The following is a 55,502-nucleotide window of genomic DNA, read 5'->3' as shown; positions in this document are numbered from 1 at the left end:
CAGCCATGCTATTCAATCGCTTGCCCTTGAACTTGCAGAAGGCTTAGCTGAAAAAACGCATATGCTCATACGTGATCGCTGGGGATTTCCAGATTCATCAAACATGACGATGGAAGAGCGGTTCCGCACAAAGTATCAAGGAATTCGCGTTTCTTTTGGCTACCCTGCATGTCCGGAACTTGCTGATCAAGAAAAATTATTCCGTCTCATTTATCCAGAAGAAATTGGGATTTCCTTAACTGAAGGGTTTATGATGGAACCAGAGGCTTCTGTTACAGCAATGGTGTTTGCTCATCCAGAAGCACGTTATTTCAGTGTGTTATAATCTAAAGTAAAACTTCTATAAAAGGAGACTTACTGTGAAGACGATTATATTTACAGGCGGAGGTTCTGCTGGTCATGTTACACCTAATTTAGCGCTTATACCGCATTTTCAAAAGCGTGGGTGGAACGTGTGCTATATTGGTTCGCATAATGGAATTGAAAAGACCATCATTGAAAAAGAAGGGATTCCTTATTATGGTGTAGCAAGTGGAAAACTTCGCCGTTATTTTGATTTAAAAAATATTAAAGATCCCTTTCTTGTGATGAAAGGGGTTATGGATGCGTATGTACGCATTCGGAAATTAAAACCAGATGTTATTTTTTCAAAAGGTGGTTTCGTATCTGTACCAGTTGTAATTGGCGCATGGTTAAACCGTGTTCCTGTTTTTTTACATGAATCTGATATGACACCGGGGCTTGCAAATAAAATTGCTCTTCGCTTTGCTTCAAAAATATTTGTTACGTTTGAAGAAGCGAAAAAACATCTACCAAAAGAAAAAACAGTCTATACTGGTTCACCTGTGCGAGAAGAGGTTTTGCAAGGGAGTCGTAATAAAGGACTGCAATTTTTACGGTTCACTGCATCAAAGCCAGTTATTACGGTTATGGGAGGCAGTTTAGGAGCACGACGCATTAATGAAGCAGTGCGCGGTGCATTGCCGAATCTTCTTCAAACGTATCAAATTGTTCATCTGTGCGGGAAAGGAAATCTCGACGAAAAGCTTGAAAGTATGCCAGGATACAAGCAGTTTGAATATGTTCATGGTGAACTGCCAGACATATTAGCAGCAACAGATATTGTCATTTCTCGTGCAGGGTCCAATGCGATTTTTGAATTTCTAACACTGCAAAAGCCGATGTTATTAATTCCGCTTCCGAAGTCTTCGAGCCGAGGCGATCAAATTTTAAATGCACAGTCGTTTGAAAAACAAGGATATGGACGTGTGTTATTTGAAGAAGATTTAACGGAAACGTTACTTGTTGAATATGTGGAAGAATTGTATAAACATCGTTTGCAGTACAAAAGATCTATGCAGCAGTATAACGGACAAGAAGCGTTGCAAACGATTATTGATTACGTAACGAAAGCATGATTTCATAGAGATCATGCTTTTTAAATAGAGATAACAGCATACTTTATGTTACAATAACATAGATTTGACAGGGGGATTCTAATTGTTGACGCGTGAAAATACGGATGAGATTAGGAGTGACTACGTTGGGGCTAAGTCTCTATGAAAATATTGCTCTAGTTGTTTGTTTAGTATTATATATTGGTAGTATTATAGTTTATATGAGCCGGAATTTTTCACAAGAACGGAAACTAGAAAAATCAGAAATTAAAGCTGAATTAGATATGTTAAATGATAAAAGCAATCAAAAAGTAAAAAGAGAGTTATAGTTGTAAGCGTCCTCTTTTTTCATGCGTACGAAGGATTTCCCGTCTATTTTATATATAATAAGGAGAGAAGTAGTATGAAATTTTATATTACTTCAACCTTTACAAATAAACCTCTTGTCCGCCCTAATAAACTGAAACAAGCAGGGTGGATTCATACATATGATTGGACAAAAAATGAAAAAGCGACAAGTGGATTACAATTAAGAGATATTGGAAAAGCAGAAAAACAAGCTGTGCGTAACGCTGACGTTTTTCTGCTTTTATTAGATAGAGGAAAAGAGAGTTATACAGAATTTGGAATGGCACTTGCTTGGGATAAAAAGGTATATTTGTATAGTGAAAATCATTCTTTAGATACAACGTTTTACCATTTACCAGAAGTACATATAGTTGAAGGTAGTATAGAAGAATTTATTCAACAAGTGTTAGAGGGGGCAAAAGTTTGATTACAATTAATGATACTATATATGGTGAACATCATATAGATGGCGTGCTCGCGGAACTATTGCAATCAAAAGCAGTGCAGCGTCTAAAGAAGATTCATCAAGGTGGTGCAAGCTTTCTCGTGAATCCAACGTGGAATGTAACACGTTACGAGCACTCTGTTGGCGTTATGATTCTTGTGAAAATGTTAGGTGGTAGTGTAGAAGAACAAATTGCCGCCTTGCTTCACGATATATCCCATACAGCATTTTCTCACATTGTGGACCGCGTATTAGAGGAGCAAGATGAAGATTATCATGAACAAATTTTTATGGACGTTATTGAAGCTTCAGATATTCCATCTATTTTGCAGACATATGGCTATGATTATAGAATGATTGAGAAATGGGAACAATGGACGTTATTAGAACAACCTCTGCCGAATTTATGTGCAGATCGTATGGACTATACGTTACGGGATCTATACACATATGGAATGATTTCAAAGCAAGAAGTGTGCTCTTTTTTAGAAGACGTAACAGTTCATAACGGACAAATATGTTTACATTCTGTACAGGCAGCAGAATGGTTTACAGAAACTTATTATAAAGAAACGATTGATTTCTTTTTACATCCGTTGACGTCATACGGTTCTTATATATTAACAAAGGTATTACAAGAGGCGCTGCAAAAGAATATTTTGGATCTATCTGATTTTTCAGCCGATGATGAAACGGTATTACATATGTTGCGAAATAGTGGAGATAGTGAAATTGAGAAGATGCTTAGTTCCTTACATTCAAAAGTAGAATTAGAAGAGAACGATACAGAATACGACATTTGTTATAAGGGCGGAAAAGCACGATTAATTGATCCGTTTGTTTATAGAAATGGTAAGATGCAAAGAGCGTCTATCGTATCTCCATTTGTTAAACAGTGTAATGAGAAAGCGAAAAAGCAATTGAAAAAACGTATATATTTAAAAATAAAGAGTATATAAAAAGGAGATATAAATATGCAGTTAGAACAAGGGTGGAAAACAAACTTTCTAACAGTTGTACAGCAAAGTGAATATAAGAAAGATGCACTTTTAGCACAATTACTATTTGAAGATGGAGAAGAGGTAGAAGAACTCGTTGATGATTATGGGTATGAAGAGATTATAAATCGTGAACATGATGATGAACTGGAAGAGATCTTAGGCGAAGAGTTATTTTATGAACTTGAGCGTAACGTTTTTGTATCATCGCAGTCAAAAGAGAAGTTTATTTCCTTTATAAATGGTTTAGGATTTCATCTATTAGATTGTATTGTGTTGTTGGAATCAGAATTTCGTGTAGATAGTGCGACGTTTTCATCTGATGCAGTGAAAAAAATGGAGAAGCGTTTTCATAAGTTTCCTTATGTGGAAGGTGAACAAACGATTTTTGATATGGCATTAGAAGAAGCAGTTGAATTATTAGAGAATGCGTCAGGTCTTCAAATTAAAGAAAACATGAATGTATAAAGAAAGAACGTGCTTAGCACGTTCTTTTTTGTATACGTTCTGCGCTTTTATATTGCTTTTCAATGATTGTATTTAAATACTCAACCTTTCGTATGCAAGATTGTATATGCTTCTCGACTTCTTGCAATTCTGTAAGGTGATGTGTTTCAATAGGATGGATTTGTACGCTGAATTTTTCAAATTGAGCGCTATATGTTATTTCTGCATAACCGCTCATAATATCTGTCTCGTTGTGAAACAAATATTGTTTTGTTTTTTCACAATATGCTGCATTTTGAAATCCATATGATTTTAAGGTTTCGATGATTTTTGTAATGATTACTGTATTCATTTTTTTTCCTCTTTAAGAAATTCGATTTTATCTCGCTACTTTTGGGCAGTAAGACCCCCACTGATGGAAATTTCAATTTATCTCGCTATTTGCGGACAATAAGCCCTCTGCCTCAAGACTGTGAGAAAGTCAAAAAGGTAGTGAAGAATAAAGGCCTACAAAAAACGATGTGTGAAATTGATTATTAGTGAAGTCCCCACTAATCGGAGTTTCACTGTATTAGTATAACATGAGTATATTTTAGAAAGCGCTATCAATGTGTTTCTAATATGAATTTTTATGTATATTTTATACAATTAAAACAAATGAAAAATAATTGTAATAAAGCAAAAAGTAGGAGACTCTTTCATTGTTTCATCATATATATACAGAAATGGAGCAAATGAAAGAGGTGAAGATGTTGAACTTTGATATTACAGGACAAAAAGCATATGTAAAAGAGGGGCCGTATCGGAATCAAATTGGAATCGTAAAACGAAATGATACGGAGAGCATTACAAAATATGCGATTGTAATTGACGATATGAATATTGATATTGAATTAAAAGATATTGTTTTAATTGATGTAGATGTTCGGCAATTTCATGATTGGTGTGAAGAACATGGGTATTTGTAAAAAATAGATTATACAAATAAGAAAATCCCCTGAATGTTCAGGGGGTTTTTCTTATAATGCAACTTCTTCAGTTTTATTGACTGTTTCATTGTACGTATTTACATCTAATTCTCCGAGCCATTTGCTAGAAATCAAACCAGCTGTCATAGAACCGCTCACATTTAAAGCTGTGCGTCCCATATCAATTAATGGTTCAACAGAGATTAATAGAGCGACAATTCCAATTGGTAAGTTCATTGTAGAAAGTACGATGAGTGCTGCAAATGTTGCTCCGCCTCCGACACCAGCAACGCCGAATGAACTAATCGCAACAACGGCAATTAACGTTAAGATAAATTGCGGTTGCAACGGATCGATACCAACAGTTGGTGCAACCATCATCGCAAGCATTGCAGGATAAATACCGGCACATCCGTTTTGACCAATTGATACACCAAAGGATGCCGCAAAGTTTGCAATTCCTTCTGAAACGCCTAGTTTTTCTTTTTGCGCTTCAATATTTAATGGCAGTGTACCTGCGCTTGAGCGTGAGGTAAACGCAAATGTTAAAACAGGGAATACCTTTTTCAAATATTGGATTGGATTTAAACCAGAAAGAGCGATAAGTAATAAGTGAATAATAAACATAACAATGAGTGCTACGTAAGACGCTAATACAAAATTTCCAAGCTTTAAAATGGCCTGGATATCACTACCTGAAACTGTTTTTGCCATAAGAGCAAGTACGCCATATGGAGTAAGACGTAAAATTAATGTCACCATCCGCATTACGACCGCATATACGGCATCGAGCATCTTTTTAAATTGTTCTGCCTGTTCTGGATATTTCTTTTTCACTCCTAAGAAGGCAATCCCAATAAACGCTGCAAAAATGACAACAGAAATTGTTGATGTTGGACGAGCACCTGTTAAATCTAGAAATGGATTTGCAGGGAGTAATTCTAATAATTTTTGCGGAATGGGTGTTTGTTCCATGGAAGTGAATTTTTCTTCCACTAATTTTAAGCGAGCTGTTTCTGCATCACCTTGTTGCAAGCCAGTTGCTTGCACATCAAAACCAGCGCTTGCAGCAATTCCGACTGCAGCAGCAATTGCCGTTGTAAGAAGTAAAATACCGATAATAAAACCGCTAATTTTACCAAGATTATTTGTTAGTTTTAATTTTGTAAACGCTGAAAGAATAGAAACTAAAATAAGCGGCATAACGATCATCTGTAATAACTTAACATAACCGCCTCCAATTAAGTTAAACCAATTATTAGATTGGATAATGACTTCAGAAGTTGGTTTATAAAAAAATTGTAAAATAAGTCCGAATATAATTCCGAGTCCGAGTGCGGTAAATACACGTTTATTAAAAGAAACGTGCTTACGCTGCATATAATATAACACGCTGACTAATAGGAGCATAATTACAACGTTTATGCTAACTAACAATGTATTCATACTGTTTTCCTCCTTCAAATCTGTTACATACAAATATATTCCAATAAAACCTATAAGTCAACTGTGAAATGAGTTAGATATAAAAAAAAGATGGCGTATATGCCATCTTAATGTCCTATTCCTGGTGTAAGAAGGAATGTCGTATAGTATGTAAATCCAATGAAGAAAACTGTTAAATATGCGCCGAATACATAAATGTACATGCGCTCTGTTAATTTTAAATAACTTAAAAGTACAAAAAATCCTGTTTGTCCTAAAAACAATAGTGCTGCCCCATACAAATCCCCTAGATAAAACATGACTGAAAAAATACCAGTCCAAAAGCCGAGAACGCGAAACATGCGCTCCATCCCATTCCCCTCCTTCTATATGAACTTAATACTTCTTTTATTATAATGCACTTTTCTAACTATTGTAAACATTTGCAAAATAATAAGAAGCCAGTATAATCTGGCTTCTTATCTTACATATGAAGATGATAATTACAAGATTTACAACCTGTTTCTAGCATATTCTCATTGCGGGTTAATTCCATGTTCGGGAATAAAATTTCAAAGATGCCTGTCATCATATCGACGTGCATGTTGCAAATTTCTTTTGGATGGTGAATGGCAACTTCTTTAAATGGACAATTGTATACATCATAGAAAATTTTTGTTTCATCAATGCTTAATTCAAATGTCGGAGATAATCCGGCTGTTGTTAAAGCTTCTTTCGCAATTTGTATTTTTTGTTCTACTGTTAATTCATTTTCGCTAATGTTTAGCCGATGTAGATGTTGTTCCATTAATTCTTTACCAAACTTCTTACCTGTGTCATATAGTGCTTTTTCACCGATTTCACCTAAGCTAAGCAATGTATTGCATGCAATTTGTGCTAACAATTGATAATCACGAAACGGAAACTGCAGTTGAATCACATCGTCTGATAGTGCGTATAACCGGCTTGGTCTGCCACCTTTACCTGTTTTTTTTGTTTCTGATTTTAACATATTTACATCTTCTAGCTTAGAGAGGTGTAAACGCGCAACATTTGGATGAATATCAAATTCATCAGCAATTTCTTGTACAGTAACTTCATTATGTTTTTGAGAAATATATTGATAAATATAATAGCGTGTTGGATCAGATAGTACATTTGTAATTTTTAAAGCTTGTTCCATGAGGATCGCCACCTTTATTGGTTTATCTGAGATAACAACATTATAATATAGATAATGTTGTATAATAATGGGTTTTGGTAATGATTCATTAATTGTTCATAATTTCACATACTTTTTGTTATTTTTGTTTAGAAAATTGAAAAATTTCTGATAGAAATAGAAAATTCTTCATTTTTCTTTTCATGATGGCCATGATATATAAATAGTGAGGAGGGGATAACAGTGAATGCTGTCGAACAGTTTGCTGACACAATCATGAAAGAAGCATGCCGGTTGCGTGCATCAGATCTTCATATTGTGCCGCGTCATGAAGATGCTGTTGTGCAATTGCGTATTGGAAAAGATTTAGTAACAAAGCACTGTATTTCAAAAGAGTTTTGCGAACGGCTTGTATTGCACTTTAAATTTTTAGCAGCTATGGATATTGGTGAAAGGAGAAAGCCGCAAAATGGTTCATTGCAGATGAAAGTTAATGAGGAGGAAGTATACTTACGCCTTTCTACTTTACCAACTATACATCATGAAAGTTTGGTCATTCGTATGCACTTACAAACGGCGGTGCCAAACCTCTCGCATCTCTCATTATTCCCAAGTTCTGCGAAAACACTTCTATCTTTTTTACATCATTCGCATGGATTAATTATTTTTACAGGACCAACTGGGTCAGGAAAAACAACAACGATGTATGCCCTTTTAGAAGTAGCGAAGAAGGAACAGACTCGCCGCATTGTTACGCTTGAAGATCCAGTTGAAAAGAAAAAGGACGGGTTATTACAAATACAAATTAATGAAAAAGCTGGTATTACGTATGCAACTGGATTAAAAGCAATTTTACGTCATGACCCGGATATTATTTTAGTAGGAGAAATCCGAGATGAAGAAACGGCAAAGGTGGCGGTTCGAGCAAGTTTAACAGGCCATTTAGTTATGACGACATTGCATACAAATGATGCGAAGAGTGCAGTATTACGCTTAATGGATTATGGCATTACCCTTCAAGAAATTGAACAATCGTTATTAGCGGTAGCGGCACAACGATTAGTGGAATTGAAATGTCCATTTTGCAAAGGAAAATGCTCACCGTTATGTAAAAAAATGCGTCATGTACGCCGAGCAAGCATTTATGAATTATTGTACGGTTATGAGCTGAAAGAAGTCATTCGGGAAGCGAATGGAAAACAAGCAATGTATCAATATACAACGCTTCAAGATGAATTAAGAAAAGGATATGCACTAGGGTTTATTGAAGAAGATGTTTATGTTTAAACATGAGAGGTGGCGATTACATGAGCAAGCTTTATTGCTGCGAAGGCTTGGCGAGCTCTTAGAGAAAGGGTATTCTTTATTACATGCATTAGAATTTCTTCATTTCCACTTAAATCCTCATAAACAAATACAGCTTCAAGATGCTGCTGAAGAATTTAGAAAAGGAAGTAGCTTGCATGACGTGTTCTATAAACTTGCATTTCATCCAGACATTTTAAGTTATTTATTTTATGCAGAGCAGCATGGTGACATTTCCTTTGCGTTGCAACAAGGAAGCTCACTACTCAGCAGAAAAGATAAACATCAAAAAAATATGATGAAGATATTGCGTTATCCACTTTTTCTTTCCTTGTTTCTATTAGGAATCCTCTTCGTATTTAATATGGTGCTTCTTCCGCAGTTTTCAACTTTATATCGTTCACTTCGCGGGTCCTCTTCTTCATTTACAGATGATATTTTAACGTTTATTCAAGTCCTTCCGTATGTAATGGGTGGAGTTGTTTTGGCAATTGGTATTGCAGTGCTTATATATATGGTGTATGTAAAGAGGTTGCACCCGGTTAGGAGAATGAATATTTTTATGCGAGTGCCTCTTATAAAACAGTTTTTTATGTTAACAAACTCACAATATTTTGCAGTCCAATTAAGCGGCCTTTTGCAAGGTGGGTTATCTATATTAGAAGCGCTCGCGTTAATGAAGGAACAAAAGCATCATCCATTCTTTCAATGCGAAGCTCTCAAAATAGAGGAATTATTAACGATAGGCGAACATCTTGATTTCATTATGATGGATCGGCCTTACTACGAACGGGAGCTTTCTTATATTATTAAACATGGACAAGCAAATGGGAATTTGGCGGCTGAGCTTGCCGATTATAGTGAAATGATAATAGAAAAGATGGAAGAGAAAATTAATCGTATTTTATTTGTTGTGCAACCTCTTTTATTTGGATGTATCGGAATGGTTGTTATTCTTATGTATTTGGCGATGATTATGCCGATGTTTCAAATGATGGATTCTATTTAGGAGGCTTGTTCTGTGAAAAATGAAAAAGGCTTTACGCTGTTAGAAATGTTGCTTGTTATGCTTGTGATTTCTGTTTTGCTGCTTCTTATTATTCCAAATGTGGTAAAACAGCGCTCTTCTGTACAAGGAAAGGGATGCGACGCCTTTGTAAAGTCTGTTGAAGCGCAAGTACAAGCGTATCAATTAGAATATAATAAAATCCCAACAGTAGACGAGTTATACGATGGTAAATATATTACATCTAAAACTTGCCCAAAAGGTGAGAGTATTACAATTAATACGACAGATGGGGAAGTTACAGTTGCAGGGAAATCGTGAAGAAAAATGGCTTTACGTTATTAGAAATGCTCATCGTATTAAGTGCTATCTCTATATTAAGTGTTGTAACATACTTTAATCTATCCTCAATATATGAAAAACAAAAAATTGCTCAGTTTATGAATCAATTTTCTCAAGACATCCTTTTTATGCAGCAAGCAGCGATAAGCCATCGTAATCGTCATACGTTACGATGGTTTCCTAATCAGGGAAAGTATAGCGTTACATCTTCAGGAGAAACAGATCCTGTTCTTGTTCGTTACTATTCATCTGACATACAGGTGAACCTAAATACGTTTCCAAATCCAATGACTTACGGTGCTGATGGAAATATTAATAGAGGCGGCACAATTATTGTTTCTTATAAAACGAAAACGTATTATATCGTATTTCAGCTTGGGAGAGGAAGATTTACGTATTATGAAGTGTGAAAAAGGTTCTGTTATGCTGGAGATCCTTGTGTCCCTTAGCTTACTAATGATGACGGTCTCACTCTTGCTTCCGCAAACGCTTCTCATTATGCAAGAACGAAAAAATATTCAACTTCGGTACAACGCACAGCTATTCTTAAAAGAAGCAGCGGCCACATATATGTATCATCATGTAATTTCACCAGTAATAGAAAAACAATATGAGAATGTGACATATAGAATTCAATGGCAGGATGAAAAGGTATGTGTACGATGGAAAGATATTAAACGACGAGAAATTGAACGGTGTCGCTATGTTAAAAAATAGCAAAAAAGAAAAGGGATTTACGTTGTTAGAAGTTATGATGTGCTTTCTATTGTTATCGGTATTCTTTCTTCTTCTGCCTCGTCTTCACGTATTATTTATAGAAACTCCTTACTCTAAACAAGTTACGAATTGGGAATGGAATATTTTTTTAGAGCAAGTACAAATTGAGTTTCGAGAAGTAGAGGAAGGAAATAATGGCGACGGAAAATTATTTTTGAAAACAAAGACAGGAGAACGTGTTACGTATGTTATGTCTGGAAATAATGTTGTTCGAAAAGTAAATGGGACGGGACATGAAGTTCTTTTGCAAAAAGTAGAGAATATTTCTTATGAATTAACAGCGCATACATTGATAATACGCGTGCAGGATATAAGTGGTAAGGTATATGATGGTGTTGTTACTCGTTATTCTGTTATTGAGGTGAATAGATGAGATCTGAAAGTGGATTTACAATGCCAGGAACGATTATTCTCATATTGTTGCTCATGTCTTTCTTTGTATATGAGACAAATATATTCTTATCAGATCAAAAGTTTTATGCAGAAGCAGAAGAATTATTTATATTAGAAGAAATAACGGATCAAGCTATCGCAGAAGTAAAACAAGAGCTAAAAACTGGAATGGAAAAAAGGACATTTTTTTATACGTATGAAAAAGGAGAAGCGAAGGGAGATTGCACAATAGTAGATGGGGATGCTTTTATTACTTTACAGTGTATAACGAAACGAAAGCTCACATATAAAGTGAGCTTTCGTTATAATACAAATAACGAAGCGATTACGAATTGGCAAGAGGAGAGGTTATAGTATGAGGGCATTATATATTACAGGTTTTATGGGAGCTGGGAAAACGACAATCGGTAAAGCATTAAGCAGTGTACTTCATATCTCGGTCATTGACACAGATCAACGCATTGAAGAAAAGACAAAGAAAATCATTCGAGATATCTTTTCTGAAGAAGGGGAGGATGTCTTTCGAAAGTATGAAAGTGAAGTGCTGCAATTACTGCCGACAAAGGATTGTATTATTACAACAGGAGGGGGAATAGTCGAAAAAGCTGAGAATCGACAATGGATGAAAGAACATGGCACTGTAATTTATTTGTACTGTGATCCATATGTAATCGCAGAGCGAATTGCCGGAGATACAACAAGACCATTATTTCAAAAAGAAAACATATCATCATTTATAGAGAAATTTGAAAAGCGTCAAGCCTATTATGAAGAAGCAGTACTGAAGATAGACACGACAAATAAAAGTATTGAAACAATTGTGCAAGAAATTCAAGCGCAGATTAAGGAATAAAAAAGTGGACATACTAATTTAGTAGGGGTGAGAGATATGTCTACAAATGATTATATAAGATATATGACACAACAATTCGTATCATATATGGATGCTCCAAAAGCTGACCGAAAACAAAAGCGGCAACAGCGCCGTGAAGAGAGAGAACCATTTTTAAATCGTTGGTTTGGTATGCTGCCGTTAAGTGCTGCATTATTTTACCGACAAGTGAAGAAAAAGCGAGAGAAATCAAGTTAATGATTTTTGGAATAATTTACAACTAGAAAAGAATTGTATGTCATAGTACAATTTCTACGGCGAGTTGTACTCGTCATCTATTCGACAATATAACCTAAACAAGTAGCTCCACTGTNNACAGTGGAGCTACTTGTTTATCCCGCATTAACGGGCAGCAAGACCCCACCTCAAGATGCAGAGAGAAGCAAAGAAGATAGGTGGGGGATAACTGCCCGTAAAAACCCGATTGGTTCAACTAACCATCAGTGGGGATGAAGAAAACCCCCTACTGATGGAAGTTTCACTTTATCCTGCTAATTTTGCTCCTTTTGTTTGTTTCTCACTTAACTAATGTACCCGTTAGTTCCATGTATTTACCTAAAATAAAAAGACCATCTTATGACGTTCTACTGTTAGTGTCCCTAAAAACATCAGGTTAATTTTGAGGGACAGGTTAACTGTCCCATATTGTTTACTTATTTTGGGTTTTTTTGGGCTCTTAATGCTATTTTTTCAAGTCCATTTTCTCCTGAAAATTCTACATCTGCTTTTGGCTGAGCACTTTTATTATTTTTAAATTGGTTATTCTTGTTTTTAGCCATTTTTTCACCGCCCTTGTAGTTTGATTTAGTTATACCTTCAAGGATGCCATCTATATTTTTCGTTATCGGCATCCACGATTTTAGTTTGCTTTCTTTTTTGTTGACTATGCTATTTGATTTTCTTTAACAGAGCCAAAGAAAAAGAAACGCTCTATTTCAAACGAATAAAAAACCCCCACTGATGGGAGTTTTACTTTATAAGTTAAATTTCTGCTTCAGTCACTTGCTTAATTTTATAACCGACCTAAAGGAAACCCAGCTCTGATGCCTACCGAAACGAACCAACAAATTCTTATTATAATTGCTTTCATTTTTCCGTATCCATCTACTGCAAACTTAGAAATCATATAAAGCCATATAGTTTTGTTTTATCAAAGTCCTCCTCGGCTTGGATTTTATGAATAAAATTCTGAACATTAAAACTTTTTTAAATGAGAAAAAAACTTAAATTAAAATAATTTTAATTTAATGTTGACTTTAATTTAATAATATATATATAATATTAATTGTAATAATTATAAAGTAGAAATAAATATTAATTAGTTTTTAGGAGGAAGAATAGGGATATGACAAAACGTTTAGTAGGAAAACAAGCACCGCGTTTTGAGATGAATGCTGTGATGCCAAATAAAGAATTTAAAAAAGTTAGTTTAGAAGAAAATATGAAAAATGATAAATGGACAGTGCTATATTTCTATCCAATGGATTTCACTTTCGTTTGTCCAACTGAAATCATCGCCCTTTCTGATCGTTATGACGAATTTGAAGATTTAGACGCAGAGGTAATCGGTGTTTCTACAGATACAGTGCACACACATTTAGCTTGGATTAACACAGATCGTACGAAAAATGGATTAGGTGATTTACGCTATCCATTAGCAGCGGATACAAATCACACTGTATCAAGTGACTATGGTGTGTTATTAGAAGAAGAAGGTATTGCACTTCGTGGATTATTCATTATAAATCCAGAGGGTGAATTAATGTATCAAGTTGTACATCACAACAATATCGGACGTGAAGTAGACGAAGTATTACGTGTTCTACAAGCACTACAAACAGGTGGACTTTGTCCAGCGAACTGGAAACCAGGGCAAGAAACGTTATAATTTAAAGGGGGAATTAAAGTTATGAAATTACGCGAGCAAATGCCATCATTAGAAGGCGCAACACAAATGTTAAACGATACAATCACACGTGAAGAGTTAATTGGTGATAAACCAACGCTTATTCATTTTTGGTCAGTAAGTTGTTATCTATGTAAAGAAGCAATGCCAGAAGTAAATGAATTACGTGATGAGTACGATGATCGTTTAAATGTTGTTGCAGTTCATATGCCTCGTTCAGAAGATGATTTAGATTTAGCGGTGATTGAAAAAATGGCAGAAAGTCATGATATCATTCAACCGATTTTAGTGGATAGCAAGCATGTAATTACAGATGCATTTGAAAATAAATATGTCCCTGCGTATTACGTATTTGATAAAGAAGGTAAACTGCGTCATTTCCAAGCAGGTGGCAGTGGGATGCCAATGCTTCGTAAACGTCTTGAGCGTGTATTAAACGAAGAATAGAAACAAATATCTTTTGTTTCATTGATAATTGATTGTGTATGGTTTCTGTTTCCTGTTTGTAAAGTAAGCGAGAATAAGAAACAAAAAATGATTACCTCTAGCAGGGTAATCATTTTTGTTATATAATAATTAAAACGCTTTCATTTTTTTGGGATTGTTCACAAATTTGTCTAAATTACACATTAATATTGTGGCAATGTTGTTTTATAATGAAACTAATCATTAATACGTGCATACATTAATTGTGAAATAAATAACATATTGAATCTATATAAATGTAAACGTTATCAAAAAGAGGTGGTATAAATGAGTAAATTTTTCTTTGATCAAAACCCTGCAAGAGTTGAGGACGGAAAGTTGGTAGAATATGCGGAAACGATTTATGGAAAAGGTGGGCGTTCTGTATTAGAAAATTTAATTATAAAGGCATCAATTCGACTACGTGATCGTTATCCTCATAAGTCTGATGAGCAGATTTCTTTTCTTGTGAATCAAGGGCTGCATGATATGTTTCAAAAATATGTGTAAGGAGAGGCCAATGCCTCTCCTTACTTTTTTGCATAAGGAAAATTATGATTGCTAAAACTAATGGTGAAGTATATGCGAGTGGGGTGAACAAAATGAGTAACGGAGCAGGCGGTTCAAAGAAGAATAAAGAAACAGATGCAAATCATGTGAGTGCAAAACAGAGAGAATATCAAAAGCGAATGACAAAAATTCAACAACAAGAACATAACGATGGTCGAAAATATAATGGGAAAATATAAAGTGAAACTTTCATCAGTAGGGGGCTTCATCCCCCGCTGATGGTTAGTTGAATCAATTGGGCTCTTAGGAGCAGTTATCCCTCACCTATCTTCTTCGCTTTCTCTGAATCTTGAGGTGAAGGTCTTACTGCCCCTTAGTGCGGGATAAAAAAAGCACCTTCTAGAAGGTGCTTTTTTTATGTCAGAAAATGATTTGCTGTGACATAAAAGAGTCCGCCGTTTATAATTTGCATGGTAATTCGCGGTTCATATTGTTCTTGCAATGCTTGTTTTTCTATCGCGTAGCTTTCTGGTAATTCATCACTTTCCTCGTAAAAGCGATTTAATAGCTGTAAATCGTGATTCCAACGCACTTTTGCTTCTTCAGCCCATGTGTGATCGTCTGTCCCAATGACATTTTTCATTGCTTCTTCAATTCTAGATAACCCGCTTTGCGGTTTAATAATAGGTGTTAATGTAAAACAAAAATCAGGGATTTTTGGTGTTAGACGAAGTATTGCTAATGCCTCATGAAAATTTGTAATCATCGTACCAGAAATAAGATGGATACCGACGGAATATAGCATATCTTTTTTTCGATCACATTGATAGGAGACTTTTATATTGACGCCAAGCCAAGGATGAAGCGGAGTGCTTGTGTGCCCATTAGAATGAACATCTTCAAATAAGCGGATGTAAGCACCTAATTCCTTTGTAGCCTGGAAAATTTGATGTAAGCGCGGAGAACCATAGTGAATGAGCTCGCCTTCTTTCTCCTCATGTTTTGGATCAGTAATGAATGTAAGTCGCATCGGATTTGGTGTGCCGCCGGTTTTCTCAAGATAATGCCAGTAAAATGGACGGTTCATCAGCAGCTTGTCCATATCAATTGTTAATTGTACGTCTAGTAAATGCGGAAAATGCTGTAAAATTTCACAGCTATTTGCCTCGAAAAAACAACTTAAATAATTATGAATTTCATGTTGCTGCATAACCACGCACCTCAGTTTCATTTCGTTTTGCAAATTCAATAATGGACGTCAAGTTTTCCATTTTTATTCGGATTTCTCCTTCACTTTTGGAATGTGCAAAAATGTCTTGAATGTGCGCATCAATATTTTTCATATTAATTCTTGTCAAAATTTCATCTAAATCGCCAATGACACGCTCAAATAAGTTAATTTTTTCATACAGCAGTTTTAAAATATGTTCTTCTACTGTATGTTTCGTTGCCAAATTATAAATATGAACATCATGCTTTTGTCCAAGACGATGAATACGTCCGATTCTTTGTTCAAGTCGCATCGGATTCCAAGGAAGGTCATAGTTAATCATATAATTACAAAATTGTAAATTGATCCCTTCACCACCTGCTTCTGTCGCAATCAATACTTGTGCATGGTTTTGAAATAATTCTTTCATCCAATCTTTTTTACCGCGTTTAAATCCACCGCGAAATGGTACAGACGAGATGCCATGCTGCTTTAAAAACCATTGCAAATACATTTGAGAAGCACGATATTCTGTGAAGATTACAACTTTATCATTAATTTCTTTAATGATTTCTAATGTTTTATTTGCTTTTGAGTTGGAAGAAATACAATTAATTTTTTCCATCAACACATCTATGTATGGATCTGGTGTATATTGTTCATCTTCTTTTTGACGCTTTTCTACATGTTTTTTGAGTGAGAAATAAACAGCTTCACGGCTGCTGCATGCCTCACGCTTTAAGGTTAAAGCAGAAAATGCAGAAGTAAATGCATCTTGTCTTTTCCAACCTTCAATTGCATCGTATAAGGCTTTCTCTTGTTCATTGAAATCTACAAAAAGCGTATGAACGTGTCGCTTTGGCCATTCAATGCCGGTGTCATTCCGGCGGTTCCGTACCATTACTTTATTGATAAGCTCTTTTAAATGTTCATCTGTTTCAGCGTTGCGATTTTTAGAAGCATAATATTCTTCAAAGTTAGATTGATTGCCGAGATGGCCAGGTTTTAATAATGAGACAAGATTAAAGATTTCATCAATACGATTTTGAACAGGTGTTGCTGTAAGTAATAAACAAAACTTTTTCTTTAATAGTTGCGCAAATTCATAGTTTTTCGTTTTATTGTTTTTTAGTTTATGTGCTTCATCAATAATAATGAGATCGTATTCTAAATTTAAAACAATGTCACGATGCGGAGAGCGCTTTGCTGTATCGATGGAAGAAACGATAACGTCAGCTTGCTCCCAGGAGTAACTTTTTCTTTGGGCGACAGCTGGAATGAAAAATTTCGTATTCAATTCATATGCCCATTGTGAAACGAGTGAGGCAGGTACAAGAATAAGCACTTTTTTCACAAGCCCGCGCACCATATATTCTTTTAAAATAAGCCCGGCTTCAATTGTCTTTCCAAGACCAACCTCATCTGCTAAGATTGCTTTTCCATTCATTTGTTCAATGACTGTTTGTGCTACTTCTAACTGATGTGGAAGTGGCGTGAAGCTAGGTAAATGCTTGGGTGCCTGTAACCCGTCAAATGTTGGAATGAGAAGGGACTGTTCAGTTTGATATGCTAGATGAAATAGTTCCCAATTTGTCCACGGACCATCTTCTTCTATTCGTTTTAAGAAGTTTTCTTGCCAAGAACGATCTATTGAAATTTCGACATTCATGGATAAAATCTCACCTTCTATAAATTCTAAATTATTTTTTTAGCTAGAATATTGATGAAACGGCTCGAAAAATGTTAGGATAATGATGTGAAATGTGTGGAATCTTTCGTATTTTATCCAAGAAAGTACTTTTTTATTTACGCTTTCATAAAAAAAAGCGTGAGATTCCGTATATCCCATCTTTACAGAATTAAAAATGTTTAGATATGGGAAGCCAACTTTTATTGATTTGTCATAGACAGCGTAAGGGGGAGAGAACATGATTACATTACAACGTACACCGCTATTTGATGTATACGCGAAGTATGGTGGGAAGACAATTGACTTTGGTGGCTGGGAATTGCCAGTTCAATTTTCGAGCATTAAAGAAGAACACGAGGCTGTTCGTACAGCAGCAGGTCTTTTTGATGTGTCTCACATGGGAGAAGTAGAAGTAAAAGGTGCAGATAGTTTAGCATTTTTACAACGTGTAGTTACAAACGACGTTTCTATCTTAAAGGTAGGCGGAGCACAATATACGGCAATGTGTTACGAAGATGGTGGTACAGTAGATGATTTATTAATCTACAAACGCGGGGAAGAAGACTATTTATTAGTAATCAATGCATCAAATATTGAAAAAGATTACGAGTGGTTAGCGTCTCATGTAAGCGGTGATGTACAAGTAGTCAACGTTTCTAGCGAAATTGCACAACTTGCAATTCAAGGACCAAAAGCAGAAGACATTTTACAAAAAGTTGTGTCAGAAGATTTGAAAGAAATTAAGTTCTTTAAATTTAAAGACAATGTTCTTGTAGATGGTGTAGAAGCGCTTGTATCTCGTACAGGTTACACAGGTGAAGATGGCTTTGAAATTTACTGTAAGAGCGAAGATGCTGCAAAACTTTGGGAGAAACTTCTTGAAGCAGGAGCAGAAGACGGCTTAAAACCATGTGGCTTAGGAGCGCGTGATACACTTCGCTTTGAAGCAACACTTCCGCTTTATGGTCAAGAGTTATCAAAAGATATTACACCAATCGAAGCTGGAATTGGCTTTGCAGTAAAACCAAACAAAGAAGTAGATTTCTTTGGAAAAGAAACTTTAAAGGAACAAAAAGAAAACGGTGCACCTCGTAAATTAGTCGGCATCGAAGTAATTGAGCGTGGTATCCCGCGTACTCATTACCCAGTATATGTAGGCGATGAAAAAATCGGGGAAGTTACAAGTGGTACACAATCTCCAACGTTAAAGAAAAGCATCGGTTTAGCGCTAATTGATGTAAAATACGCAGCAATTGATACAGAAGTCGAAATTGAAATTCGTAACAAACGCGTCAAAGCAGTTGTCGTTCCAACACCATTTTACAAACGTTCAAAGTAACGGGGAGAGGGGTAGATTTCATGTTGCATCGTTATCTTCCAATGACAGAAGAAGACAAAAAAGAAATGTTACAAACGATTGGTGTACAATCGATTGATGAATTATTTTCTGATATTCCAACAAGCGTTCGTTTTCAAGGGGATTTAAATATCAAACAAGCAAAATCAGAACCAGAACTTTTAAAAGAACTGTCTGAGCTTGCTCGTAAAAACGCAAATTTAAAAGACTATGCTTCCTTCCTAGGAGCAGGTGTATATGATCATTATGCACCAGTAATTGTTGATCATGTTCTTTCTCGTTCAGAATTTTATACAGCTTATACACCATACCAACCGGAAATTTCACAAGGGGAATTACAGGCAATCTTTGAATTCCAAACAATGATTTGTGAATTAACGGGAATGGATGTAGCGAACTCTTCTATGTATGACGGAGGTACAGCGTTAGCAGAAGCGGCGATGCTAGCAGCAGGTCATACTCGTAAAAAGAAAATTCTTGTTTCTAAAGCAGTTCATCCAGAATCAAGAGCAGTTCTTGAAACATATGCAAAAGGTCAACATCTTCAGGTTGTTGAAATTGATTATAAAGATGGCATAACAGACTTAAACGAATTACAAAGCAAAGTAGATGATACAGTAGCTTGCGTAATCGTTCAATATCCAAACTTCTTCGGACAAGTAGAGAAACTAGCTGATATTGAGAAAATCGTTCATCAGCAAAAATCATTATTTATCGTTTCTTCTAACCCATTAGCATTAGGAGCGTTAACACCGCCTGGTAAATTTGGAGTGGATGTTGTTGTAGGCGATGCACAACCATTTGGTATTCCAACACAGTTTGGTGGCCCTCACTGCGGTTATTTTGCAACAACAAAAGCGTTTATGCGTAAAATTCCAGGACGTCTTGTAGGACAAACGGTGGATTCTGAAGGACAACGCGGTTTCGTATTAACGCTGCAGGCACGTGAGCAACATATTCGCCGTGATAAAGCGACATCTAATATTTGTTCAAACCAAGCGTTAAACGCACTAGCAGCTTCTGTTGCAATGACAGCACTTGGAAAACAGGGTGTAAAGGAAATGGCACGTCAAAATGTTTCTAAAGCACAATACGCAAAACGTCAACTTGAAGCAAAAGGCTTTACAGTAACATTTGCTGGACCGTTCTTCAATGAATTTGTTGTAGATTGCAAACGTCCAGTACAAGAAGTAAAGGATGCATTAATTCAAAAGAATATAATTGGTGGTTATGATCTAGGCCGTGATTATAAAGAATTAACAAATCATATGCTTCTAGCTATAACAGAGCTTCGTACAAAAGAAGAAATTGACACACTTGTAAACGAAATGGGGGCTATCCAATGAAGAATCAAGATCAAGCACTTATTTTTGAAATGAGTAGAGAAGGACGCGTAGGATATAGCTTACCCCAATTAGATGTAGAAGAAGTAAAATTAGAGGATGTGTTTGAGAGTGATTATATCCGCGTAGAAGATGCTGAGCTTCCAGAAGTATCTGAACTTGATATTATGCGCCATTACACAGCTCTTTCAAATCGTAACCACGGTGTTGATTCTGGGTTCTATCCATTAGGATCTTGTACAATGAAGTACAATCCAAAGATCAATGAAAACGTGGCACGTTTCCCAGGCTTTGCACACATTCATCCACTTCAAGATGAAAAAACAGTGCAAGGTGCAATGGAATTAATGTACGATTTACAAGAACATTTAATCGAAATTACAGGTATGGATACTGTTACACTTCAACCAGCAGCTGGTGCGCATGGCGAATGGACAGGATTAATGTTAATCCGTGCATACCATGAAGCAAACGGTGACTATAACCGTACAAAAGTTATTGTTCCTGACTCTGCGCACGGAACAAATCCAGCATCTGCAACAGTAGCAGGATTTGAAACAATTACGGTAAAATCAAATGAAAATGGTCTTGTTGACTTAGAGGATTTAAAACGTGTTGTGAACGAAGAAACAGCAGCGCTTATGTTAACAAACCCAAATACACTTGGACTATTTGAAGAGAATATTTTAGAAATGGCACAAATCGTCCATGATGCAGGCGGTAAATTGTACTATGACGGTGCAAACTTAAATGCGGTATTAAGTCAAGCGCGCCCAGGAGATATGGGATTTGACGTTGTACATTTAAACCTTCATAAAACATTTACAGGTCCGCATGGCGGCGGTGGCCCAGGTTCTGGTCCAGTAGGTGTAAAAGCAGATTTAATTCCGTTTTTACCAAAACCAATTTTAGAGAAAACAGAAAGTGGTTACCACTTTAATTACGATCGTCCACAAGCAATTGGACGTGTAAAACCATTCTATGGTAACTTTGGCATTAATGTTCGTGCGTATACGTATATTCGTTCTATGGGCCCAGACGGACTTCGTGCAGTAACAGAATATGCAGTATTAAATGCTAACTATATGATGAGAAGATTAGCTCCATTCTATGATCTTCCATTCGATAGACATTGTAAGCATGAATTTGTTTTATCTGGTCGTCGTCAAAAGAAACTTGGCGTACGTACACTTGATATTGCAAAACGTCTGCTTGATTTCGGCTACCATCCGCCAACAATTTACTTCCCATTAAATGTGGAAGAATGTATCATGATTGAGCCGACAGAAACAGAGTCAAAAGAAACATTAGATGGATTTATTGATACGATGATTCGAATCGCAAAAGAAGCAGAAGAAAACCCAGAAGTGGTTCAAGAAGCGCCGCATACAACAGTAATTAAGCGCCTTGATGAAACAATGGCAGCGCGTAAGCCGGTTTTACGTTATCAAAAACCATCTATGGTACAAGTTTAATCATCAATAATAGGTTGGAGAGAACTCGCTATATGCGAGTTCTTTTCATATATTGCCGAAGAAAGTATCATTACCTAAAAAAGATGTTATAAAATTGCAGGTTTTATGTAAGATTGTGGAATTTTCATACTTTCTCAACATTTTTGTTGAAAAAGTCCCTTTGATAAAATTGTGTATTTTTGTTAGAATTTTAATGAAATTAAAGTAAATGAGAAGCAAAAATGTCAATTTTTCATACATATGTGAAGAAATGAACAAGGGGATGAAAAAGATGGGCTATAAGCGTTATAGGATGGTGTACCATTTAGAAAATGGTGAGATGATTAAGGATATTAAAGAATTTTATTACCAAGATACAGAAAAAATGTTAGAGAGAGTGAAACATCACGTATTAGATAATAAAAGTGTAACCGCAATCGATAGTAAAGGAACACTCATTCCAATCGCTTGTCATGATATTGTGAAAGTTGAGTTAGACCATTTACAGGAAAGTTAGTCTTGAGTCATAGGGGAGAATTCGTTACAATAAATGAGTAATTTAGAGAGGAGTTCGTTATGGGTAGTCAAAGACACTTTTACATGTTTATTGTTGCTTTTTTACTTGTTACAGTATTAACGGTATATTTAATTATTGATAGCCACTGGTACAATACAGTACATCCAGCAGTTCTTATTTTTATGTATGTCGGGATTGCTGTTGTCAGTTTTGGGATGAGAGATGAGATGTTAAATCGCTTTGAGAAGTGATACATATATGAAAGACCAACAGGGAAATGTTGGTCTTTTTTTAATGCAACAAATTATGTATAACAAATTTATAAACTGACACCATACTTGGTGAATAAGCAGGCACATTATACGTATGTAGTACGAAACTAAAAAATACAACACATACAATAAAGGCAAAAAATAGTAGCAAAATATGTTTATGTACAGAAGTTTGCATATAATCAGCTCCTTTTTTGGTAGTATGTGCAAAGGAAGGAATTATATGAAAAAAGACAGCTACTTCTTGTCAGAAGAACTGTCTTTTAAAAAGAATTTATTCCAAAGTTTCGCGATAATCCAAATGATGATAATTCCAATTGAAGCGATAATCGACCAAGCAACGGAAGTTACTTCAAGAGCCATGTTTGGAATAAAAGAGATAATTAAAAATGCTTTATGAAATAACCATTCTGCAATATGGAATATAGATTGTAATAAGAGTGCAATTGCAAGTATGATTCCTGTCATAATTTGTTTTTCTCTTTTTTTCCACACAGCATTCACCTCATTAACTCATGAGTTTTAAACCAACCGCACCGCATAAGATGCAGCTTAAGAAAGCAAGGCGGCGCCAATCAGCAGATTCGCGGAAAATGATAATACCAAGCAGTGCGCTTCCTGCAGTTCCGATTCCCGTCCAGATTGCGTAAGCCGTTCCCATTGGCAATGTATCCATTGCGAGAGACAGGAAAAGGAAGCTTACACCGAAGTTTGCAGCTAAAATGAGTTTTGGCATCCAACCTTTTTTTTCAGTGGCTATCTTCATAAAGATAACACCAGTAATCTCACATATACCAGCAATAATTAAAAATAACCATGCCATGTTTATGCAGCCTCCTTCTCTACTTGTTCACCTGTTACTCGTTTTAAACCAATAACACCAACAAAAATTAAACCGATAAAAAAGATTTTTACAATCGAAAATGGCTCGCCAAAAACAAAAATTTCTGTTAGCACAATACCTCCAGCTCCGATTCCTGTGAAAACAGCATACACAGTCCCTACAGGGAGTTTTGCATAAGCTTTAAATAAAAGGAAAAAGCTAAAAGCGATTGCAATCGCTACACCGATCCATTCTAGTGGTGTTGTTGCATGTTTTAAACCAATTACCCAAATAATTTCAATGATTCCTGCTAAAATAACATAAATCCATTCCATCATTTATTCTCCTTCCTACCAGTCGTTAGGTTTGGGGCCGGAAAATGACGCATTGCGTATGCAATACGTCATTTTGATAATCCGCGCCAAAACACTTTCCAAGATGCGTGTAATCGATTTTCAAATGGTTGTATTCCAGCAAATAAAAATTCAACCATTAATCCGTCAATTAAACATAAATAAGCTGCAACAGCTTCTGTTACTTCAATGTTACAAAGTTCTTTTTTTTCTTTTGCGTGTTCAAATATAGGTACTAGAAGCTGCCCGATGTTTTCAATGTATGCATTTGCTTTTTCTACAATTTGCTCGCGAAAGGCATCGGGTGGAAAAAATGAAGTGCGAAGCCAAAACATTGTTTCAATGCCCTCTTGAAAGCGATGACCGTAATCTTTAAGAAGGCGGAATAAAAAGTCTCCAAACGGTGCATTTTCTGGATTCGTAACATACTGTTTAAAGAATTGTAGATCCTTTTGTAAGGCTTCTTCTAAGCAAATAAAATATAGCTCTTCTTTTCCTTTAAAATGTGCGTATATGGACGGCTTCTTAATACCAACATCTTGTGCAATGTTTGCTAGTGAAGTTCCTTCATAGCCATAGCGTGCAAAGTGTGAAAGTGCTACAGATTTTATGCGGTTTGCTGTCATGTTCATCCCCTACCTACCGTTCGTTAGTTAAAGTATAAGATAAAAAAAATATATAGTCAAGAAGGGCAAGTATACAAAATTGAACAGTGTAAAGCTCTAATAATAGGAGCTTTACACTGTTCCTCGTTCAATTAAACGAAATGGTAATTCTTCAGAAGTCCCTATAATTTTCTCATGTTGTACTTGTTCATAAAATAGTGAAAAAGCACGGTTCCCCATTGCTAGTCCAGGATGTTCAATGGTGGTTATTTCTAGTGCCTCAGAAATGGGGTGATTGTCAAATCCAAGAATTGCTAAATCTTCTGGGACTCGCAATCCTTGTTTTTTCGCTTCTGTTAATAAGCCAGCAGCCACTTGGTCGCTTGCAGCGAAAAGAGCGGTGGGGCGATTTTTCATAGTTAGTATATTTTTGATTACGTTTGCGCCGTCTTGAATGTTGTAACAATGATAAAATAGCCAGTCTGTCTGTGCGCGTTTTCCAGCCGTACGAAGCGCATCAAAGAATGCTTGCTCGCGCTGTTTTGTACTCACACTTTTTTCGCGCGCTAAACAAAATCCAATGTGTTCGTGTCCGTTTTGTAATAAATATTCTGTCCCAATACGGAAGCCGTCATAATGATTGACAAACACAGAAGATATAAGAGGATGTAGCAGTTTTTCACACGAAATGATAGGAGCGAACTTTGCATAAGGTTCAATTGCATCCCATGAGCTTGCTCGGGAACAAATAATCATTCCATCAAATTGTTTCATCTTCATCATTTCGAGGACACGTATTTCCTCAATGCTATCGTAGTTTGTTTGACAAAGATTAATGCGATATCCTGCTTCAAGCGCCTTGTTTCCAATTCCTTCAATAATTGTACTAAAGTACGGCAGATTAATAAAAGGAAGCATAACACCAATCGTATATGTTTTTCCTTTTAGAAGATGAACTGCATTTACATTTTTGGCATAATTCAATTCTTCAACAGCGTCTAGGACGCGTTTTCTTTTTTCTGCACTGACATATGGATGTTCATTTAAGACGCGTGAAACAGTCGTAATAGAGACTCCGGCCGTTTTCGCAATTTGTTTTATATTTACCATATGTTTCACCTCTATTTTCATTATACAGGAAAAGGATAAGGAAAATAGAGGTGAAACACTTGACATGAAAAGCTTTTCATACTCTATTTTGTTAATAATGCTTCTTCTATTCGCGTAACAATCATACTTGGCGTGAGAATAGGGAAGGTAATTTTGTCAAATTGTGTGAGATAAACGAGGAAAGTTTTAAGAGGTGGAACAGGAAGAAAAAGAGAATATGAACATAACATACGAAAGCTTCAATTGTATCTTGATAGAAAAGAGAATGTTGAGAAAGGGCGGATACACATTGAAAAAACGGATGCTATGTTTCGTGTTTTCTAGTATGGTGCTAACTGCATGTTCTTTTCAACAAACGATGATCGAGGAAAAAAATTTTGCAGCAAGTTTAGAGGCAAGTGAAGATATGATGTCTGATCCAGTATCGGTACAAGCTGTAAAAAACGTTCTCCCGTTTTCGTTTCAAACACCATCATATTTACCGTATGAGTCAAAAGATAACCCAAAAGCAGTAGTTCGAAAAATGGGAGATAAGCGCATTGCTCTTGGTATTAAATATGAACGACGTGAAAAAAGCATGAAAGATTATATTGAATTAACAGTTGCCAACTTTTCGTATAATTTTCCTTTTATTGTAGAACAAAATCATTTTCAAGAGGAAGTAAAGCTTGCAAATGGTATAACAGCTTATTTTAAAAGTAGTGACGGAGAAATGGATGGAGAAGATATTGCAACGCTCACTTGGAAAGAGAAGGAAGTGGAATACCAGTTGCTTTACCGAAATGTTCGGGATCAAGATAGTGAAGATGTAAAGAAAAATTTAATGTATATCGCTAGTAAAATGGAATGAAATAGCTAGCTTGTGACAGACAAGCTAGCTATTTATTATGAATTTTTCTTTTTCACCTTACCAGACCAAGTTTTAAAGCCGCCTTGCAATTGATAAAATTCTTTGTAACCGTGCTTCTTTAAAAACTGTGCTGCGCGGCCTGTTCGGAAACCGTTTTGGCAATACATATAAATCGGTTGATCAGTACGAAGTTCTTTGTAACGAAGACGTATTTGTGAAATCGGGATATTGCGCGCTCCTAAAATATGACCAGCATTATATTCGTCCGCCTCACGAACATCGATAAGTTGTGCTTTACGATATCCAGCGCGAAATTCTTCTTCTGGAAGTGTTTTAACTAATTTTTTCTGATAGAAATACATCCATACAGAGTAGCCGATGAATCCTACGGTTATGGCTAGTAAAATAATGACATTTGTTGACACGATTGTATCGCTCCCTTTTTTCTTATCCTACTTTCAATATTATAATGCCCATATGTATTTATGCAACAAGTTCATTTTGTATTAGAAGAAATTTCGTATTCTTTCACAAATTTTGTCGAATTTGATAGACTAGAGAATGTGAGGAAAATTAGTTATATGAGGTGTGGGATGGAAAAGGAAAAATGGTGTTATATAAATTCTGGTGAATGCTCTCCGGCGTTTAATATGGCGTTAGATGAATGTTTATTAAATTGGCAAAGTGAAAAGAAAATGCCACCAACAATTCGTTTTTATGAGTGGGAAGTTCCGACGTTAACAGTGGGATATTTCCAACGTGCTTCAAAAGAAATTGATATGGATGCAGTGAATAGAAATGGTTTTGGCTTTGTACGCCGTCAAACGGGTGGCCGAGGCGTTCTTCATGATAATGAATTAACCTATAGTGTAATTGTATCTGAAGATCATCCAAGCATGCCTAAAACAGTGACGGAAGCATATCGCGTCATTTCACAAGGTTTGTTGGATGGATTTAAAGAACTAGGTTTAGAAGCATATTTTGCAGTACCAAAAACAGCGGAGGAGCGCGATAATTTGAAAAATCCGCGTTCAGCAGTTTGTTTTGATGCTCCGTCATGGTATGAGATCGTTGTAGAAGGGCGCAAAATTGCTGGAAGTGCACAAACGCGTCAAAAGGGAGTTATTTTACAGCACGGCTCAATTCCGTTAGAAATTGACTTAGATACGCTATATGATTTGTTTCTGTTTCCAAATGAACGTGTGAAAGAACGTATGAAAAAAATGTTCTCTTCAAAAGCAATCGCAATTAATGAATTAACAGATCGTACATTTACAATTAAACAACTTATCGATGCATTTCAGATTGGATTCGAGAAAGGGTTAAATGTTGAACTTGTTCCGTATCAGTTAACAGAAGAACAACTGCATGAAGTTGAAACATTAGCAAAAGAAAAATATGAAAGTGACGAATGGAATTATAAAAAATAAGGAGATNNATCTCCTTATTTTTTATAATAAGTTCAATACTTTTTCTACTTTAATGCCCTTTTGCTTTAGTGATCGTAAACGGTTTACAACATCCATAATTTCTGCATCAAATGCTACCGATATTCCTTGTTTTTGCAATTCATCTTTTAAATTTTCGATAGAATCGTCTACATCCATACCAAGTTCGTAATCCTGACATACATCCACAGCTTGTTTTACAAGACGAACATATTTTTCTTGTAATTCAGAGTTTGGTTGATTCGTTACAGGTTGTACTGGAGTTGACACATTTACTTCTTTTTGTACTGTAGTTGGTACAGTTACTTCTTTTTGTACAGGCGTTGGTGTAGCTTTGACTACTGGTTCTGGACGCGCTGGCTTTGGAATTGATGTTGGAGTAGGTGCAACATTTACAACTGGTTTTGTTACAGGTGTCACTTCTTTTGAAGTTTCAACTGCTGTCTTTTTGTTTGGAGTTTCGACAACTGATAGTGTATTGTCTTCTAGTTCTGCCGTTTCTTCTTTTGTTCCTTTACTCCACATGACGCGTTCGATCTGCAGTGAAACATTGTTTTTGTTCATTGCGCTTAATGTCACTTTACCAACTTCAGCATTGCCAGTAAAATCGACAATTTTATAAATAACGCTCTTGTTCCAATCTACGTTTCCGCTCAAAAATAATTCTTCGTTACATTTTGGCGTTAAGCCCTCGATTTTAATTTCTGCGTTTACACCGTTTTCACTATATACCATAATTAGCGAAGCATTTACATCTTCGTCTGCTAACATTAGTTCACGTACCATTTTGCCGGTGCGTACTTGCGTTTTCTTCTTAAGTGACATCAAATTTCCCCTCTCAAAAATTCAGTAATAATAAAAAAATCGTATAACGAAAAATAATTGCTCACGAAGAAATATGATACCGATAATAAAAGCATCACGTCAACAATTTACTTTAATTATTTTGTATTTTTCTTTTTTGTTTATGTTATTTTTCTTTTTGTAAATTTATACAAGCGAAAAACAGCCCAGAACAGAGCTGTTAAAACCTTGAGGCTTTAAATAAAAATTTATATAAAATGTAGAAGAAAAGGGCTAATACGACACCTTACCATATCGTTAAGTGATAGGATAGATACTCTTTTTAAAAAGTGAATATTTAAGAATACAGATGAGTAAAAGTGGAAAAGTTTGAACCGAGTTTTCATCTAGTCTTTCGCTCATACTAAGAAAAGAAGGTGAAGATTACTCTGGAACCATTTATCCCGCTATTCGCGGGCAGTAAGACCCCCACCGCAAGTTTGAGAGAGAAGCGAGGAAGATAGGTGGGGGTCTTACTGCCCGTAAAAGCCCGATTGGTGAGAGCTTTCCATCAGTGGGAGATGAAGAAAACCCCACCTTAAACTGGGCTATGCCCTGTGCGTTTTGAAGATGGGGTTTTCTTGCCCATTTTCCGATAAATATTTTCCAAATACTGAAATGCAATATTTTCCATGATAGAACCTACGTTATGTATGTGGGTTCTTTTGTGTATTGGGAAAATAGGCCTGTTTCCACTCTTGTCACGATATCCTTTCTGTTGTATCATTTTATTGATTGCTTAGTGCGGAATATATAAAATGAATTGGATGGAGGAAACCGATGCCTACTCCTAGTATGGAAGATTATATCGAACAAATTTATTTGTTAATTGAAGAAAAGGGATATGCCCGTGTATCTGATATTGCCGAAGCGCTTAATGTACATCCATCCTCTGTAACAAAAATGGTACAAAAACTTGATAAAGATGAATATCTAATTTATGAAAAATATAGAGGGCTTGTATTAACAACAAAAGGGAAAAAGATTGGTAAGCGCCTTGTTTATCGTCATGAATTGTTAGAGCAGTTTATGCGTATTATCGGTGTAGATGAAAGTAAGATTTATAATGATGTAGAAGGAATTGAACATCATTTAAGCTGGGAAGCTATCGATCGTATTGGCGATTTAGTGCAGTACTTTGAGCAAGATGAGCTTCGCGTTGAGAAGCTTCGTGGTGTTCAAAAGGCAAATGAAGAACAGGCGCAGTAAGAGACGAGAGGGAACTGAGGATCAGTTTCCTTTTTTGTTTGTAAAAAAGGGAGATTGGTGCACAGCGTAGAATATATATGCTGATTACACACATAGGGGGAAGATATGTTGAAAGCGATTGTGTTTGACTTTGATGGACTCATTGTAGATACAGAAACGGCATGGTTTGCAGCATATCAGGAAATTGTACGTGAATACGGAGGAGAATTGCCACTTGAAGAGTTTGCAAAATGTATTGGAACGACAGATGAAGTCTTACATACATTTTTGCAAGGTGAGTTAAAAGAAAAATGGAATAAAGAGCATATAGAAGAAAAAGTAGAAATATTGCATCGTGAAAAAATGAAATTACCTGTGTCTCGTGAAGGGGTAAACGAGTATTTAGAAGAAGCAAAGAAACTCAATTTGAAAATTGGTTTGGCCTCTAGTTCCTCAAGGAAATGGGTGACGAATTTTTTGAAGGAATTGGGATTACAAAAATATTTTGAGGTTATTAAAACGAAAGAAGATGTATTACAAGTAAAACCGGACCCAGCACTATACGTGAGTGCTGTTAATGAACTTGGTGTACATCCTTCTGAAGTCATTGCTTTTGAAGATTCCGTGAATGGAGCAAGGGCTGCAGTTGCAGCCGGGTTAAAATGTGTAATTGTGCCAAATGAAGTGACGAAATCCTTGTCTTTTGAAACGCATCATTTACGTTTAAACTCTATGAAAGATAAGAATTTAGCAGAGGTTATTGAATTTATTAAGCAAAAGTAAAAAAGACCACGCTTCTCTAAAAGGAAGCGCGGTCTTTCTTTTTGCCTTTTTTTCCTTCAATAACTGTTAAGTGAGATTGCTTTCGTTTTCGTTTTAGGAAGGAAGTATTTCCTTTTTTTCCTTTAGCATCGGAAGCATTTTTCTTTAACAAATTTTTACTTAGGGGTGTTACATTTTGTTTTCCATATTTTCGGTTCGATTGTTTCGCAGCACGTTTGTAGGAAGATTGTGAGTTATTAGCTGAACCGCTTGAACTCGTAAGCATCTTATAAAGTAAATAAAAGACACCGAAAACAATGAGCGCTATTGCAATGTTTTTTACAACTCCCATTGGATTTTCAATTGTGAATGATACAAGGCTAAATACTGCTAACCCAACAATTACAACAAATAGAGCGAACATAAATGAGCGAGCCTTCATAAGGAACACCTCCTAAAAAGAAAGATATTTTAATTAGTTTATTAACGAAAGGCGAAGGAGTTGAATAATAATATGAAAAAGTTATTGCTGTCTCTTTTCTAGACGCAATAGTTCTTCAAAAGATGCAATTGCTACTTCAACTTGATCATCTGTTGGTTCTTTCGTTGTTAACAGCTGAAGCCATAGACCGGGATATCCTAATGCGCGGAGTACTGGAACGCTTCGTAAGCTGTTTGTAAATTGCAGTACTTCAAATGAAATACCAAGCACTACAGGAATGAGCAAAATACGATTTATAAGACGAACCCAAAGAGGATCTGTTGGAACGAGAAAATATACAAACATCCCAATAATAACAGTAAATAAAATGAAGCTACTACCGCACCGATAATGGAGACGAGTTTGTTTTTGTACGTTTTCTACTGTCAATGGAAGATTATTCTCATAAGCATTAATTACTTTATGTTCCGCCCCGTGATATTGAAATACACGTTTAATAAGTGGAGTCAATGAAACAAAGTAAATGTAGCTGAGTAATAATACAAGCTTAATGATACTTTCGACAATGATTTGCCCAGTATGAGATGGAAAAACGGGTCTTGTCAGTTCTGCTAAAAGTGCAGGAACCGCAGTGAAAATCACTTTTCCGAAGATAAAGGATAAGACCCCGACTGCTGCAACGCTAAGTATCATCGTTAGCTTCGATTGTTCTTCTTTTTTGGGTACGAATTGTTCATCATCTGCAGGATGTACATCAAAGCGTTCTGAAGCGAAGTTTAAATGCTTTGCCCCGTTTGCACTTGCATCAATAATTGCCGCGATGCCGCGTAAAAATGGAATCTTTTTAAACATTGATAACACTTTATTACGGGCACGAGGTAATCGATAAAATTCGATAGATTTATCTTTGCGACGAATCGCTGTAACAGTATATTCTCTACCGCCAAACATAACTCCTTCTACTACTGCTTGACCGCCGTAGATTTGTTTTGTCTTCTCTGTCATGTCAACACCAACCTGTATTTGTTTCTCTCTTATCAGAAAAGAGGTAGCGACTCTAGGTGTTGTCATTATATTGCATGACAACACTACAGTTTCCTTTATTTTATCGACAAAAGTGTACTTCTGACAAGGAAAATCAGCAGGTTAGTCAGACATTTCCTATTCTTTTTATAGACAAATTCTGCAGTATTTAAACATGCTTTAAACAAGTTTCGGACATACTAGTAGGTGGAGGTGTGGATGTGAAACAAGAACAATCTGTCACGAAAAAAATAGCCCAAATTGGTGTGTTTGGAGGTTTGTTTTGGGGAGCTGTTTGGTACTTTCTCCATATTTTTTCCTTTACTGATGCGGGTCCAAATTATTTGTTGCTCCCGTTTGCACTTGGAAATTGGAAAGAAGGTGTATGGGGAAACGTAGCGGCAATTGTGTGTATGGGGATTCTTTCAATTGTTGTGGCATTTGTATATAAGGTAACTTTGAGTAAGTTTGAAGGTGTGATTCCAGGCATTATATACGGTCTTATATGGTGGGGAATATTATTTTTTGTAATTGGATCTGTTGCACCTGTCATAAGAAGTGCGTTAGAAATGCCTAGGACAACAATTGTAACGACAGCATGTATTTTTATTTTATATGGTGTTTTTATTGCATATTCTGTTTCGTTTGAGGTGAATAACGAAAAGGGTATAGGGAATGGGGAAAAGACAAACTATTCAAATAAGTGAGAGGTATGGTAAAATGTTATATAGACATTTTTTTTATTAAGGAGTTAGGTATATGAATAAATTGCTCCTCGTTAACGGGCCTAATTTAAACCGCCTCGGTGTGAGAGAGGTTAATGTATATGGTACGGGAACGTTAGCATCGCTAGAAACAGATATGAAACAACAAGCAGAAAGTTTGGGAGTGGAGCTAGAGTGTTTCCAATCCAATCATGAAGGTGCCATTATTGATATCATTCATGAGGCTGAGGGTACATATAAAGGAATTATTCTAAATCCAGGAGCATTTACGCATTATAGCTATGCAATTCGTGATGCGATTGCGAGCGTTTCGATTCCTGTTGTTGAGGTGCATATTTCAAATATTCATCAGCGCGAATCGTTTCGTCATGTATCTGTTACGGCGCCGGTCACAGCAGGACAAATTGTGGGATTTGGTTTGTACGGCTATCACTTAGCGTTACTTGCATTATTGGAGAAAATCGGGGAGGCATAATCAATGGAGAAACTTACAAAATTAAGAAGTGCATTTGGAGAAGCTGGTATTGATGGCATTCTATTAACGAATCAACATAGCCGTAGATATATGACAAACTTTACAGGAACGGCAGGAGTTGTATTAATTTCAAATGAACGCGCTTTGTTTATTACAGATTTTCGCTATGTTGAACAAGCGCAAAAACAAACGGTGGGCTATGAGATCGTGCAGCATACAGGTGCGATTCTTGAAGAAGTTGCAAAACAAGTAAAAGACTTAGGAATCCAAAAGCTTGGTTTTGAGCAAGATACTCTTACATACAGCTCTTATACGGCATATAAAGAAGAAGTTGATGCAGAATTTGTTGCAACTTCTGGTATTGTGGAAAAGTTACGCTTGATTAAGACTGATTCAGAGATTAAGATATTAAAGGAAGCTGCACAGATTGCAGATGCTGCCTTTGAACATATTCTATCATTTATTCGCCCGGGAGTATCTGAGATTGAAGTGTCAAATGAACTTGAATTTTTCATGAGAAAGCAAGGAGCAACTTCTTCTTCGTTTGATATTATCGTTGCTTCGGGACTTCGTTCAGCATTGCCGCACGGCGTGGCATCTGAAAAATTGATAGAAAATGGAGATTTTGTTACATTAGACTTCGGTGCTTACTATAAAGGATATTGCTCTGATATTACTCGTACAATTGCAGTAGGTGAGCCGTCCGACAAATTAAAGGAAATTTATAATATCGTATTAGAAGCGCAGCTACGCGGTGTAAACGGCATTAAAGCTGGTTTAACTGGCCGTGAAGCTGATGCGTTAACGCGTGACTACATAACTGAAAAAGGATACGGTGAGTATTTTGGGCATTCTACAGGTCATGGAATTGGTCTGGAAATTCATGAGGGACCAAGTTTGGCATTCCGCTCTGAAACGGTACTTGAGCCAGGAATGATTGTGACTGTAGAACCTGGAATTTATATTCCAAATGTAGGCGGAGTTCGCATTGAGGATGATATTATAGTAACAGCTGAAGGTAATGAAGTGTTAACTAAATCTCCGAAAGAACTTATTATTTTGTAATACACAGGAGGATTTTTTGCATGATTTCAGTAAACGATTTTCGTACAGGTTTAACAATTGCGGTGGACAATAGCCTATGGCAGGTTATAGATTTCCAACACGTAAAACCGGGTAAAGGTGCAGCGTTTGTTCGTTCTAAATTACGTAACCTTCGTACAGGTTCTGTTCAAGAAAAAACATTCCGCGCTGGTGAAAAAGTAGAAAAAGCACATATCGAAAACCGTCGTATGCAATATTTATATGCAAGCGGTGAAGAGCATGTATTCATGGATAATGGAACATACGAGCAAACCGAACTGGCTGAAAAGCAAATCGAGCACGAATTAAAGTTCTTGAAAGAAAACATGGAAGTATCAATCATGACATATCAAGGCGAAGTACTTGGTGTGGAACTTCCAAACACTGTTGAGTTAAAAGTTGTTGAAACGGAACCGGGTATTAAAGGTGACACAGCTTCTAACGTAACAAAACCAGCTACATTAGAAACTGGTCTAGTTGTACAAGTACCAATCTTCATTAATGAAGGTGAAATGCTTATTATCAACACAGGAGAATCAAAATACGTTTCTCGTGCGTAATTGAAAGAGGCACTCATGGGTCATCCATGAGTGCCTCTTTTTATCCCGCATTAACGGGCAGTAAGACCCCCACCTCAAGATTCAGAGAGAAGCAAAGAAGATAGGTGGGGGCTAACTGCCCGTAAAAGCCCGATTGGTTCAACTAACCGTCAGTGGGGGATGAATAAAACCCCCACTGACGGAAGTTTCACTTTATGTGAAATAAGGTATGTAGTAAATGACGGTAATAATAAAACTAATCGTAAGCAGAAGGAGGGTTCCAATCATATAGGGATTCATACGAACTTGAAAAGGTGTTACTTCCCCGGTATCAACTCCTGTCCAGCTTTTTGTGATAGCACGCTCCATATTGGCGTTGCGATTCATATTTAAAGGCAATAGCCAAGTGATACTGAAAATGGCTAAACTCCCTAAAAAGAAAATTTCTATAAATGACCAATCAATAAGCTTTGTAAATAAGAAAATAGCAACTATTTCTACTGAGATAGTAAGAGTGATTTTAGAAACTTTCATGCTTTTCTCCTTATTTGTTCCAGTATACCATAATTTAACAGAAAATTCCGACTATTTCTGTTTGATAATTAAAAAATTACTTTTCTGCTTCTGAAATAGACAACCCTTGCATATGGTTGTACAAACGTACTCTTTCATCTTGTTTCAGCAAGATATATGTGTGCTGTTAGAACGGTGTAAGGATAACGAGAGAAGGTGAGAGGATGAAGCAGTGGCTAGCGGCATTTGAAACGTCTGTGCTAGTGATGGCGCTTCTTAGAATCTTTTCGGGGAGCATGGAGATTTTCGCCGCTTTGCTTATGTTGTATTTCAATGATGTAAAAAAAGCATTGTTCGTAAATGGCATGCTTGCATTTGTTGGACCGACTGTTTTGATTGTGACGATGTCAGTTGGAATTGCGAGTGTTACGAACGAAATTTCATTTTTGAAACTATTTTTTCTGGTGCTTGGGATTGGTTGTATTTTTATTGCAGTACTGAAATAGCGATGTGATGGGGAGAGAGCTATGAAAGAAGTATTAGAGATGTTGCCAAAGCAAATCGAACGTTTTATACAAGACTGCAAAGAATATGACACATTAGAAGAAATACGGATTCGGATTGGTCGGCCGCTTGAATGTATTGCGCGCGGGGAAGCGCATTTTTATAACTATATCGTGACGGTAGAAGACGCGGCATATTTACTGAATAAATTGAGTCAATATTCACTTTATACGATGGAAGAAGAGCTGAAGCGAGGGTATGTCACGCTGCGTGGGGGACACCGGGTTGGCCTAGCAGGAAAGGTAATTATGGAAAAGAGTGCAGTGAAAATGATTCGAGATGTGGCGTCATTTAATATTCGAATTGCTCGGCAGAAAATGGGGATTGCTGAGCCTCTCTTACCGTATTTATACGAGAAGCGTTGGCTAAATACGATGATTATTGGTCCGCCGCAAACAGGGAAAACAACATTATTGCGTGATGTAGCGCGCTGTATGAGTGCCGGTGTTCCAGGGCAACATGTTCCTTCTTGTAAAGTTGGTATCGTAGATGAAAGATCAGAAATTGCTGGATGCGTGAAAGGTGTTCCGCAATATGAGTTTGGAACAAGATTAGATGTGCTAGATGCATGTCCAAAAGCAGAAGGTATGATGATGATGATTCGTTCAATGAGTCCCGATATATTAATCGTTGACGAAATTGGCCGGCAAGAGGATAGCGAAGCGATTATGGAAGCTGTTCATGCTGGTGTTCAATTGTTTATTAGTGCACATGGATTTGGATACGAAGACATACTGAAACGACCTTCGCTGCGAAAAATCATAGAGCTGGGCGTGTTTGAACGTTTTATTGAACTTTCTAAAATAAAAGGACCAGGAACTATTATAAACATGAAAGATGGTAACGGAAGGCCAATGCGCCGAGGGGAGAAGGTGCTGAGCGTATGATTAAATTCTTTGGCGCTGCACTTATTGTTGCGGTATCAACGTTTTTTGGTTTTTCACATGCGAAAAAATATAGTGAGCGCCCTCGTCAACTGCGATTGTTAAAGGCTGCCCTGCAATCGTTAGAAGCGGAAATTATGTATGGGCATACTCCGTTATCTGAGGCAGCTGCACGCCTTGTAAAACAAATGCCAAAGCCTTTGAACTGGTTTTTTCATAGCTTTCATGAGCGATTACAAACGGGAGAGCAAACTGTACGGGAAGCGTGGATGGATAGCTTACAAGAAAATTGGAAACTCACAGCACTGAAGCAAACAGAATATGAAATTTTACAGCAATTTGGAGAAACGTTAGGACAACACGATCGCGAATCACAGCAAAAGCATATTCGTTTATGTATTACACATCTAGAGAGAGAAGAAGGCGAAGCAAAGGAAATGCAAATCCAGTACGAAAAAATGCTGAAAAGTTTAGGCGTATTAGCAGGATTACTTATCGTTATTTTATTGTTGTAAGGGGGAATGGTAATGTCGATCGATGTAGGATTAATCTTTCAAATTGCAGGTATTGGTATTATTTTAGCTTTCATTCATACTGTGCTGAAAGAACTAAAGCGAGAAGATATTGCCAATTGGGTTATTCTCGTTGGTTTTGTTGTTATTTTATTTCAGGTTGCATTTTTAATTAACAATTTGTTTGACAAGATTAAAAGCGTCTTTCTCTTTCAGTAAAGGGGGGCGATTCGAATCGAAATATTACAAATTGTAGGACTTGGGCTTGTGGCGACTTTTTTGGCGGCAGTATTGAAGCAGCATAAATCGAGTATAACTTCATTGTTTGTTGTATTTGTCAGTAGCGTTATGTTTTTACTTGTAATCGATCAAATTCACTCCATTTTAACGATGATTGAGCGTATTGCAAATGAAGCGAAAGTGAGCAATGTGTATGTGGAAACGCTGCTGAAAATTATTGGAATTGCTTATATTGCAGAATTTGGCGCACAAATTACGAAAGATGCAGGACAAGGAGCGATTGCTTCAAAAATCGAATTAGCAGGGAAAATTTTAATTTTAGTGATGGCGATTCCAATATTAACGGTTGTAATTGAAACAATTCTCGGTTTTTTGCCAACCGGATAAAGGAGGGATGAATCGTGCGATCGTTTGGAATAAAGCTTTTGTTTGCTTTTTTCCTCTTTTTTTCTTTACCAATTATTGTACAAGCTTCTCCCTTAGAACAAAATGTTGTGGATGAACAGCTAGGAAAGCTTGGAATAGAAGATGTAAAGAAATATTGGGATGACCTTGTTGTAAAGTACGGGGGATATTTGCCGGAAAGCCAAAAGGGAAGTTTTATGGAGTTTGTAAAAGGAGAAAAAAATTTTTCGATTAAAGAGTGGATGATAGGATTACTAAAATATTTATTTCATGAATTACTGGCTAATGGAAAGCTACTTGGGACACTGATTATGCTTACTATTTTTAGTGCACTTCTTCAATCGCTTCAATCTGCTTTTGAAAAAAGTAGTATTGGGAAAATAGCAGATGCTGTTGTATATATGGTACTTATCGTTTTTGCTTTAAATAGTTTTTACGTTGTAATGACATATGCAAGAGACACCATTCAAACAATGATAGATTTTATTTTAGCGCTCCTCCCTATTTTGTTGGCACTCATCGCTACTGGAGGCGGTGTTGTATCTGTTTCCTTCTTTCATCCAATTATTGTTTTTCTTATGAATACGAGCGGGATGCTCATGAATTTCATTGTTTTACCGCTTCTTCTGCTTGCAACGATTTTAAGTATTGTAAGTACAATGAGTGATCAATATAAAGTCACAAAATTGTCCAAGCTGCTTCAAAATGTTAGCGTTAGCATCATTGGCATTTTCTTAACAATCTTTCTTGGTGTGCTATCTGTACAAGGAACGGCAACAGCAGTAGCGGATGGGATTGCTGTTAAAACAGCAAAATTTGTAACCGGAAACTTTATTCCAGTTGTGGGGCGAATGTTTACCGAAGCGGCAGATACAGTACTTAGTGCATCTGCATTATTAAAAAATACAATTGGAATTGTTGGGATGGTTATTTTATTACTTATCGTTGCTTTTCCTGCTATTCAAATTTTTTGTATTGCTTTCATTTATAAATTTGCAGCAGCAGTGTTGCAGCCTGTTGGTGGAGGGGCAATTATCCAATGCTTGGATATTATCGGGAGAAGCATTATATACGTGTTTGCTTGCTTGGCTATTGTATCGTTTATGTTTTTTTTAAGTATCACTATTATTATCGCAGCTGGAAATATTACGTTAATGATGCGTTAGGGGGGATCAGGTTGCAATTTGTAGTAGAGTGGATTCGGAATATTATTGTGTTTCTACTATTAGCGACGATGCTTCATATGTTACTTCCTAATTCAAATTTACAAAAGTATGTCAAATTTGTTGTTAGTTTGCTTCTAGTTGTTTTAATCTTAACGCCCTTGTTTAGATTGCTACAAACAGACGTTCGAGATGTAATTGCAAACGTTAGTCAAGATAAGTATGTGGCAAACGGATTAATAGAAAATCAAATTGATACAAAGAAAAAAGAAATACAAGCTTCACAACGTGCATATATTTTAGAACAGATGGCTGTCCAAATGAAAAAACAAGTTGGGAAAGAACTGGAAGAACAATATGGCATGGCCGTTATGAGTTTGCAGATAAAAGTACCAGAAGAGAAAAAGGAAGTGAAATCTCAGCAAGATATTCAGTCTGTTGTCGTAACACTTCAACAAAAGGAACGCAATCGAGAAGGGGCTATTGAAACAATTCAAAAGGTAGAAATTAATTCGAAGGAACCTCGAAAGACATCAGAACAAAACACAGCCGAAATGAAACAATTCTTCTCAAACAAATGGCAATTAGAAGAGAACAAAATTAAAGTTCAGATGGAAGGGAGGATAGGGAAAGTAAATGAATAATAAATTTCAGTTTCTTCTCAAATTTTTTAAAGGAAATGAAAAAGACGAGAAAGAGAAAAAAATAACATCCAAGTTTTTAATCATCTTACTCATACTCGGTGTGCTCCTTATGTTTTCTAGTAATCTCTTTCAAGCAAAAAAACCAGAAGTACCTGTTCTCAAATCACAAACAGGGCAAGAGCAAGTAAAAGATGTCCCGACGTTTGGACAAAAAGGCAGTGATAACAAATCTATCATTGATAAATATGAAAAAGAATATGAACAACAATTAAAAGAAGCGCTAGAAAGTATTACAGGTGTAAAAGATGTATCAATTACAGTCAATCTTGATTCATCTGAAGAAAAAATACTCGACAAAAATACGGTGAAGCGATCGCAAACGACAAATGAAACAGATAAAGAAGGTGGAACACGAAAAGTTGAAGATGAGTCTACTGATGATAAAACGGTAATTATACGTGAAGGGGATAAAGAAACTCCTATTGTACTCAAAACAGAGAAACCGAAAGTTCGCGGTGTTCTTGTTGTTGCAAAAGGAGTGGATAATATACAAGTAAAACAAATGGTGAGAGAGGCTGTTACTCGTATGCTTGATGTCCCAAGCCACCGTGTATCTGTCTTGCCAAAAAAGAATTAGGGAGGAAATAAAGTGCTAAAAAAACAAACAGTTTGGTTATTAACGATGTTAAGTTTAGTTGTTGTTCTTTCGGTATACTATGTAATGACGCCAGATAATAAAAGTAAGGTTGTTACAACATCTCTTGAAGAAGTAACGAAAGAGAAGCAAGGACCTGAAAAGGAAACAAACAAAAAAGAAACAAGTAAAAAAGAAGGTAATGTATCTAGTCATTCTGCTAGTGAGGATAGTTTCACAGCACTACGTTTGAAAATGGAGGATCAGCGCAGTGAAATGAAAGAAAAATTGCAAGATGTAATGAACTCAACAAACGCTTCTGCTGAAGAGAGAAGTAAAGCAAAAGATGAATTTAATGCATTAAGTGATTTAGCAGCCAAAGAAACGTTATTAGAAACATTAATTAAAACAGAAGGTGGCTATAAAGACGCACTTGTACGTGCAGATGGAAATGACATTAAAGTGACAGTGCAAGCAGCGAAGCTCTCTGCAAAAGAAGCAAATAAAATTATGCAGCTTGTAAAAAGTGAAACGGGCTTAATGGCAGATGTTCGATTTGAAATAGCAAAGTAAAAAGCTATCGATTTTTCGATAGCTTTTTTTGTTTACTAGAAGTTAGTCTAGCAATCGTAGTTCGGTTTCTTTCACTATTATAGGAAAAATTTGTTGTGAGTAAAAAATCATTGGTTCTTGATGAAGGTGATTACTTTGTCCGCATTTCATTTGAATAGCGAGAGCTACACCCCAAATAATAACAGTTGGTAGAAAGAGAATAAGCCAAATGTTCACGTTTCCACACCTCACTGTATATGATTCTACTTTGACGATACTCCTTTTATATGAAGGGGATATGAAGTGGAGGTAAATAAACTTTGAATATTTAGTGAAAAATATATAAACTTACATAATAAGGAAGAATACGTTGTTTTTTTAGAAGTGGTCTTGCCAATTTTGAGTGAAACTTGGTATTATTACTAGGTGATAAAATATACCATACTGTTATTTTCACAGAAGATTTTATTTATCATAAAGAAAAATAAATTGGAATGTTGAAAATATTTATCGTAAGATGGATATATATAGTATGAAACTTCATAGTATTTTTTTATTAAGAGTATGTGAAGTAACTTATTATTGGCTGTTATAGCAGGATTTAGTGAAACTTTCATCAGTGGCGTTTATAACTGATGGTTTGTAGAAGCAGCCAAGCTGTTGCAGCAGGACAAACAAGTATATAGGAGTGGATTTTACATGTTTAAAATTCAGGAAGTTCGTGAATTGATTAAGTTGATTGATGATTCTAATATTGATGAATTTGAATACAAAAAAGATGGTACTACAATTAAGATGAAAAAGCGTGGTAATGAAGTAGTTGCTGTGCAACCTGCTCCTGCAGCGCAGAAACCTGTACAAGCTATAGCAACAGAAGTGGTTGCTGCGCCAGCTCAAGCTGAAACGCCAAAACAAGAGGAGAAACCAGCAGTACAAGAGGAGAACTTACAAAAGATTACTTCTCCAATGGTTGGAACGTTCTATGCATCTCCATCACCAGATACGCCTGCATATGTAAATGTAGGAGATCGCGTATCAGAAGGGAAAATTGTTTGTATTGTAGAGGCAATGAAACTCTTTAATGAAATTGAAGCAGAAGTAAATGGAGAAATCGTTGAAATCCTTGTGAATAACGGTCAGCTTGTTGAATATGGACAACCGCTATTTCTTGTAAAAGCATAATAAGGGAGTCTTGAGTTATGATTAAAAAAGTATTAATTGCGAACCGCGGGGAAATTGCTGTACGAATTATTCGTGCTTGTAAAGAAATGAATATTGAAACAGTTGCAATTTATTCTGAGGCAGATAAAGAAGCGCTTCATGTACAAGTGGCAGATGAAGCATACTGCGTTGGTCCAACTGTATCAAAGGAGAGCTATTTAAACTTAACGAACATTATTAGTGTTGCGAAATTAACAGGCTGTGATGCGATTCACCCTGGATATGGATTTTTAGCAGAAAATGCTGATTTTGCAGAGCTTTGTCGTGAATGTAATTTGATTTTTATCGGCCCAAGTCCAGAAGCTATTTCAAAAATGGGCACAAAAGACGTTGCACGTGATACAATGAAAGAAGCAGGGGTTCCGATTGTACCGGGTTCACAAGGAATCATTAAAAATACCGAAGAAGCTGTAGCACTCGCAGAGAAAATTGGATATCCTGTTATTATTAAAGCAACAGCGGGCGGCGGCGGCAAGGGTATTCGCGTTGCGCGCACTGAAGAAGAGCTTGTGAAAGGGATTCAAATTACACAGCAAGAGGCAAGTACCGCTTTTGGAAACCCTGGTGTATATTTAGAAAAGTACATTGAAGATTTCCGTCATGTCGAAATTCAAGTGATGGCAGATAATCATGGTAATGTCATTCATTTAGGAGAGCGTGATTGTACAATTCAGCGTCGTTTGCAAAAGCTGTTAGAAGAGTCGCCTTCTCCAGCTTTAGATGCTACCATTCGTCAACAAATGGGAGAGGCAGCAGTAAAAGCAGCGGCAGCAGTAGATTATACAGGTGCCGGCACAGTTGAATTTATTTACGAATATAAAACGAAAAGTTTCTATTTTATGGAAATGAATACGCGGATTCAAGTCGAACATCCTGTAACTGAAATGGTAACGGGAGTAGATCTTATTAAAGAGCAGATTCGTGTTGCGTCAGGAGAGCAGTTATCGCTGCAGCAAGAAGAAGTACAATTTAACGGTTGGGCAATTGAGTGCCGAATTAATGCGGAAAACCCTGCCAAAAACTTTATGCCATCTCCAGGGAAGGTAGAAATGTATTTACCGCCAGGAGGATTTGGTATTCGCGTCGATTCAGCTGTATATCCTGGGTATACGATTCCGCCTTATTACGATTCGATGGTTGCAAAGCTTATTGTTTACGGAAAAACACGTGAAGAAGCAATTGCAAAAATGAAGCGAGCGCTAAGTGAATTCGTCATTGAAGGTGTACATACGACGATTCCGTTTCATTTACAACTTCTTGACCATCCTGAGTTTGTACAAGGTGAATTTAACACTAAGTTTCTAGAACAGCATGATTTAACGGCGCACTGATACATTTAAAGGAGGTTTTTTCATGGCTGATCATATGTTAGACATGGGGCAAGACACAACTCTTGGTAAAGTAGAAATCGCACCGGAAGTAATTGAAGTAATTGCAGGTATTGCTGCTTCTGAAGTAGAAGGTGTAGCGGCAATGCGTGGTAATTTTGCAACAGATGTTGTTGAGAAGTTAGGGAAGAAAAATCACGGAAAGGGCGTAAAAGTAGAGTTAGCAAACGATGACATTATCGTTGATGTTTATGTATTAATGTATTTTGGTGTAGCAATTCCAGTTGTTGCACAAAATATTCAAGATAATATTCGTCAAGCGCTTCTTACAATGACAGGCCTTGAACCGAAAGAAGTAAACGTGCATATCGTTGGTGTAACATTTGAGACACCAAAGACAGAAATTGAGCCAGTGTAATACTAAAAAAGGTGCCTCGTTATACAGGCACCTTTTTTTATCGTTTTGTATACCTCTATTTAAGTTCCAGAAACATTATATTATTCAAAAAAATGAAAAAAATATAAGGGTAAATACGTATTTTTGAAAAAAACGTACATTGTGGTATGATATGGAACTTGGAGTTAATCTTTTTATTATTTTTCCGTTAGGGAACTCGTGTATGAAACGATAAATTGTGGTATTATCATTGTATTATAAGGTTGAAAACTCAGCGGAAATTATAAAGAGTAAGTAATTCGACGGCTTATAAATTATAATAATATAACAAAACATAAGGAAGACTTGAAGTATAAAGGAGAGTTATAATGAAACGTAGGACGGCTAGAGAAAGAGCAATGCAAGCACTCTATCAAATGGATATTACCGGAGAATATAATCCGAAAGCTGCAGTAGAAAATACACTTGAAGAAGGCGAAAGTACAAATGAATTTTTAGAAACACTTGTCTTCGGGTGTGTAGAGCATAAAGAAGTAATCGATGAGCTTATTCGTCAAAATTTAAAAAAGTGGAAATTAGAGCGCATTAGCATTGTTGATCGCAGTATTTTACGACTTGCTGTGTATGAAATGAAATATATGGAAGATATTCCGCATAGCGTATCTATTAATGAGGCAATTGAAATTGCAAAAGCATATGGGGACGACGAATCTCGTCGTTTTATTAACGGCGTTTTATCTAGTATAAAGTAAACTCTCATCTGTGGGGAGCTTCACCCCACAGATGATTAGTAAAACTAATTAAGCTTTTACGAGCAGTTAACCTTCACCTATCTTCTTTGATTTTTCAAATCTTTAAGGTGAGGGCCCTACTGCTCGTTAGAGCGGGGTAGAAGAAAAGTAGCTTTGTAATTTTTTAAGGGGGAATTTTAACATGGTAGCAGTAATCATCAAAGGAAATGAAGTTGCAGAGAAAAAGCGAGCACAGTTAAAAGAGAAAGTTGCAGAACTAAAAGAACAAGGGATTGTACCAGGACTAGCTGTGATTTTAGTTGGGGATGATCCAGCTTCTCATTCGTATGTAAAAGGGAAAGAAAAAGGATGCGAACAAGTTGGCATTTATTCTGAATTAATTACATTTCCTAATACAATTACACAAGATCGTTTATTAGCAGAAATCGAACGTTTAAATAACGATGATCGTATTCACGGTATTTTAGTGCAATTACCTTTGCCAAATCACATTGAAGAAAAAGCTATCATTGAAAAAATTTCTCCTGAGAAAGATGTGGATGGTTTCCACCCAATTAGTATCGGTCGTATGATGACAGGACAAGATACGTTCCTTCCATGTACACCGCACGGCATTTTAGAATTAGTAAAAGAAACAAACCTTGATATTACAGGGAAACACGTAGTTGTTATTGGACGAAGCAATATTGTTGGAAAACCAGTAGGACAACTGTTTTTAAATGAAAATGCGACAGTTACTTATTGTCATTCAAAAACAGCGAATATAAAAGAATTAACGAAGCTAGCTGATATTTTAATTGTTGCAGTTGGAAGAGCAAAAATGGTAACAGCTGACTATGTAAAAGAAGGCGCAGTTGTAATCGATGTCGGAGTAAACCGTTTAGACACAGGGAAGTTGTGCGGTGATGTTGACTTTGATGATGTATTAAACGTTGCAGGCTATATTACCCCAGTACCAAAAGGCGTAGGTCCAATGACAATTACAATGCTACTAGAAAATACAGTACTATCTGCAGAGCGCGCAGGTGTTGTTTGTAAGTAATTGCAAAGCGGCTATGAGGAGAGAAAGATGGAAAAGCAATATTTAACCGTTACAGCATTAACTCGTTATATGAAAACAAAAATAGAGTATGATCCTCATTTACAGTCTGTTTGGTTAAAAGGAGAAATTTCAAATTTTAAATATCATAGCCGCGGTCATATGTATTTTACATTAAAAGATGAAAATGCAAGAATTGCTGCGGTCATGTTTGCAAGTCATAATCGTAATATGAAATTTAGACCAGAAGACGGGATGACAGTGCTTGTAAAAGGGAAAATCTCTGTTTATGAAGCAAGTGGTTCATACCAAATTTATGTTCATGATATGCAGCCAGATGGAGTAGGGAATCTTCATTTAGCATATGAACAGTTAAAGGCTCGTTTAGAAGAGGAAGGGCTGTTTTCACAAGTATATAAACAACCGATTCCTGCTTATCCAACAACAATTGGTGTTATTACGTCACCAACGGGTGCGGCGATTCGGGATATTATAACGACGATTACACGTCGTTATCCTATTGGAAATGTAATTGTATTTCCAGTTCTTGTACAAGGGGAGTTCGCAGCTCCCTCGATTGTACAGGCTATTGAAAAAGCAAATGAAATGAACGATATGGATGTACTAATTGTTGGTCGCGGTGGAGGTTCAATTGAAGAACTATGGGCGTTTAATGAAGAAACAGTAGCCCGGGCAATCTTTGCGAGTCAAGTTCCGATTATTTCTGCTGTTGGTCATGAAACAGATTTTACAATTGCTGATTTTGTTGCGGATTTAAGAGCGCCAACGCCAACAGCGGCAGCTGAATTGGCAGCGCCTCACATTCTCGAATTAGAAGAAAAAGTGATGCAGCGTACACTTCGGTTAACGCGAGCGATGCGTGAGATGATGAACTATAAGCAGGAGCATCTGCAAGCATTACAAAAATCATATGCGTTTCGTTATCCAAAACAACTGTATGAGCAAAAGGAAGAACAATTGGATCGTACAATTGATAAGCTGATGCAAACGAAAGAACGTTACATAGAGAAGAAGGCGAATCAGCTTCAGCAGCTGTCATTTTATTTAGGAAAGCATCATCCTTCGCAAAAAATTGAGCAAACAAAGCTTATGGTGGACGCATTGCAAAAACAACTGCAACGCGAAATGCAAACTCTTCTACAAGCGAAAGAGTTTGCTTTTACAAGAGCAGTAGAGAAGTTAGAAACGTTAAGTCCTCTTAAAGTGATGATGCGAGGCTACGGTCTTGTCTATAACAATAAAAAACAGGTGTTAAAAAGCGTGAAAGAAATTGATTTTGGAGATGCGGTTGCAGTACAGCTTCAAGATGGTGTGTTAGAATGTAATGTATGGGGAATAGAGGAGCGTGAACTAGGCGATGGAAAATAAAGTGAGCTTTGAAGAAGCGATTGCAAAGCTTGAGCAAATTGTTTCTAAGCTTGAACAAGGCGATGTTCCGCTTGAAGAAGCAATTTCGTATTTTAAAGAAGGTATGGAACTTTCTAAGCTTTGCGATGACAAATTGAAAGATGTACAAGACCAAATGGCAGTTATACTTGGTGAAAACGGTGAACTTCGTCCTTTTACTGCCCTAGGAGATGAAGCATAATGGCGTATATAGCTTTTGATGCTTTTATGAAAGAGAGCAAAGCACTTGTTGAAGAACAGCTTGTCCGTTATGCAAATACATTACAATGTCCGAATGTGCTTCGCGAAGCGATGGCATATTCATTAGAAGCGGGCGGAAAGCGTCTCCGGCCGTTACTTTTACTTGCGACGCTACAAGCGTTTGGGAAAGATAGAGATTTAGGAATAGATACAGCCTGTGCACTAGAAATGATTCATACATATTCTTTAATTCATGATGATTTGCCTTGTATGGATGATGATGACTTACGCCGTGGAAAACCGACAAATCATAAAGTATTTGGTGAAGCGATGGCTGTATTAGCTGGTGATGGATTGTTAACATATGCATTCCAAGTTGTAACAGGGCAAGAGCATAAAGACATTACTCCTGAAATAAAGATGCGCATTGCGTTAGAACTTGCAAAAGCAGCAGGACCAGAAGGAATGGTTGGAGGACAAGTTGCGGATATGGAAGCGGAAGGGAAACAGTTAACGCTTCACGAGTTAGAATATATTCATAAGCATAAAACTGGCCGTTTATTAGAATTTGCAGTATTAGCTGGTGCGCTATTATCAGGGGCTACGACTGAGCAACAAGAAAAACTACTTACATTTGCGAAGTATGTTGGACTTGCTTTTCAAATTCGTGATGATATTCTAGATGTAGAAGGAACAGAAGAAGAAATTGGGAAACCGGTCGGAAGCGATATGACAAATGAAAAAAGTACATATACAACGTTGTTTACACTAGAAGAAGCGAAACAAATTTTAGAAGAAACAATTGCAAAAGCAAAAGACGCAATTTCTTCTTTACAATTACAAGATGAATATTTGTTAACAATTTGTGATTTAATTGCAAAACGTAATCACTAGTATCAGAACGTTTTCATTTGTTGAGCCATTGGGGATTTTGTGGTATAAATGTAGACAAAGGTTTTTCTTTTCTTGTTATTGGCAAAAATATATGTAGATTACATTGCCGTTATCACTTTGTGTTAGCGGCTCTTTTTTCATCGTATAAAAATAAAGAAGATGCTTGATCTTTGTAATACAATTAAGTACAAATATGTTTTACAGGTATTTTGCATACTAGTTGATATGATGACAGATTATGAAACGAAAGTGAGTGATCCTTGTGGATCTGACGCAAATTCAAAATCCTAGTTTTTTGAAGGATATGTCTATAAGCGATCTAGAGGCATTAAGCGAAGATATTCGAAAGTTTTTAATTGAAGAGCTTTCTCAAACAGGTGGACATATTGCTCCGAACCTAGGTGTAGTAGAACTCACAATTGCTTTGCATAAAGTATTTAATAGTCCAAGAGATAAATTCTTATGGGATGTAGGACATCAATCCTATGTACATAAAATTTTAACAGGGCGTGCAAAGGATTTTGGGACATTAAGACAATATAAAGGATTATGTGGTTTTCCAAAGCGTTGTGAAAGTGAGCATGATGTGTGGGAAACTGGGCATAGTTCGACTTCATTATCTGCCGCAATGGGAATGGCGCTTGCGCGTGATTTAAAGAAAACGAAAGAGTATATTGTTCCGATTATTGGTGATGGTGCGTTAACAGGTGGAATGGCACTAGAAGCACTAAACCATATTGGACATGAGCAAACAGATATGACGGTTATCTTAAATGATAATGAAATGTCGATTGCACCGAACGTTGGTGCATTGCATAACGTACTTGGACGTTTACGTACAGCAGGGAAATATCAATGGGTAAAAGATGAACTGGAATACTTATTGAAGAAAATTCCGGCAGTAGGTGGTAAAGTAGCTGCAACAGCAGAAAAAGTAAAAGATAGTTTGAAATATTTACTCGTTTCCGGTGTGTTTTTTGAAGAATTAGGATTTACATATTTAGGCCCTGTTGATGGTCATGATTATGAAAGTTTATTTGAAAATCTTCAATATGCAAAGAAAACGAAAGGCCCTGTTCTTGTTCACGTGATTACGAAAAAAGGAAAAGGCTATAAACCAGCTGAAAGTGATGTAATTGGAACTTGGCATGGTACAGGAGCATACAAAATTGAATCTGGTGATTTTGTGAAACCGAAGGAAGTTGCGCCGGCATGGAGTTCTGTTGTTAGCGAAGCAGTTCGTAAATTAGCGAAGGATGACCCGCGTATCGTTGCTGTGACGCCAGCAATGCCGGTCGGATCAAAACTCGAAAAATTTGCAAAAGAATTTCCGAATCGTATGTTTGATGTAGGGATTGCTGAGCAACATGCGGTAACAATGGCAGCCGGTTTAGCGACGCAAGATATGAAGCCGTTTTTAGCGATTTATTCTACGTTTTTACAACGTGGTTATGATCAAGTCGTTCACGATGTGTGCCGCCAAAATTTAAATGTCTTTTTCGGGATTGATCGAGCAGGGTTAGTAGGAGCTGATGGAGAAACGCATCAAGGTATATTTGATATTGCATTTTTACGCCATCTTCCGAATATCGTTCTCATGATGCCAAAAGATGAAAACGAAGGTCAACATATGGTATATACAGCCATCAATTATGAAGATGGGCCGATTGCGCTTCGCTATCCGCGTGGAAATGGGCTTGGTGTACCTATGGATGAGGAGTTTAAAGAAGTTCCAATCGGTACATGGGAAACACTTCGTGAAGGTTCACAAGCAGCCATTTTAACATTTGGTACGACAATTCCAATGGCTTTAGAGGCAGCGGAATCTCTTGAGAAAAAGGGGATATCTGTAAAAGTTGTGAATGCTCGCTTTATCAAGCCGATGGATGAATCGTATTTACATGAGTTATTAGGAAAGAATATGCCGATTTTAACGATTGAAGAAGCGTGTTTAATCGGAGGATTTGGTTCTGGTGTGTTAGAATTTGCTAGTGAGCATGGGTACCATAATGCACTAATTGAGCGTATGGGTATTCCAGATCATTTTATCGAGCACGGCAGTGTCTCTAAACTTCTTGAAGAAATTGGCTTAACAACAGATGCAGTTGTTGAACGCATTTGTACAATGATTCCATTAAAACAAAAAAGGGCGTAACGAATGAGCGGGAAAAAAGAAAGAGTAGATGTACTATTAGTAGAACGAGGACTTGTGGAAACAAGAGAAAAAGCAAAGCGGGCTGTTATGGCCGGTCTTGTATATGCTAATGAAATGCGTTTAGATAAGCCGGGTGAAAAAATACCGCAAGATACAGAGCTTACAGTAAAAGGACAAGTGATGCCGTATGTAAGCCGTGGTGGATACAAATTAGAGAAGGCATTAGAAACATTTCAAATAGATTTGCAAGATAAGGTTATGTTAGATATTGGTTCCTCAACTGGTGGGTTTACCGATTGTGCTTTGCAAAATGGAGCGAAGTTATCATATGCGTTAGACGTAGGTTATAACCAGCTTGCATGGAAGCTGCGTCAGGACGAGCGCGTTGTGGTAATGGAACGGACGAATTTCCGTTATGTAACACCTGCTGATTTGCAGCAAGGATTACCGCAATTTGCGAGCATTGACGTATCATTCATATCTTTAAAATTAATTTTACCTGTATTGAAAACGATGTTAACTTCTGGTGGTGACGTTGCAGCGCTTATTAAGCCGCAATTTGAAGCTGGGCGAGAGCAAGTGGGGAAAAAGGGAATTGTTCGCGACCGTAAAGTGCATGAAGCGGTTATAGAAATGATTGTCGATTTTGCATTAGAAGAGGGTTATGATGTTCAAAATTTAACATTCTCTCCAATTACGGGCGGAGATGGAAATATTGAATTTTTAATTCATTTAAAATGGTATGGTGAGCGTACGCAAGGGGAAAATCATTCTCCTATTCGAGTAGAGGAAGTTGTGACAGAAGCTCACGAAGCCCTGAAGCAAAAAGGAAAAGAGGAATAACAATTGTTGTTCCTTTTTTTTAACATACAGCAAGCTAGAATTGTAAACACAATTGTAAAAACAACGGTGTACAAGTAACCAGTTATACGTTAACATAAAGAAGTGAAGTATAGCGACGTTAAAACTAAGGTAAGAGATAGTGCGAGGTGCAAAAATATGAATAAAGGGCAGCGCCATATTAAAATCCGAGAAATTATTGCGAATAAAGAAATTGAAACACAAGATGAACTAGTAGATATTTTGCGTAATGAAGGTTTTAATGTAACGCAAGCGACAGTATCACGAGACATTAAAGAATTACATTTAGTAAAGGTGCCACTTCATGACGGAAGGTATAAATATAGCTTACCAGCCGACCAACGATTTAATCCGCTTCAAAAATTAAAACGCAATCTTATCGATTCGTTTGTTAAATTAGACTCAGCTGGTCATATGCTCGTGTTAAAGACGTTGCCGGGTAACGCAAATGCTCTTGGTGCACTTATTGATCATTTAGAATGGGATGAAATTATTGGCACAATTTGCGGTGATGATACGTGTTTAATTATTTGCCGTACACCTGAAGATACAGGAGTTGTATCGAATCGCTTTTTAAATATGCTGTAACAAAAAGAATCTTGTTTGCTTTATTGCTCAGAAGAGTGAAAAGTAAGCAAGATATTTTTGTTATGAAGAAATATAAAGTGAAACTTCCATCAGTGGGGGAGGTTTTACTGCCCGTTAATGCGGGATAAAAGTCCAAAATAGCACGTAAAAATACACATTTCCATATCGAAATATCAATATTGTTACATTGACCGTGAAAACAAATGTTTGGTACAATGAAGCAGATTACATAATATATTCTTCATCAAGAAAAGAATGAATAGAAGAATGTATGTGAGAATAGTTTAAGCCTCCAGTATGGAGTGTGAATTAGATAACGAGGTGAATGAGGCATTGTTATCGGAATTATCGATTAGAAACTTTGCTATTATTGAATCATTAAATATTTCTTTTCAAAAAGGGCTGACTGTTTTAAGTGGTGAAACGGGTGCAGGGAAATCCATCATTATTGATGCGATTAGTCTTCTTGTTGGAGGACGCGGTTCTGCGGAATTTGTGCGCTATGGGACAGATAAAGCTGAAATTGAAGGGTTATTTTATATTGAGGATGAAAATCATCCTTGCGTTATGAAAGCAGAAGAACTTGATATTGAAATTGAAGATGGCATGATGATTTTAAAACGGGATATTTCTGTGAATGGGAAAAGTGTATGCCGCGTAAACGGAAAACTGGTTACATTAAGTGTATTAAAGGAAATTGGGAAAACGCTTGTTGATATTCATGGGCAACATGAAACACAAGATTTAATGAATGAAGATCGTCATTTATTTATGCTTGATCATTTTGATGGGGACCATATTTTAGTTCAGTTAGAAAAGTATCAAAATGTTTATAGAGAATACGAGCAATTAAAAAAACAATTGCTCTCTTTAACAGAGAACGAGCAACAAATGGCACATCGTTTAGACTTGATTCAATTTCAACATGAAGAGATTCGAAATGCAGACTTGAAAATAGATGAAGAGCAAAACTTATTAGAAGAACGATTGAAGATTTCGAACTTCGAAAAGATTTATAAGGCGTTGGGTGATTCGTATCGCTCTTTAACTGAAGACCGTTCTGGTTTAGATCATGTACGAAATGCAATGAATCAAATGGAGAGCATTACTGATTTGGATATAGCATATCAAGAAAACTATGATGCGATTGCAAATAGTTATTATTTATTAGAAGAGGTCGCTTATCAGCTGCGTGAAAAGTTAGATATGATGGAGTATGACCCTAATCGTTTAGATGAAATTGAAACGCGTTTAAATGAAATTCGTATGTTAAAGCGTAAATATGGAAATACTGTAGAAGAAATTTTAGCGTATGCGGATGAAATCGAACAAGAAATATTTACCATTGAAAATAAAGATGTACACATTGAAACAACGAGAAAAAAATTAAAAGAAGTAGAACATCTTATAGTAAAAGAAGCAAAATTATTAAGTGGCATGCGTCATAATCTTGCGAACCGATTAACAACAGCAATTCATCAAGAATTAAAAGAGCTGTACATGGAAAAAACAAAATTTGAAGTAATGATAAAGAAAAAAGAAGGGACAATTGACGATCCTCTTGTCGAAGGAGCTTCTGTAAAAATGACCCAAGATGGGTATGACTATGTGGAATTTTATATTTCTACAAATCCAGGAGAACCGTTAAAGCCGCTTTCTAAAGTAGCTTCAGGAGGAGAATTATCCCGTATTATATTAGCGTTAAAGAGTATTTTCTCTAAACATCAAGGTGTTGCTTCTGTTATTTTTGATGAGGTAGACACTGGAGTAAGCGGGCGTGTTGCACAGGCAATTGCTGAAAAAATCTATCGTGTTTCCGTCAATTCACAAGTGCTATGTATTACACATTTACCACAAGTCGCGTCTATGGCAGATTCTCATTTGTTTATTCGTAAACAAATTGTCAATGAACGAACAGTTACATCTGTTACTGTACTAAGTCAGGATGAAAAGGTGACAGAAATTGCTCGCATGATTTCTGGTGTAGAAATAACTGATTTAACAACAGAGCATGCAAGAGAGTTACTCTCGCAAGCGCATCGTTTTAAACAAGCAGCAGAGGCTATCCAATAATGGATAGCTTTTTTTGTAACAACAATGATTTCTTAATTCTTCCGGTTATAAAGAAAGGGTAGCAAGGAGAGATTAAAAAGTGAAGCCGCTTGGCTGAATGTGGGTTAGGAGCGAGGAGAGTGAAAAGATTGAAATTAGAGCAATTTCGAAAAATCATAGGAATCTGTCTCCTTGTTTCGCTTGTCTTTATTGGGTGTTATAAACCGCTTCGCGAGTTTATTTCACTTCCAAAGCAACTTGTTATGTTTCAAAATCAAGATTCACAAGTATCTTCTTTACCTGTATTTCAAACAAAATCAACAGATGAAACGATTTTTACAATTGTTTCTCAACATGCTGGTGAAAAAACAATTGCAGTAAATCCGCATCAAAGCGGAGAAGCTGATATGGTTTATGAGCTTGCAGGATTGCCGGTGAAAAAAGTAAATGTAAAAGTGTTAAAAGATTTTAAGGTGGTTCCAGGTGGGCAATCAATAGGAGTAAAGTTAAATGCAAAAGGGGTACTTGTTGTAGGTCATCATTTAATCCAAACAGAAAAAGGAAAAGTATCTCCGGGTGAACTTGCAGGTGTGCAAGTAGGGGATATGATTACTGAAATAAATGGTAAGACGATTGAACGAATGAGTGATATTGCACCATTTATTCATGATAGCGGAAAAACAGGGGAATCGCTTAATCTTGTTTTATTGCGAGATGGAAAATATATTCGAACAAAATTAACTCCGCAAAAAGATGGGGGAGAACAGTCGTATCGAATTGGGTTGTATATTCGTGACTCAGCTGCAGGTATTGGCACAATGACTTTTATTCATCCAGAATCAATGAAATACGGTGCACTTGGTCATGTTATTTCTGACAATGATACGAAAAAACCAATTCAAGTTGAAGATGGGCAAATTGTTCGTTCGACAGTAACATCCATTGAACGTGGTAGTAATGGTGATCCGGGTGAAAAACTAGCAAGATTTTCACCAGATCATGAAATTATCGGTAATATTACAACGAATAGTCCATTTGGTATTTTCGGTAAGTTAAATACAGGAATGAAAAATGGAATTATGGATGAAGCAATTCCAATTGCTCTTTCTTATCAAGTAAAAGAGGGACCTGCGAAAATTTTGACGGTTATTGATCAAGATAAAGTGGAAGCATTCGATATAGAAATCGTAAGTACAGTTCCGCAAAAATTCCCTGCAACAAAAGGGATGGTTGTTAAGATTACAGATAAACGTCTATTAGAAAAAACAGGTGGAATTGTACAAGGAATGAGTGGTAGTCCTATTATACAAGATGGGAAATTAGTTGGAGCTGTAACACACGTATTTGTTAATGACCCAACATCCGGATATGGAGTTCATATTGAGTGGATGCTACATGAAGCGGGTATTAATATTTATAACGATCAGAAAAAAGCAAGCTGAATTTATTCAGCTTGCTTTTTTTCGATCTATCCCGCTATTCGCGGGCAGTAAGCCTCCACCTCAAGATGCAGAGAAAAGCGAAGAAGATAGGTGGGGGATAACTGCCCGTAAAAGCCCGATTGGGCGGGCTTTCCATCAGTGGGGGAAAAACACCAC

Annotated in this window: 73 protein-coding genes and 1 pseudogene (1 of these 74 running past the window's edge); 56 read left to right on the top strand and 18 right to left on the bottom strand. The window is 36.6% G+C overall.

The window, feature by feature from the left end:
• The 6 genes and pseudogenes from metH to CN326_RS07105 form a co-directional block, all read left to right on the top strand.
• Positions 1-325: the end of a methionine synthase gene (gene metH, locus CN326_RS07130; protein WP_098307752.1), read on the top strand. Its footprint begins 3,077 nt before the window's first position; only the last 325 of its 3,402 coding nucleotides appear in the window; its start codon lies off the left edge, out of view; its stop codon occupies positions 323-325.
• A gap of 34 nt (positions 326-359) precedes the next feature.
• Positions 360-1,418 carry an undecaprenyldiphospho-muramoylpentapeptide beta-N-acetylglucosaminyltransferase gene (locus CN326_RS07125; RefSeq protein ID WP_098307750.1) on the top strand — a complete coding sequence of 353 codons (1,059 nt, stop codon included), beginning with the start codon at positions 360-362 and terminating at the stop codon, positions 1,416-1,418.
• A gap of 85 nt (positions 1,419-1,503) precedes the next feature.
• Positions 1,504-1,726: pseudogene (locus CN326_RS07120) on the top strand (DUF3966 domain-containing protein).
• Between the two features lie 74 nt (positions 1,727-1,800).
• Positions 1,801-2,172 (top strand): group-specific protein, encoded by a 372-nt coding sequence (locus CN326_RS07115; protein WP_098307746.1) that lies wholly within the window; start codon positions 1,801-1,803, stop codon positions 2,170-2,172.
• Positions 2,172-3,149 carry an HD domain-containing protein gene (locus tag CN326_RS07110; RefSeq protein ID WP_141525000.1) on the top strand — a complete coding sequence of 326 codons (978 nt, stop codon included), beginning with the start codon at positions 2,172-2,174 and terminating at the stop codon, positions 3,147-3,149. The genes CN326_RS07115 and CN326_RS07110 overlap by 1 nt, the downstream gene beginning before the upstream one ends.
• 15 nt (positions 3,150-3,164) lie before the next feature.
• Entirely contained in the window at positions 3,165-3,656 is a 492-nt protein-coding gene (locus CN326_RS07105; protein ID WP_098307742.1) for a hypothetical protein, read from the top strand.
• 13 nt (positions 3,657-3,669) lie between these two features.
• Here the strand turns inward: CN326_RS07105 and CN326_RS07100 are convergent, their stop codons facing one another.
• Positions 3,670-3,987: a hypothetical protein gene (locus CN326_RS07100; protein ID WP_098307740.1), complete on the bottom strand. Its 318-nt coding sequence runs from the start codon at positions 3,985-3,987 to the stop codon at positions 3,670-3,672.
• 400 nt (positions 3,988-4,387) lie between these two features.
• Here CN326_RS07100 and CN326_RS07095 point away from each other — a divergent pair, with 400 nt between their 5' ends.
• Entirely contained in the window at positions 4,388-4,603 is a 216-nt protein-coding gene (locus CN326_RS07095; protein WP_141524999.1) for a DUF3912 family protein, read from the top strand.
• A 51-nt stretch (positions 4,604-4,654) separates the two neighbouring features.
• Here CN326_RS07095 and CN326_RS07090 read toward each other — a convergent pair whose 3' ends face one another.
• The 3 genes from CN326_RS07090 to CN326_RS07080 all read right to left on the bottom strand — a co-directional run bounded on the left by CN326_RS07090 (position 4,655) and on the right by CN326_RS07080 (position 7,211).
• Positions 4,655-6,049 (bottom strand): L-cystine transporter, encoded by a 1,395-nt coding sequence (locus CN326_RS07090; protein ID WP_098307738.1) that lies wholly within the window; start codon positions 6,047-6,049, stop codon positions 4,655-4,657.
• 107 nt (positions 6,050-6,156) lie between these two features.
• Positions 6,157-6,399, bottom strand: a complete 243-nt coding sequence (locus tag CN326_RS07085; RefSeq protein WP_098307736.1) for a DUF2626 domain-containing protein — start codon at positions 6,397-6,399, stop codon at positions 6,157-6,159.
• 113 nt (positions 6,400-6,512) lie between these two features.
• Positions 6,513-7,211 carry a helix-turn-helix transcriptional regulator gene (locus tag CN326_RS07080; protein ID WP_098307734.1) on the bottom strand — a complete coding sequence of 233 codons (699 nt, stop codon included), beginning with the start codon at positions 7,209-7,211 and terminating at the stop codon, positions 6,513-6,515.
• 222 nt (positions 7,212-7,433) lie between these two features.
• Here CN326_RS07080 and comGA point away from each other — a divergent pair, with 222 nt between their 5' ends.
• From comGA to CN326_RS07035, 9 genes are read left to right on the top strand one after another with little or no spacing between them, the layout of a single operon-like run.
• Positions 7,434-8,477 carry a competence type IV pilus ATPase ComGA gene (gene comGA, locus CN326_RS07075; protein ID WP_098307732.1) on the top strand — a complete coding sequence of 348 codons (1,044 nt, stop codon included), beginning with the start codon at positions 7,434-7,436 and terminating at the stop codon, positions 8,475-8,477.
• Positions 8,470-9,504 (top strand): competence type IV pilus assembly protein ComGB, encoded by a 1,035-nt coding sequence (gene comGB, locus CN326_RS07070; protein ID WP_141524990.1) that lies wholly within the window; start codon positions 8,470-8,472, stop codon positions 9,502-9,504. Before comGA ends, comGB begins: the two co-directional genes overlap by 8 nt.
• A gap of 12 nt (positions 9,505-9,516) precedes the next feature.
• On the top strand, positions 9,517-9,822 hold the full coding sequence (gene comGC / locus CN326_RS07065; RefSeq protein WP_098307728.1) for a competence type IV pilus major pilin ComGC: 306 nt from the start codon (positions 9,517-9,519) through the stop codon (positions 9,820-9,822).
• Positions 9,819-10,253 (top strand): competence type IV pilus minor pilin ComGD, encoded by a 435-nt coding sequence (gene comGD, locus CN326_RS07060; RefSeq protein ID WP_098307726.1) that lies wholly within the window; start codon positions 9,819-9,821, stop codon positions 10,251-10,253. Before comGC ends, comGD begins: the two co-directional genes overlap by 4 nt.
• On the top strand, positions 10,243-10,560 hold the full coding sequence (gene comGE / locus CN326_RS07055; protein WP_098307724.1) for a competence type IV pilus minor pilin ComGE: 318 nt from the start codon (positions 10,243-10,245) through the stop codon (positions 10,558-10,560). Before comGD ends, comGE begins: the two co-directional genes overlap by 11 nt.
• Positions 10,547-10,993 carry a competence type IV pilus minor pilin ComGF gene (comGF, locus tag CN326_RS07050; protein ID WP_098307722.1) on the top strand — a complete coding sequence of 149 codons (447 nt, stop codon included), beginning with the start codon at positions 10,547-10,549 and terminating at the stop codon, positions 10,991-10,993. Before comGE ends, comGF begins: the two co-directional genes overlap by 14 nt.
• Complete coding sequence (comGG, locus tag CN326_RS07045; RefSeq protein ID WP_098307720.1) at positions 10,990-11,367, top strand: competence type IV pilus minor pilin ComGG; 378 nt, start codon at positions 10,990-10,992, stop codon at positions 11,365-11,367. The genes comGF and comGG overlap by 4 nt, the downstream gene beginning before the upstream one ends.
• Position 11,368: 1 nt before the next feature.
• On the top strand, positions 11,369-11,866 hold the full coding sequence (locus CN326_RS07040) for a shikimate kinase (protein WP_098307718.1): 498 nt from the start codon (positions 11,369-11,371) through the stop codon (positions 11,864-11,866).
• Between the two features lie 36 nt (positions 11,867-11,902).
• Positions 11,903-12,103, top strand: a complete 201-nt coding sequence (locus CN326_RS07035; protein ID WP_098307716.1) for a YqzE family protein — start codon at positions 11,903-11,905, stop codon at positions 12,101-12,103.
• 455 nt (positions 12,104-12,558) lie between these two features.
• Here the strand turns inward: CN326_RS07035 and CN326_RS25000 are convergent, their stop codons facing one another.
• Positions 12,559-12,684: a hypothetical protein gene (locus tag CN326_RS25000; protein ID WP_255258105.1), complete on the bottom strand. Its 126-nt coding sequence runs from the start codon at positions 12,682-12,684 to the stop codon at positions 12,559-12,561.
• A 566-nt stretch (positions 12,685-13,250) separates the two neighbouring features.
• On the opposite strand from CN326_RS25000, the gene CN326_RS07025 reads away from it, so the two are divergent.
• From CN326_RS07025 to CN326_RS07010, 4 genes are all read left to right on the top strand, one after another.
• Positions 13,251-13,793: a peroxiredoxin gene (locus CN326_RS07025; protein WP_098307712.1), complete on the top strand. Its 543-nt coding sequence runs from the start codon at positions 13,251-13,253 to the stop codon at positions 13,791-13,793.
• A 21-nt stretch (positions 13,794-13,814) separates the two neighbouring features.
• Positions 13,815-14,258 (top strand): TlpA disulfide reductase family protein, encoded by a 444-nt coding sequence (locus CN326_RS07020; protein ID WP_098307710.1) that lies wholly within the window; start codon positions 13,815-13,817, stop codon positions 14,256-14,258.
• 306 nt (positions 14,259-14,564) lie between these two features.
• Complete coding sequence (locus CN326_RS07015; RefSeq protein ID WP_098307708.1) at positions 14,565-14,786, top strand: hypothetical protein; 222 nt, start codon at positions 14,565-14,567, stop codon at positions 14,784-14,786.
• A 44-nt stretch (positions 14,787-14,830) separates the two neighbouring features.
• The gene (locus CN326_RS07010) at positions 14,831-15,025 is read left to right on the top strand and encodes a hypothetical protein (RefSeq protein WP_141524989.1); all 195 of its coding nucleotides are present in this window, start codon (positions 14,831-14,833) and stop codon (positions 15,023-15,025) included.
• A 176-nt stretch (positions 15,026-15,201) separates the two neighbouring features.
• Here CN326_RS07010 and CN326_RS07005 read toward each other — a convergent pair whose 3' ends face one another.
• Positions 15,202-15,996, bottom strand: coding sequence for a YqhG family protein (locus tag CN326_RS07005; RefSeq protein WP_098307706.1), 795 nt, complete (start codon positions 15,994-15,996; stop codon positions 15,202-15,204).
• The gene (locus CN326_RS07000; protein ID WP_098307704.1) at positions 15,983-17,665 is read right to left on the bottom strand and encodes a DEAD/DEAH box helicase; all 1,683 of its coding nucleotides are present in this window, start codon (positions 17,663-17,665) and stop codon (positions 15,983-15,985) included. Before CN326_RS07000 ends, CN326_RS07005 begins: the two co-directional genes overlap by 14 nt.
• A 259-nt stretch (positions 17,666-17,924) precedes the next feature.
• Between CN326_RS07000 and gcvT the strand changes: the two genes are divergently transcribed.
• The 5 genes from gcvT to CN326_RS06975 all read left to right on the top strand — a co-directional run bounded on the left by gcvT (position 17,925) and on the right by CN326_RS06975 (position 22,608).
• Positions 17,925-19,025, top strand: coding sequence for a glycine cleavage system aminomethyltransferase GcvT (gcvT, locus tag CN326_RS06995; protein ID WP_098307702.1), 1,101 nt, complete (start codon positions 17,925-17,927; stop codon positions 19,023-19,025).
• A 20-nt stretch (positions 19,026-19,045) separates the two neighbouring features.
• The gene (gene gcvPA / locus CN326_RS06990; RefSeq protein ID WP_098307700.1) at positions 19,046-20,389 is read left to right on the top strand and encodes an aminomethyl-transferring glycine dehydrogenase subunit GcvPA; all 1,344 of its coding nucleotides are present in this window, start codon (positions 19,046-19,048) and stop codon (positions 20,387-20,389) included.
• Complete coding sequence (gene gcvPB / locus CN326_RS06985; RefSeq protein ID WP_098307698.1) at positions 20,386-21,861, top strand: aminomethyl-transferring glycine dehydrogenase subunit 2; 1,476 nt, start codon at positions 20,386-20,388, stop codon at positions 21,859-21,861. The genes gcvPA and gcvPB overlap by 4 nt, the downstream gene beginning before the upstream one ends.
• 271 nt (positions 21,862-22,132) lie before the next feature.
• Positions 22,133-22,357 carry a DUF3929 family protein gene (locus CN326_RS06980; RefSeq protein WP_098307696.1) on the top strand — a complete coding sequence of 75 codons (225 nt, stop codon included), beginning with the start codon at positions 22,133-22,135 and terminating at the stop codon, positions 22,355-22,357.
• Between the two features lie 59 nt (positions 22,358-22,416).
• The gene (locus CN326_RS06975; protein WP_098307694.1) at positions 22,417-22,608 is read left to right on the top strand and encodes a hypothetical protein; all 192 of its coding nucleotides are present in this window, start codon (positions 22,417-22,419) and stop codon (positions 22,606-22,608) included.
• Positions 22,609-22,866: 258 nt separating this feature from the next.
• Here the strand turns inward: CN326_RS06975 and CN326_RS06965 are convergent, their stop codons facing one another.
• The 5 genes from CN326_RS06965 to CN326_RS06945 form a co-directional block, all read right to left on the bottom strand.
• Complete coding sequence (locus CN326_RS06965; protein ID WP_098307690.1) at positions 22,867-23,124, bottom strand: DUF3975 family protein; 258 nt, start codon at positions 23,122-23,124, stop codon at positions 22,867-22,869.
• 13 nt (positions 23,125-23,137) lie between these two features.
• Positions 23,138-23,452, bottom strand: a complete 315-nt coding sequence (locus tag CN326_RS06960; protein ID WP_098307688.1) for a DMT family transporter — start codon at positions 23,450-23,452, stop codon at positions 23,138-23,140.
• A 2-nt stretch (positions 23,453-23,454) separates the two neighbouring features.
• Positions 23,455-23,787, bottom strand: a complete 333-nt coding sequence (locus CN326_RS06955; protein ID WP_098307686.1) for a DMT family transporter — start codon at positions 23,785-23,787, stop codon at positions 23,455-23,457.
• 68 nt (positions 23,788-23,855) lie between these two features.
• Positions 23,856-24,437, bottom strand: a complete 582-nt coding sequence (locus tag CN326_RS06950) for a TetR/AcrR family transcriptional regulator (RefSeq protein WP_141524988.1) — start codon at positions 24,435-24,437, stop codon at positions 23,856-23,858.
• Positions 24,438-24,542: 105 nt separating this feature from the next.
• On the bottom strand, positions 24,543-25,520 hold the full coding sequence (locus tag CN326_RS06945; protein ID WP_098307682.1) for a LacI family DNA-binding transcriptional regulator: 978 nt from the start codon (positions 25,518-25,520) through the stop codon (positions 24,543-24,545).
• 265 nt (positions 25,521-25,785) lie between these two features.
• Here CN326_RS06945 and CN326_RS06940 point away from each other — a divergent pair, with 265 nt between their 5' ends.
• Complete coding sequence (locus tag CN326_RS06940; RefSeq protein ID WP_098308033.1) at positions 25,786-26,370, top strand: DNA polymerase III subunit delta; 585 nt, start codon at positions 25,786-25,788, stop codon at positions 26,368-26,370.
• Positions 26,371-26,405: 35 nt separating this feature from the next.
• Here CN326_RS06940 and CN326_RS06935 read toward each other — a convergent pair whose 3' ends face one another.
• Positions 26,406-26,795 (bottom strand): rhodanese-like domain-containing protein, encoded by a 390-nt coding sequence (locus tag CN326_RS06935; protein WP_098307680.1) that lies wholly within the window; start codon positions 26,793-26,795, stop codon positions 26,406-26,408.
• Positions 26,796-26,963: 168 nt separating this feature from the next.
• Here CN326_RS06935 and CN326_RS06930 point away from each other — a divergent pair, with 168 nt between their 5' ends.
• A complete protein-coding gene (locus tag CN326_RS06930) occupies positions 26,964-27,800 on the top strand; it encodes a lipoate--protein ligase family protein (protein WP_098307678.1) in 837 nt (278 codons plus the stop codon).
• A 21-nt stretch (positions 27,801-27,821) separates the two neighbouring features.
• On the opposite strand, the gene CN326_RS06925 is transcribed toward CN326_RS06930, so the two are convergent.
• Entirely contained in the window at positions 27,822-28,643 is an 822-nt protein-coding gene (locus CN326_RS06925) for a hypothetical protein (protein WP_098307675.1), read from the bottom strand.
• Positions 28,644-29,441: 798 nt separating this feature from the next.
• Between CN326_RS06925 and mntR the strand changes: the two genes are divergently transcribed.
• Together mntR and CN326_RS06915 are read left to right on the top strand one after the other, a co-directional pair.
• A complete protein-coding gene (gene mntR / locus CN326_RS06920) occupies positions 29,442-29,870 on the top strand; it encodes a transcriptional regulator MntR (protein WP_098307673.1) in 429 nt (142 codons plus the stop codon).
• A gap of 105 nt (positions 29,871-29,975) precedes the next feature.
• Positions 29,976-30,632 carry an HAD family hydrolase gene (locus tag CN326_RS06915; protein WP_098307671.1) on the top strand — a complete coding sequence of 219 codons (657 nt, stop codon included), beginning with the start codon at positions 29,976-29,978 and terminating at the stop codon, positions 30,630-30,632.
• A gap of 16 nt (positions 30,633-30,648) precedes the next feature.
• Here CN326_RS06915 and CN326_RS06910 read toward each other — a convergent pair whose 3' ends face one another.
• Together CN326_RS06910 and CN326_RS06905 are read right to left on the bottom strand one after the other, a co-directional pair.
• Positions 30,649-31,053 (bottom strand): SA1362 family protein, encoded by a 405-nt coding sequence (locus CN326_RS06910; protein WP_098307669.1) that lies wholly within the window; start codon positions 31,051-31,053, stop codon positions 30,649-30,651.
• An 81-nt stretch (positions 31,054-31,134) separates the two neighbouring features.
• Positions 31,135-32,058, bottom strand: a complete 924-nt coding sequence (locus CN326_RS06905) for a DUF1385 domain-containing protein (RefSeq protein ID WP_098307667.1) — start codon at positions 32,056-32,058, stop codon at positions 31,135-31,137.
• Between the two features lie 239 nt (positions 32,059-32,297).
• Here CN326_RS06905 and CN326_RS06900 point away from each other — a divergent pair, with 239 nt between their 5' ends.
• From CN326_RS06900 to efp, 4 genes are read left to right on the top strand one after another with little or no spacing between them, the layout of a single operon-like run.
• A complete protein-coding gene (locus CN326_RS06900; protein WP_098307665.1) occupies positions 32,298-32,783 on the top strand; it encodes a YqhR family membrane protein in 486 nt (161 codons plus the stop codon).
• 52 nt (positions 32,784-32,835) lie between these two features.
• Positions 32,836-33,276, top strand: coding sequence for a type II 3-dehydroquinate dehydratase (gene aroQ / locus CN326_RS06895; RefSeq protein WP_098307663.1), 441 nt, complete (start codon positions 32,836-32,838; stop codon positions 33,274-33,276).
• Positions 33,277-33,279: 3 nt separating this feature from the next.
• A complete protein-coding gene (gene pepQ / locus CN326_RS06890) occupies positions 33,280-34,341 on the top strand; it encodes a Xaa-Pro dipeptidase (protein ID WP_098307661.1) in 1,062 nt (353 codons plus the stop codon).
• Positions 34,342-34,361: 20 nt separating this feature from the next.
• Positions 34,362-34,919 (top strand): elongation factor P, encoded by a 558-nt coding sequence (gene efp / locus CN326_RS06885; RefSeq protein WP_098307659.1) that lies wholly within the window; start codon positions 34,362-34,364, stop codon positions 34,917-34,919.
• A 192-nt stretch (positions 34,920-35,111) separates the two neighbouring features.
• Here efp and CN326_RS06880 read toward each other — a convergent pair whose 3' ends face one another.
• Positions 35,112-35,432, bottom strand: a complete 321-nt coding sequence (locus CN326_RS06880; RefSeq protein WP_098307657.1) for a hypothetical protein — start codon at positions 35,430-35,432, stop codon at positions 35,112-35,114.
• Between the two features lie 203 nt (positions 35,433-35,635).
• Between CN326_RS06880 and CN326_RS06875 the strand changes: the two genes are divergently transcribed.
• From CN326_RS06875 to CN326_RS06835, 9 genes are read left to right on the top strand one after another with little or no spacing between them, the layout of a single operon-like run.
• A complete protein-coding gene (locus tag CN326_RS06875) occupies positions 35,636-35,917 on the top strand; it encodes a YqhV family protein (protein WP_141524987.1) in 282 nt (93 codons plus the stop codon).
• A 21-nt stretch (positions 35,918-35,938) separates the two neighbouring features.
• Positions 35,939-36,862 (top strand): stage III sporulation protein AA, encoded by a 924-nt coding sequence (spoIIIAA, locus tag CN326_RS06870; protein ID WP_098307653.1) that lies wholly within the window; start codon positions 35,939-35,941, stop codon positions 36,860-36,862.
• Positions 36,859-37,374 carry a stage III sporulation protein SpoIIIAB gene (gene spoIIIAB, locus CN326_RS06865; RefSeq protein ID WP_098307651.1) on the top strand — a complete coding sequence of 172 codons (516 nt, stop codon included), beginning with the start codon at positions 36,859-36,861 and terminating at the stop codon, positions 37,372-37,374. The genes spoIIIAA and spoIIIAB overlap by 4 nt, the downstream gene beginning before the upstream one ends.
• Before the next feature lie 12 nt (positions 37,375-37,386).
• Complete coding sequence (spoIIIAC, locus tag CN326_RS06860) at positions 37,387-37,590, top strand: stage III sporulation protein AC (RefSeq protein ID WP_020061584.1); 204 nt, start codon at positions 37,387-37,389, stop codon at positions 37,588-37,590.
• A 9-nt stretch (positions 37,591-37,599) separates the two neighbouring features.
• Positions 37,600-37,998, top strand: coding sequence for a stage III sporulation protein AD (spoIIIAD, locus tag CN326_RS06855; RefSeq protein ID WP_253631174.1), 399 nt, complete (start codon positions 37,600-37,602; stop codon positions 37,996-37,998).
• Between the two features lie 11 nt (positions 37,999-38,009).
• Positions 38,010-39,182, top strand: coding sequence for a stage III sporulation protein AE (spoIIIAE, locus tag CN326_RS06850; protein WP_098307647.1), 1,173 nt, complete (start codon positions 38,010-38,012; stop codon positions 39,180-39,182).
• A gap of 11 nt (positions 39,183-39,193) precedes the next feature.
• Positions 39,194-39,823: a stage III sporulation protein AF gene (gene spoIIIAF / locus CN326_RS06845; protein WP_098307645.1), complete on the top strand. Its 630-nt coding sequence runs from the start codon at positions 39,194-39,196 to the stop codon at positions 39,821-39,823.
• Positions 39,816-40,460 carry a stage III sporulation protein AG gene (spoIIIAG, locus tag CN326_RS06840; protein ID WP_098307643.1) on the top strand — a complete coding sequence of 215 codons (645 nt, stop codon included), beginning with the start codon at positions 39,816-39,818 and terminating at the stop codon, positions 40,458-40,460. The genes spoIIIAF and spoIIIAG overlap by 8 nt, the downstream gene beginning before the upstream one ends.
• A 12-nt stretch (positions 40,461-40,472) precedes the next feature.
• Positions 40,473-41,030, top strand: a complete 558-nt coding sequence (locus CN326_RS06835; protein WP_098307641.1) for a SpoIIIAH-like family protein — start codon at positions 40,473-40,475, stop codon at positions 41,028-41,030.
• 42 nt (positions 41,031-41,072) lie between these two features.
• Here the strand turns inward: CN326_RS06835 and CN326_RS06830 are convergent, their stop codons facing one another.
• Positions 41,073-41,246, bottom strand: coding sequence for a DNA recombination protein RecO (locus tag CN326_RS06830; protein ID WP_098307639.1), 174 nt, complete (start codon positions 41,244-41,246; stop codon positions 41,073-41,075).
• 462 nt (positions 41,247-41,708) lie between these two features.
• Here CN326_RS06830 and accB point away from each other — a divergent pair, with 462 nt between their 5' ends.
• From accB to CN326_RS24850, 14 genes are all read left to right on the top strand, one after another.
• Positions 41,709-42,191 (top strand): acetyl-CoA carboxylase biotin carboxyl carrier protein, encoded by a 483-nt coding sequence (gene accB, locus CN326_RS06825; RefSeq protein ID WP_098307637.1) that lies wholly within the window; start codon positions 41,709-41,711, stop codon positions 42,189-42,191.
• 17 nt (positions 42,192-42,208) lie between these two features.
• A complete protein-coding gene (gene accC / locus CN326_RS06820) occupies positions 42,209-43,561 on the top strand; it encodes an acetyl-CoA carboxylase biotin carboxylase subunit (RefSeq protein ID WP_098307635.1) in 1,353 nt (450 codons plus the stop codon).
• Positions 43,562-43,583: 22 nt separating this feature from the next.
• Positions 43,584-43,976: an Asp23/Gls24 family envelope stress response protein gene (locus tag CN326_RS06815; RefSeq protein ID WP_098307633.1), complete on the top strand. Its 393-nt coding sequence runs from the start codon at positions 43,584-43,586 to the stop codon at positions 43,974-43,976.
• A gap of 347 nt (positions 43,977-44,323) precedes the next feature.
• Positions 44,324-44,707, top strand: a complete 384-nt coding sequence (gene nusB, locus CN326_RS06810; protein ID WP_098307631.1) for a transcription antitermination factor NusB — start codon at positions 44,324-44,326, stop codon at positions 44,705-44,707.
• 181 nt (positions 44,708-44,888) lie between these two features.
• Positions 44,889-45,749 carry a bifunctional methylenetetrahydrofolate dehydrogenase/methenyltetrahydrofolate cyclohydrolase FolD gene (folD, locus tag CN326_RS06805; protein WP_098307629.1) on the top strand — a complete coding sequence of 287 codons (861 nt, stop codon included), beginning with the start codon at positions 44,889-44,891 and terminating at the stop codon, positions 45,747-45,749.
• A gap of 27 nt (positions 45,750-45,776) precedes the next feature.
• Positions 45,777-47,135 carry an exodeoxyribonuclease VII large subunit gene (gene xseA, locus CN326_RS06800; protein WP_098307627.1) on the top strand — a complete coding sequence of 453 codons (1,359 nt, stop codon included), beginning with the start codon at positions 45,777-45,779 and terminating at the stop codon, positions 47,133-47,135.
• Positions 47,125-47,355, top strand: a complete 231-nt coding sequence (locus CN326_RS06795; protein ID WP_098307625.1) for an exodeoxyribonuclease VII small subunit — start codon at positions 47,125-47,127, stop codon at positions 47,353-47,355. The genes xseA and CN326_RS06795 overlap by 11 nt, the downstream gene beginning before the upstream one ends.
• Entirely contained in the window at positions 47,355-48,248 is an 894-nt protein-coding gene (locus CN326_RS06790; protein ID WP_098307623.1) for a polyprenyl synthetase family protein, read from the top strand. The genes CN326_RS06795 and CN326_RS06790 overlap by 1 nt, the downstream gene beginning before the upstream one ends.
• A 262-nt stretch (positions 48,249-48,510) precedes the next feature.
• Positions 48,511-50,403: a 1-deoxy-D-xylulose-5-phosphate synthase gene (gene dxs / locus CN326_RS06785; protein WP_098307621.1), complete on the top strand. Its 1,893-nt coding sequence runs from the start codon at positions 48,511-48,513 to the stop codon at positions 50,401-50,403.
• A gap of 3 nt (positions 50,404-50,406) precedes the next feature.
• Complete coding sequence (locus tag CN326_RS06780; RefSeq protein ID WP_098307619.1) at positions 50,407-51,246, top strand: TlyA family RNA methyltransferase; 840 nt, start codon at positions 50,407-50,409, stop codon at positions 51,244-51,246.
• Between the two features lie 156 nt (positions 51,247-51,402).
• Entirely contained in the window at positions 51,403-51,852 is a 450-nt protein-coding gene (gene argR / locus CN326_RS06775) for an arginine repressor ArgR (RefSeq protein WP_098307617.1), read from the top strand.
• Between the two features lie 333 nt (positions 51,853-52,185).
• Entirely contained in the window at positions 52,186-53,925 is a 1,740-nt protein-coding gene (gene recN / locus CN326_RS06770) for a DNA repair protein RecN (RefSeq protein WP_098307615.1), read from the top strand.
• Positions 53,926-54,044: 119 nt separating this feature from the next.
• Positions 54,045-55,346 carry a SpoIVB peptidase gene (gene spoIVB / locus CN326_RS06765; RefSeq protein WP_098307613.1) on the top strand — a complete coding sequence of 434 codons (1,302 nt, stop codon included), beginning with the start codon at positions 54,045-54,047 and terminating at the stop codon, positions 55,344-55,346.
• The coding region (locus CN326_RS24850; RefSeq protein WP_098307611.1) for a hypothetical protein at positions 55,300-55,502 on the top strand (203 nt) is incomplete at its 3' end. The genes spoIVB and CN326_RS24850, both read left to right, overlap by 47 nt.

This window comes from Bacillus sp. AFS018417 (assembly GCF_002560985.1).
GTDB lineage: Bacteria > Bacillota > Bacilli > Bacillales > Bacillaceae_G > Bacillus_A > Bacillus_A rhizoplanae.
The sequence above is the reverse complement of the archived record's forward strand: the minus strand, read 5'-3'. Positions and strand labels throughout refer to the sequence as shown.

Bases quoted from the DNA above. Each gene is read 5' to 3' on its own strand.
- CN326_RS06955 (WP_098307686.1), bottom strand. From the start codon at position 23,787: ATGGAATGGATTTATGTTATTTTAGCAGGAATCATTGAAATTATTTGG.
- CN326_RS06915 (WP_098307671.1), top strand. From the start codon at position 29,976: ATGTTGAAAGCGATTGTGTTTGACTTTGATGGACTCATTGTAGATACA.
- CN326_RS07035 (WP_098307716.1), top strand. From the start codon at position 11,903: ATGTCTACAAATGATTATATAAGATATATGACACAACAATTCGTATCA.
- comGF (WP_098307722.1), top strand. From the start codon at position 10,547: ATGTTAAAAAATAGCAAAAAAGAAAAGGGATTTACGTTGTTAGAAGTT.
- CN326_RS07025 (WP_098307712.1), top strand. From the start codon at position 13,251: ATGACAAAACGTTTAGTAGGAAAACAAGCACCGCGTTTTGAGATGAAT.
- pepQ (WP_098307661.1), top strand. From the start codon at position 33,280: ATGGAGAAACTTACAAAATTAAGAAGTGCATTTGGAGAAGCTGGTATT.
- CN326_RS07000 (WP_098307704.1), bottom strand. From the start codon at position 17,665: ATGAATGTCGAAATTTCAATAGATCGTTCTTGGCAAGAAAACTTCTTA.
- CN326_RS06815 (WP_098307633.1), top strand. From the start codon at position 43,584: ATGGCTGATCATATGTTAGACATGGGGCAAGACACAACTCTTGGTAAA.
- CN326_RS06905 (WP_098307667.1), bottom strand. From the start codon at position 32,058: ATGACAGAGAAGACAAAACAAATCTACGGCGGTCAAGCAGTAGTAGAA.
- spoIIIAC (WP_020061584.1), top strand. From the start codon at position 37,387: ATGTCGATCGATGTAGGATTAATCTTTCAAATTGCAGGTATTGGTATT.
- comGG (WP_098307720.1), top strand. From the start codon at position 10,990: ATGAGATCTGAAAGTGGATTTACAATGCCAGGAACGATTATTCTCATA.
- CN326_RS06980 (WP_098307696.1), top strand. From the start codon at position 22,133: ATGGGCTATAAGCGTTATAGGATGGTGTACCATTTAGAAAATGGTGAG.
- mntR (WP_098307673.1), top strand. From the start codon at position 29,442: ATGCCTACTCCTAGTATGGAAGATTATATCGAACAAATTTATTTGTTA.
- aroQ (WP_098307663.1), top strand. From the start codon at position 32,836: ATGAATAAATTGCTCCTCGTTAACGGGCCTAATTTAAACCGCCTCGGT.
- CN326_RS07005 (WP_098307706.1), bottom strand. From the start codon at position 15,996: ATGCAGCAACATGAAATTCATAATTATTTAAGTTGTTTTTTCGAGGCA.
- spoIIIAG (WP_098307643.1), top strand. From the start codon at position 39,816: ATGAATAATAAATTTCAGTTTCTTCTCAAATTTTTTAAAGGAAATGAA.
- CN326_RS07085 (WP_098307736.1), bottom strand. From the start codon at position 6,399: ATGGAGCGCATGTTTCGCGTTCTCGGCTTTTGGACTGGTATTTTTTCA.
- CN326_RS07100 (WP_098307740.1), bottom strand. From the start codon at position 3,987: ATGAATACAGTAATCATTACAAAAATCATCGAAACCTTAAAATCATAT.
- folD (WP_098307629.1), top strand. From the start codon at position 44,889: ATGGTAGCAGTAATCATCAAAGGAAATGAAGTTGCAGAGAAAAAGCGA.
- CN326_RS06925 (WP_098307675.1), bottom strand. From the start codon at position 28,643: ATGTCACTTAAGAAGAAAACGCAAGTACGCACCGGCAAAATGGTACGT.
- nusB (WP_098307631.1), top strand. From the start codon at position 44,324: ATGAAACGTAGGACGGCTAGAGAAAGAGCAATGCAAGCACTCTATCAA.
- comGB (WP_141524990.1), top strand. From the start codon at position 8,470: ATGTTTAAACATGAGAGGTGGCGATTACATGAGCAAGCTTTATTGCTG.
- CN326_RS06880 (WP_098307657.1), bottom strand. From the start codon at position 35,432: ATGAAAGTTTCTAAAATCACTCTTACTATCTCAGTAGAAATAGTTGCT.
- gcvT (WP_098307702.1), top strand. From the start codon at position 17,925: ATGATTACATTACAACGTACACCGCTATTTGATGTATACGCGAAGTAT.
- CN326_RS07010 (WP_141524989.1), top strand. From the start codon at position 14,831: ATGATTGCTAAAACTAATGGTGAAGTATATGCGAGTGGGGTGAACAAA.
- CN326_RS06910 (WP_098307669.1), bottom strand. From the start codon at position 31,053: ATGAAGGCTCGCTCATTTATGTTCGCTCTATTTGTTGTAATTGTTGGG.
- CN326_RS07015 (WP_098307708.1), top strand. From the start codon at position 14,565: ATGAGTAAATTTTTCTTTGATCAAAACCCTGCAAGAGTTGAGGACGGA.
- CN326_RS06950 (WP_141524988.1), bottom strand. From the start codon at position 24,437: ATGAACATGACAGCAAACCGCATAAAATCTGTAGCACTTTCACACTTT.
- argR (WP_098307617.1), top strand. From the start codon at position 51,403: ATGAATAAAGGGCAGCGCCATATTAAAATCCGAGAAATTATTGCGAAT.
- CN326_RS06940 (WP_098308033.1), top strand. From the start codon at position 25,786: ATGTTGAGAAAGGGCGGATACACATTGAAAAAACGGATGCTATGTTTC.
- CN326_RS07040 (WP_098307718.1), top strand. From the start codon at position 11,369: ATGAGGGCATTATATATTACAGGTTTTATGGGAGCTGGGAAAACGACA.
- spoIIIAB (WP_098307651.1), top strand. From the start codon at position 36,859: ATGATTAAATTCTTTGGCGCTGCACTTATTGTTGCGGTATCAACGTTT.
- spoIIIAA (WP_098307653.1), top strand. From the start codon at position 35,939: ATGAAAGAAGTATTAGAGATGTTGCCAAAGCAAATCGAACGTTTTATA.
- CN326_RS06960 (WP_098307688.1), bottom strand. From the start codon at position 23,452: ATGGCATGGTTATTTTTAATTATTGCTGGTATATGTGAGATTACTGGT.
- CN326_RS06875 (WP_141524987.1), top strand. From the start codon at position 35,636: ATGAAGCAGTGGCTAGCGGCATTTGAAACGTCTGTGCTAGTGATGGCG.
- CN326_RS06795 (WP_098307625.1), top strand. From the start codon at position 47,125: ATGGAAAATAAAGTGAGCTTTGAAGAAGCGATTGCAAAGCTTGAGCAA.
- CN326_RS07090 (WP_098307738.1), bottom strand. From the start codon at position 6,049: ATGAATACATTGTTAGTTAGCATAAACGTTGTAATTATGCTCCTATTA.
- CN326_RS06780 (WP_098307619.1), top strand. From the start codon at position 50,407: ATGAGCGGGAAAAAAGAAAGAGTAGATGTACTATTAGTAGAACGAGGA.
- CN326_RS25000 (WP_255258105.1), bottom strand. From the start codon at position 12,684: ATGGCTAAAAACAAGAATAACCAATTTAAAAATAATAAAAGTGCTCAG.
- CN326_RS06790 (WP_098307623.1), top strand. From the start codon at position 47,355: ATGGCGTATATAGCTTTTGATGCTTTTATGAAAGAGAGCAAAGCACTT.
- CN326_RS06945 (WP_098307682.1), bottom strand. From the start codon at position 25,520: ATGGTAAATATAAAACAAATTGCGAAAACGGCCGGAGTCTCTATTACG.
- efp (WP_098307659.1), top strand. From the start codon at position 34,362: ATGATTTCAGTAAACGATTTTCGTACAGGTTTAACAATTGCGGTGGAC.
- gcvPB (WP_098307698.1), top strand. From the start codon at position 20,386: ATGAAGAATCAAGATCAAGCACTTATTTTTGAAATGAGTAGAGAAGGA.
- accB (WP_098307637.1), top strand. From the start codon at position 41,709: ATGTTTAAAATTCAGGAAGTTCGTGAATTGATTAAGTTGATTGATGAT.
- CN326_RS07105 (WP_098307742.1), top strand. From the start codon at position 3,165: ATGCAGTTAGAACAAGGGTGGAAAACAAACTTTCTAACAGTTGTACAG.
- CN326_RS07020 (WP_098307710.1), top strand. From the start codon at position 13,815: ATGAAATTACGCGAGCAAATGCCATCATTAGAAGGCGCAACACAAATG.
- CN326_RS06930 (WP_098307678.1), top strand. From the start codon at position 26,964: ATGGAAAAGGAAAAATGGTGTTATATAAATTCTGGTGAATGCTCTCCG.
- gcvPA (WP_098307700.1), top strand. From the start codon at position 19,046: ATGTTGCATCGTTATCTTCCAATGACAGAAGAAGACAAAAAAGAAATG.
- CN326_RS07080 (WP_098307734.1), bottom strand. From the start codon at position 7,211: ATGGAACAAGCTTTAAAAATTACAAATGTACTATCTGATCCAACACGC.
- CN326_RS07115 (WP_098307746.1), top strand. From the start codon at position 1,801: ATGAAATTTTATATTACTTCAACCTTTACAAATAAACCTCTTGTCCGC.
- comGE (WP_098307724.1), top strand. From the start codon at position 10,243: ATGAAGTGTGAAAAAGGTTCTGTTATGCTGGAGATCCTTGTGTCCCTT.
- accC (WP_098307635.1), top strand. From the start codon at position 42,209: ATGATTAAAAAAGTATTAATTGCGAACCGCGGGGAAATTGCTGTACGA.
- CN326_RS06975 (WP_098307694.1), top strand. From the start codon at position 22,417: ATGGGTAGTCAAAGACACTTTTACATGTTTATTGTTGCTTTTTTACTT.
- xseA (WP_098307627.1), top strand. From the start codon at position 45,777: ATGGAAAAGCAATATTTAACCGTTACAGCATTAACTCGTTATATGAAA.